Source organism: Vibrio sp. 397, assembly GCF_033339395.1.
In the GTDB taxonomy this organism is placed as follows: domain Bacteria; phylum Pseudomonadota; class Gammaproteobacteria; order Enterobacterales; family Vibrionaceae; genus Vibrio; species Vibrio alginolyticus.
Genome location: NZ_JAWOUN010000001.1, coordinates 1 through 57,528 on the forward strand (window position 1 = coordinate 1; position 57,528 = coordinate 57,528).

Here is a 57,528-nt window from a genome sequence, read left to right on the forward strand (position 1 = left end):
GGTCTTAATCTCGGCGATACCGAAGTTGGAGATTTGGGCACCCTAGAATACAACACGGGAAGCGGTTGGGTTGCAGTACCAAACGATGGCGTAGTAACGGTGCCAGCGGGGCAAACTGAGTTTGATGTGCGTATCGCTTCCATTGATGATGCGGTGTACGAAGGCCCAGAAGATTTCAGTGTGACAGTAACCGGCATTGGCGCAGTACAAGGCAGCGATACGGGGACGGCGACGATCGTGGACGATGGCACTGGGCCAGGCCCCGATCCGGATGATGACCGCCCGAATGTGACTATTTCAGATGCTGGCACCATCAATGAGGGTGAGACAGCTAACTTCAAAGTGACGTTGTCGAATGCCTCCGAGTCCACTGTTCAAGTCGAGCTAGGCCTGAACTTGGGCGATACCGAAGCCGGTGACTTAGGTACCTTGGAATACAACACAGGCTCCGGTTGGGTTGCAGTGCCAAACGATGGCGTAGTAACGGTGCCAGCGGGGCAAACCGAGTTTGATGTGCGTATCGCTTCCATTGATGACGCCGTTTATGAAGGTCCTGAAGATTTCAGTGTGACAGTGACTGGCATTGGTGCAGTGCAAGGCAGCGATACGGGGACGGCGACGATCGTGGACGACGGCAGTGGTCCGGGCCCTGATCCGGATGATGACCGTCCAAGCGTGACTATTTCAGACGCTGGTACGATTAATGAGGGTGAGACAGCGAACTTCAAAGTGACGCTGTCGAATGCCTCCGAGTCCACTGTTCAAGTCGAGCTAGGCCTGAACTTGGGCGATACCGAAGCCGGTGACTTAGGTACCTTTGAATACAACACAGGCTCCGGTTGGGTTGCAGTGCCAAACGATGGCGTAGTAACGGTGCCAGCAGGGCAAACTGAGTTTGATGTGCGTATTGCTTCCATTGATGACGCGGTGTACGAAGGCCCAGAAGATTTCAGCGTGACGGTGACTGGCATTGGGGCGGTGCAAGGTAGCGATACCGGTACGGCAACGATAGTGGATGACGGCACGGGTCCAGGACCTGATCCGGATGATGACCGTCCAAGCGTGACTATTTCAGATGCTGGCACCATTAATGAGGGTGATACAGCGAACTTCAAAGTGACGCTATCGAACGCCTCTGAAGCGGAAACGCAAGTAGAGTTGGGTCTTAATCTCGGCGATACCGAAGTCGGTGACTTAGGCACCTTAGAATACAACACAGGCTCCGGTTGGGTTGCAGTGCCAAACGATGGCGTGGTAACGGTGCCAGCGGGGCAAACCGAATTTGATGTGCGTATTGCTTCCATTGATGACGCGGTGTACGAAGGCCCAGAAGATTTCAGCGTGACGGTGACTGGCATTGGGGCGGTGCAAGGTAGCGATACCGGTACGGCAACGATAGTGGATGACGGCACGGGTCCAGGACCTGATCCGGATGATGACCGTCCAAGCGTGACTATTTCAGATGCTGGCACCATTAATGAGGGTGATACAGCGAACTTCAAAGTGACGCTATCGAACGCCTCTGAAGCGGAAACGCAAGTAGAGTTGGGTCTTAATCTCGGCGATACCGAAGTCGGTGACTTAGGCACCTTAGAATACAACACCGGAAGCGGTTGGGTGACCGTACCAAACGATGGCGTAGTAACGGTGCCAGCGGGGCAAACCGAGTTTGATGTGCGCATTGCTTCCATTGATGACGCGGTGTACGAAGGCCCTGAAGATTTCAGTGTGACGGTGACTGGCATTGGCGCAGTGCAAGGCAGCGATACGGGGACGGCAACGATAGTGGATGACGGTACGGGTCCAGGACCTGATCCGGATGATGACCGTCCAAGCGTGACTATTACCGATGCTGGCACCATCAATGAGGGGGATACAGCCAATTTCAAAGTGACGCTGTCGAACGCCTCCGAGTCCAATGTTCAGGTCGAGCTAGGCCTGAACTTAGGTGACACCGAAACCGGTGACTTAGGTACCTTAGAATACAACACAGGCTCCGGTTGGGTTGCAGTGCCAAACGATGGCGTAGTAACGGTGCCAGCTGGGCAAACTGAGTTTGATGTGCGCATCGCTTCTATTGATGATGCTGTTTATGAAGGTCCAGAAGATTTCAGTGTCACGGTGACTGGCATTGGCGCAGTGCAAGGCAGCGATACAGGTACGGCGACGATTGTGGATGACGGCAGTGGTCCAGGTCCTGATCCGGATGATGACCGCCCGAATGTGACTATTTCAGACGCTGGCACCATCAATGAGGGTGAGACAGCGAACTTCAAAGTGACGCTATCGAACGCCTCTGAAGCGGAAACGCAAGTAGAGTTGGGTCTTAATCTCGGCGATACCGAAGTCGGTGACTTAGGCACCTTAGAATACAACACAGGCTCCGGTTGGGTTGCAGTGCCAAACGATGGCGTGGTGACGGTGCCAGCAGGGCAAACTGAGTTTGATGTGCGCATCGCTTCCATTGATGACGCTGTTTATGAAGGCCCTGAAGATTTCAGCGTGACGGTGACTGGCATTGGGGCGGTGCAAGGCAGCGATACGGGTACGGCGACGATCGTGGACGACGGCACGGGTCCGGGCCCTGATCCGGATGATGACCGTCCAAGCGTGACTATTTCAGATGCTGGCACCATTAATGAGGGTGAGACTGCGAACTTCAAAGTGACGCTATCGAATGCCTCCGAGTCTACAGTACAAGTCGAGCTAGGCCTCAACTTGGGTGACACCGAAGTTGGAGACTTAGGTACCTTAGAATACAACACCGGAAGTGGTTGGGTGACAGTGACAAACGATGGCATTGTGACCGTTCCTGCTGGGCAAACTGAGTTTGATGTGCGTATCGCTTCCATTGATGACGCCGTTTATGAAGGCCCTGAAGATTTCAGTGTGACGGTGACCGGCATTGGGGCGGTGCAAGGCAGCGATACCGGTACGGCAACGATTATTGATAATGATGCTCCTCCTTCTATTTCAAATGTTGTGAATGCAGTTGTTTCGGAAGAAGGTTTAGCTAATGGTATCCCTGATAATACAGGATCACCTTCAGACACTACTAACTCCGCAAGTTTCTCAGGAACATTCACAGTTGCCGATCCAGACACGGCGAATGTTTCAGTGGTATTGGCAGGCCCTAACAACCTAACATCAGGAGGGGAGCCTATATCGTGGACGTGGGACAACAGTACTCAAACGCTGACTGCGAAAACTGCTCACCTGAGCGTTGTTGCTACTGTTGTGCTGAGCGAGCCTTCAGCTTCAGGTCAAGGCTCTTGGGACTATACTATTACTCTGTTTGAGCCACTTGATCATCCTGTTAATGATGTGGAAGACATCATCAACTTTGATTTACAGATTTCTGTAAGTGATGGACAAACAACAACATCTCAAAGCTTAAATGTGGCCGTTGAAGATGATTGCCCATACGTGCCTGTGGTTGTTCAACCCGTCGACGTGTCGCTTACTGGTGCACCTAACGTTCTGACAGGGCGCATAGATTTTGCAGGAAGTGAGGCAGATGCAACCAGTCGAACATTTGGGGACGTTGTTGTGACTGCAAACGGTTTTGTGTCTGACGAATCTGTGATGCTGGGAACAGCTGAAATCAATCAATCATCAGAAGGGATTGGCGTTAAAAGTTCTGGTAACAATGGCTTCCAATTAGAAAACGAAGTCGATTATCGATTCGCGGGTAATGAGGGTGTATCAGAGCAGTTAATCATAGACTTAGGCAATAAAGTTGCTTACGGAGCAGAAATAGAATTTGAGAAAATGTTTGGTGGTGAACTTGAGAAAGGAATCGCATCTTTTTATAGAGATGGTGTATTAATTGCTCAGCAATCGTTCAGCTCTGACGCAAGCAGTGGTGATTACGCGGCAAATTTCAATGTTCAACAGGGAGGCTTTGATAAAATCATCCTCGAGGCAACCAGTAATGGCAATGGCCCGGATACTGAAGACAACAGTGACTTTACCGTTAAATCAATAACCTTTACAGGTGCGTACTCTGGCGTGCCAATTGCTAGTGCGGATGGGAACCTCGGTGCTGTATATGGAGCTGATGGCCCTGGTTCTATAGTCTTAAATGGAGGTGAGGCTGGTTTAGAGACTCTAGATGGTAAAGACGTGTTGATATACGTCGATCCACAAAACTCTAATAGGCTGATTGCAGAGGCTGATGGAGAGCTTGCATTCGAAGTTCAACTTACACCTAGCACTGGAAAGTGGGAGTTCTTCCAATACTTGCCCCTGACCTCACCTTATGGCGATGGGGATATCGATTTTAACTACACGATTACTGATAATGATGGTGACAGTAAAACGGGGTACTTTTCTGTCAACCCTTACGCCCCACCAATTGTAGAAGGTGTAACACTAAACGTTTCTGAGGAAGGCTTAAGCAACGCCATTGCTGATGACTCTGCTCTAAACGGCTTTGATGACACAACTGACTCGAGTACTGATGTAGAACAATTGACGCTGGGTCAAACCGTTGATTCTGTTACGCTCAGTGAACCATCTACAGCTCTTACTAGTAACGGGATCTCTGTAACGTGGACGTTATCAAATAACGACCAAATGCTTATCGGTTCAGCGAACGGTGAAGAGGTTATCAAAATATCAGTCAATGATACTGGAGTGGTATCTACGGAGCTTCTTGGTCCGATTGATCACTCCAACCCATCTGGAGAAGACACCTTAAATATTGAGGTGCCTGTGCTTGTCTCGAATGCTCGTGGTCTCACTAACTCAACAACGGTCAACGTTATTGTGGAAGATGACTCACCAGATTCTGCATCTATTATTCACGATGTAGTTGCAGAAACTAAAGAAAGTGCCAACGTTCAGCTCATAATGGATGTCTCGGGTTCTATGCGAACGGATAATCGCTTGCAGATAATGAAAGATTCGGCAACTCAGTTATTGAATCAATATGAGTCTATCGGTCAAACGCGAGTTCAAATTATTACTTATAGCAGTACAGCATCCACTTACGCTATAGGTGCTGCGACGTGGCTGACGGTCGAGGAGGCCAAAGCGTATATTGAGACGCTAACTGCGGGTGGCGCGACTAACTATAACAACGCGCTAAATGAAGCAAAACAGTCATGGGATGATGTAGGTAAGTTAACCAGTGCGTCGAATGTTAGTTACTTCTTGTCAGATGGTCAGCCAAACCCTGCGTCATCATTTATAAACGACGCTCGCGAGCAGAGTTGGATTGATCACCTAACCGATCCTGATAATCAGATAACAGCCCTAGCGTATGGTATGGGCGTTAATCTTATGCCGGAGCAATTAGATCGCGTAGCATATGATGGCTTTTTGAATCAAGACCTTGATGGTGTTGTGGTTCCTGACGTAACTCAATTACCTCCGGTTATGTTGCAGTCAGTGATTCAACCTGTTGGGGGGAACTTGATGTATACCACTTCTCCAGATACAGGTATTGGGGCAGATGGTGGTTATATTAGCGAAATAGAACATGACGGTGTCACTTATTCGTTTGATGGTACAGACCTAATAGTAACTGACAATAACGATGGTATTTCGCATGCATTTGACGACACAACGATGCAGCTTACTATCTATATCGACAGCAAACATACTCTGGAAATCGACTTAAACGATGGTGCGTATGCATTTTATGGTGCGGTGGGTGATACAGTTGAAACGTTAGACTTCGATTATGTATTGACGGATAACGATGGTGATCAAAGTGAGAACACCCTGCAATTCGTTATTGATGAAAACGGAGGAGTAAATGCTTCAAGTAATGGCTCTGCAAATATTATTGAAGCTGAAGTGGACGTAAGTCATGACATCTTGATCGGTAATGATAACGAGGCAGATGTCTTTAAATGGGTCAACGACTCCTTGGATACAGGAACAGATCTAATTAGAGGTTTTGAGAGAGATTTGGACACCTTAGATCTGAGTGAAGTCGTTGAAGATGCAGGGCACAATACGATAGAAGAACTTCTCAATAGTATTGACTTGAACATTGATGGCGATGACTTATCTCTAGAAATAACCCATAACGATGGAAACTCAATTCAAACTATCGTAATAGAAAACGGGGCGACAGAGTTTAGTGATTTAATCGTGGGAAATGCGGACTTTGAGAGAGATGTGTTATCCGCACTAACTAAGGTTAACTTAGAGCCATAATGAAAAAGGGCCAGTAGGCCCTTTTCTTCTGCTTTGTCTTACTTATTCGTAGCCTAAAGCACTTTACATGCAAAACCTTTTAAGTAGAAACCTTCTGGATATGCTGTATCGGTTGGGTGGTCAGCGGCTTGTTCAAAGCGCTCCACAAACTTTACTTGGCGGTTAGCGTCTACGGCTGCATCAGCGATGATTTTCTGGAACAGAACTTGATCCATCAAGCCAGAGCACGAGTAGGTCAGTAGCGTGCCGCCCGGTTTTAGAATTTGCATTGCAAGCATGTTGATGTCTTTGTAACCACGACATGCGCCGTTTAGTTGTGCTTTGCTCTCTGCGAACTTCGGTGGGTCCATAATAACCACATCGAACTGAGTTCCTTGATCACGATACTCACGAAGTAGCTTAAACACGTCTGCATTTAGGAACACGGCACGCTTCTTCGAAATATCAAACTCGTTTAGTTCTGCGTTGAATTTTGCGGTATCTAAAGCAGGTTGCGACACGTCAGCGTTAATCACACGCTTTGCATCACCTTTTAGAGCGTAAAGTCCGAAGCCACCTGTGTAAGAGAAGCAGTTAAGAACTTCTTTGCCTTTCATATATTTCATCGCTTGCTGGCGACTATCACGTTGATCTAGGTAGAAACCTGTTTTGTGTCCGCCAACGATATCTACACTAATCTTTACGCCATTTTCTTCGATGACGACTGATTTAGGTGGCTCTTCGCCGTGCAAGACGCCCGTGATCTCTTTTAAACCTTCTTTTTTACGAACGGCCACGTCAGAGCGCTCGTACACATTACAATCAGGGAAGCACTCAACCAGAGCGTCAACAATAGCCTGCTTATTGTGTTCTGCGCCAGCACTGAGAAGTTGGCACACAAAGAAATTTTGGTAACGGTCGATCGTAACGCCAGGTAAGCCGTCAGACTCTGCTGCGATAAGGCGATAACCCGTAAGGCCATCACGTTTGATAATGTCTTCACGAAGAAGTTGTGCGTCTTTAAGTCGTTTAACGAAAAACGCGGTGTCGATTTCTTCTTTATCAAAACTCCAAATACGAGCACGAATTTGTGAAGCTGGCGAATATGCCGCCTTAGCTAGCCATTTACCGTCGTGAGTGAATACATCAACCGTTTCGCCAAGAGCAGGTTCGCCCTCAACTTTGTTGATGCCTCGAGAGAAGATCCAAGGGTGCTTGCGCTTGACCGATTTCTCACGACCTTTAACCAAATAGATAGCAGCTGTCATTTCATTAGCTCTTGTTGAATTTTGAAAGGGGCGTATTGTCCGGGATGTAAATGGTAAAAGCAATATCCCTCGGCAATCCAGTACATTGTAGTGACTTTTAAATACAAAAAAGGTCACTAAAGTGACCCTTTTATTGAATTTGCTGTAATAGATTCCGTTGCTATGCTTTAAGTCCAGTAAGTAGTGCTTCCATTGTGTCGCTTTGCTTACGCAGTTGATCTACGTTTTGTGAAGTCGTGCTTATCATATTGCACACGTTATCTGCTTGAACTCGAATTTCTTCAACGCTTGAGGCGATATTGTCCGCGACTACACCTTGCTCTTCAGCTGCTGTTGCAATTTGAATGCTACTGTCGGAGATAGTTTGATTTTTATCTGCCAAAGAGCCGATTTCGTGATTCACTTCCGTCATGAGGTTTTGTCCCTCATTTGCGTTATTAACTGTCACTTCCATCAGCTTAGTAAGTGACTGACTGTTACGCTGTAACGATTCAATCATCGTTTGGATTTCAACTGTCGCTTGCTGAGTGCGTCCCGCAAGAGCGCGAACCTCATCCGCAACGACCGCAAATCCACGACCTTGTTCTCCAGCACGTGCAGCTTCAATAGCCGCGTTCAGAGCAAGTAGGTTGGTTTGCTCGGAGATCCCATTGATGGTTGTCACGACTTCATCAATTTGTGCTGCATTGGCATCTAACTCGGCAACGGCTTGAGACGCAGATTGAATCTCATTAGAAAGGTTCGAAATCGAGTGAAGCGTATTCTCAACTTTCACTTGTCCAGACTGAGCCACGTTTCGCGCATCATCGGTTTGCGTGCTTGAATCGTGAGCTAGTGTCGCGACTTCTCGAATCGTTGATGCCATCTGTTCAGTTGCACTCGCAAGAGAGTTGAGGTGTTCCTGCTGAGTCGCTGAAATATCTGAACTGTGATGAATCGATTGATTCAGGTCTGAGCTAATTTGTTGCATTAACGCCACAGACTCTTGAATCGACAGCACCATTTGTTGCTCTCGTTCTGCAACTTTGTCTATCGTAATAGCAATTTCACTAAACTCGTCGCGAACAGGGAAGAAGTTCATTCTCGCAGTTAAGTCGCCACCCGCAAGAGTGTTTAATGCTTTGTTCATCGTGAACATCGCGCCGCCAATAAACGTCATGATGTAGTAAACGCCAAGAGCGAGAATAAACAAGCTCACACAGATAATGCTTACTTGAGTCGTTGATAGGGCAGCCCATAAAGAAAGTTCATGGTTCGCAACCAAACTGTACGTACCATTTAAAACAGACACGGATTGCGAACCAGAGCCAATAGAAACGGTTTCTGAACCAGCGATGAGGCTTGCTACTTGAGATTGAGAAAGGTTGCCTGCCTCTATCAGACCTTTCATAAGCATGAGCTCTTCTTGGTACATACTTGAGATCAGTGTATTAGCCGCGCTATTAAGGACGAGAGTGAGAATGACTAAAGCAAGAAGAGGGAGAACGAAGAGCAAATAGAACTTTTCTTGAATCTTTAAGTGAATGAGATACTTATCAATCCAGCGGAATGGAATTTCTTTCATAATTATAATAACCGTGCAAAAACCCACTATCCTTAGTGGGGTGAATAGACGCAAAGAATATATCACTCAGTAAAAAGAAGCGGTACAAAGATGAACGTAAAGTGTGAGAGATTTATAGTAAAAGGTCACGTTCAAGGCGTCGGCTTTCGTTACCATACTTCCCATCAAGGATTGAAGCTAGGGTTAACAGGTTATGCGAAGAACCTAAACAATGGTGATGTTGAAGTGATGGCGTGTGGAACAGACGCGCAAATAGTTGCGTTTTCGGAATGGTTACAAGAAGGACCGCGAACGGCAACAGTAGAGCATGTGATGCAGGAGCCTGCGTCGTATAAGCCGTTACGCGGTTTTAAAATTTTATGAATCTACAAGCATTTAGCTGGCTTTGGTAGGCCGGCTAATTTGGTTGCTTGTTTGGCTGGTCCCTTTTTAAACAGCTTGAATAGATACTTACTGTTACCTTTTTCCGGGCCGTGCGCTTTTTCCATCGCTTTCACAAGCATACGCACTGCAGGGGAGGTATTAAACTCTTCATAAAAGTCTCGCACAAAATGCACAACTTCCAAATGAGCATCCGTAAGCTCGATGTCTTCTTCTTTTGCTAAAAGCTCAATCATACCTTCTTCCCATTGAGTATGATCCAATAAGTAGCCTTGAGCATCCGTTTCAATTTCTTTGCCGTTGTAAACGAACATAACGTTTTATCCGTTAAGTAAACATGGATGTTTATAGATTAGCGACAGCCGAGAATGTTCTCAACAAAAGAATCTCGAAGTCGTATCGAGCGAATCAAAAGCGTACAAAATGGTGAGTGCTTTTTGACAGAGCTAGGCACTTTGATATAAATGCTCTTTTATTCAAATAAATAGGAAACTATTCAGTTTGTTAGAAATTTTACGGGGTGAGTACCAACGAAATTGCATGGATACCCAGGCTTATTCGTTTTTGTTTTGGTTTTTTCTTGGCTACTTGTCTGATTATGGGATTTTATGGGTGAATGAATAGCTTAAACGTTGTGTTTGTTTTCATAGACCGATATTCTCATTGGATTAATGAAAGCCTGTATTCAGGTTAGAAACAACAATGATGACAAGGAGTTAGTCATGTCGAAACAACGTTACATTGAGATTAATGACAATGTAAAATCCACTTGGTCCATCGAGCGTATTTGGCAACTTGCAGAATCCTTACCTGTAGAAGAAATTTCGATTGATGATATCAAAGGCCCAAATGAAGTGACTTGGTTTAGTCATGAAGGGCCACAGCCAACCTGCCGTGAAATTGCAAAACATTGCCAACGAATCAACAATGCTGATTTGTCGTATCCGGTAATCTTAACCAGTGACTATCGTGTTTTTGACGGTATGCACCGAATCGCCAAGCAAATCATGTTAGGAGAGGAAACGATCAAAGTGAGACGCTTTAGAGAAAATCCAGAAGCTGACGAAGTTATCGAGTTGTCAGTAGAGCAGGCGTAATACACTGAATTGCACACAAAGAAAAAGCCCGAAGGAATTACCTTCGGGCTTTTTGATTCTACTTAACGAGAAACGATTAATCGTCGTTCATGATGCCTAGAATGCTTAGTAGGCTGATGAAGATGTTGTAGATTGATACATACAAAGTTACTGTCGCAGAGATATAGTTTGTTTCACCGCCACGAATAATGCTTTGTGTTGTCATCAGGATCGCCATAGTAGAGAAAATGATAAACAAGCTGCTCAACGCCAAGTGTAAAAGTGTTGATTGAATAAAGAAGCTTGCAATCATGCCCACAACCAGCACAACAAATAGTGATAGCATTAAGCCACCCATCATCGATAGGTCACGTTTCGTTGTTAGTGCGTATGCCGATGCTGCCATGAAAGATAGTGCCGTACCACCGAGTGCGGTTAATACGATATCGCCCATGCCGGCACCGATGTACATGTTTAGAATAGGGCCAACGGTGTAACCTAAGAAGCCAGTAAATAGGAACGTAAACACAAGGCCAAGACTGTTGTTACGGTTTTTTTCTGTTAAGAATAATAGGCCGTAGAAACCAACCAGCATTAGGATGATACCTGGATGTGGAAGGTTAAATGCCATTGCAACGCCAGCAACGACTGCCGACCATAAAAGTGTCATTGAAAGTAGAGCGTAAGTATTGCGCAATACTTTGTTCGTTTGTAGAGCACTTTCTTGAGTTGAAGTGCGGGTAAACATTGGACTGTTCATAATCTTCCTCGATAAGAGACTTTCTTTTAAGTACATTTATGGGATTGAAAGTTCAAAAAATCAAGCCCTAACCATACGTAACTTAGATAAAATAATAATAGAAATAAGATGTTATGTATTTGGCAACTTGTAACACAATATTACTGCCTAGCATAGCTATGTTGATTCTTACACAGATTTTTGAATTTAGTAACAAAAAGCACTGACTTCATAGAAACCAGTGCTTTTTTATGTCGATTCGGCTAAATCTTAGTGGTGTAAGATTTGCGCTAGGAAGTTTTGGGTCCTATCCGATTGAGGATTCTCAAAGAAGTCGACCGGGTTGTTTTCTTCGATGATCTCTCCTGCGTCCATGAATATCACGCGATCGGCAACCTCTTTAGCAAAGCCCATTTCATGTGTCACACAAAGCATAGTCATGCCTTCCTCGGCGAGTTCGACCATTACATCCAGTACTTCGCGAACCATTTCCGGGTCGAGTGCAGATGTTGGCTCATCAAAAAGCATGACTTTAGGGTTCATACACAAAGAGCGAGCAATCGCCACACGTTGTTGCTGGCCACCAGACAGCTGACCGGGATACTTCTCCGCTTGGTCTGGAATTTTTACACGTTCCAGATATTTCATCGCAACTGCTTCTGCCTCATCTTTTGGCATCTTCTTCACCCAGATAGGCGCGAGCGTACAGTTTTCCAGTACGGTTAAATGAGGGAAGAGATTAAAGTGTTGAAAGCACATGCCCACTTCTCGGCGTACTGCTTCAATGTTCTTTAAGTCTTCAGTTAATTCCGTACCAGAGACGTAAATGCTGCCTGCTTGGTGTTCTTCAAGGCGGTTAATACAGCGAATCATCGTTGATTTTCCCGACCCAGATGGGCCACAGATAACGATTTTCTCGCCGCGCTTAACGTCGAGGTTAATATTTTTTAGTACGTGAAACTCACCATACCATTTATTCATGTCCTTCAATTGGATCATGTAGTCTTGTTGTTGCGTCATAATACGTCCTTGATCTTGATGAGTTATCGTTTGTGACCGGTATGAAGTTTGTTTTCAAGCCATATCGAATAGCGCGACATGCCAAAACAAAATACCCAAAACACTAACGCGACAAATACATAACTTTCTGTAGCAAAACCTAACCATTCAGGGTCGGTGTTTGCTGCTTGCCCTATACCGAGTACGTCAAACATGCCAATGATGAGTACCAAACTGGTGTCTTTAAACAAACCGATGAAGGTGTTCACGATAGAAGGAATAGTAATCTTTAGCGCCTGTGGCAAGATAATCAGCCCAGTCTTTTTCCAGTAACTTAACCCAAGCGCATCAGCGGCTTCATATTGACCTTTCGGAATGGCTTGTAGACCACCGCGTACCACTTCTGCCATGTAAGCGGAGGCAAACATAACCACACCTATAAGGGCGCGAATCAGTTTATCTGTCTCTGAGCCTTCAGACATAAACAATGGAAGCATAACCGAAGCCATGAACAAAACCGTAATCAGAGGAACGCCACGCCAAACTTCAATGTAGACGGTACAAATGCTGCGAATGATCGGCATCTCTGAACGTCTACCAAGCGCAAGCACCACACCAATTGGCAATGAAACTACGATACCAACTAACGCAATAATGAGCGTAACGAGTAGTCCACCCCACTTGTGTGTATCGACCACTTCTAGTCCAAAGACACCACCGTATAAAAGTCCAGCGATGATGAATGGGTAGATGTTTACGAAGAAAAGCCAAATCCACATCCGTTTCGGTGTCTTCTCATACGCGAGTAAAACAGTAAATATGGCTAATGTGATATAGAACAGGCGAGGGCGCCATAGTTCGGACTCTGGATAAAAACCATACATGAACTGCTCCCAGCGCACGCTGATAAATACCCAGCAAGCACCATCTCGGCTACAGTCGTCACGCGTTGAGCCAATCCAGTCTGCGTTAATAAACGCCCAATCCACGATATACCATATTGCAGTTACGACAATATACGCAAGAATGACAGTAACAATGGAATTGATAGGGCCATTAAATAGATTTTTCCGCATCCAACCAACGAAGCCTACAGTATTGGCGGGTGGTGGGAGATCCGGTTGAAATTGATGAGTACTCATATTATCTCTCCACCAGCGCGACTTTACGGTTATACAAGTTCATTAATGCAGACGTAATCAGACTTAATGTCAAGTACACGCCCATCGTCATCGCAATGATCTCAATCGCTTGTCCCGTTTGGTTCAGGGTAGTACCAGCAAACACAGAGACAAGATCTGGGTAACCAATCGCCATCGCTAACGATGAGTTTTTGGTGAGGTTGAGATATTGACTGGTTAAAGGTGGAATAATAATTCGTAACGCTTGAGGAATGACAACAAGCTTTAAAGTTTTCGAGCGTGGTAAGCCTAGCGACATCGCTGCTTCGGTTTGACCATGGCTAACCGCATTAATACCAGAGCGCACAATCTCAGCAATGAAAGAAGCTGTATAAACACTCAATGCCAAAAGTAGCGCAGCCAATTCAGGAATAATGCTAATACCACCTCGGAAGTTAAACCCTTTTAGTTCAGGATAATTCAGTGAAATTGGCATACCAGCAAGGAAGTACACAACCAATGGAAGGCCAACAACTAAACCCAAAACTATTCTTCCCATTGGGGTTTGTTGCCCGGTGAGACGTTGCTTATTATTCGCCCATACATTAATTAATAAGCTTGCGATTACCCCGAAGATTAACGCGGCAATAACGTAGCTACTGCCGGGTTCCATAGTCGGTGCAGGGAAATATAAGCCACGAACGTTCAGGAAAATAGCTTCACCAAGACTTAAGCTTTGGCGTGGTGAGGGTAATGCTTGAAGAACAGCGAAATACCAGAAGAATATTTGCAGAAGAAGGGGGATATTTCGGAAAGTTTCGATATAAACTGCCGCTAAACGACTAACTAACCAGTTAGAAGAAAGGCGGGCAACCCCCATGGTAAAGCCAATCACAGTAGCCAGAATAATACCTAATACGGAGACTAACGCCGTATTAAGAAGGCCGATGATAAATGTTCTACCGTAAGAGTACGTTTCATCGTATTCAATTAATGTTAACCCAATACCAAACCCGGCTTCTTGATTCAGAAAACCGAAGCCCGTTGCAATACCACGAGCATCTAAGTTATTGAGAGCGTTGTTTACAATCGTGTAAAAGAAAAATACCAGTGCAGCAATGGCAATGATCTGGAAAATAGCAGAACGAAAGGCAGGATTATAAATCAGGCTCTTGCTTCCGCTTGGTTTGGACATCGTACTTGGCGATGCATCTTGTGTCGGTTTCATACAGCGATAACCTCAAACCTTAGTTATAGATATCGGCCTGTATAACGAAGTTTCGTCCTTGCTGGCTAAAGAATAACGCTCTCATGTCTGGTGACATACGAACCTTTAAAGCCGTTCCACCAAGCGAGCGCTTTTAGCCATCCAATGAGCGATCCTTACTCATACAGTGAGATATAATCAAGAAAAAGGGCGGCATGAACCGCCCTGATTAACTCTTTCTATCGGATTGGTGGCGCGTACATAAAGCCGCCTGCATTCCATAGCGCATTAACGCCACGAGAGATTTCTAACGGCGAACCAGTACCGACTGTACGTTCGAAGCTTTCACCATAGTTACCAACTTGTTTGATAACCTGGTAGCCCCAATCGTCGCGGATACCCAACCCTTTGCCTTTAGGGCCATCAACACCGAGGATACGCTTGATGTTTGGATCTGTTGACTTCAGCATTTCATCCGCATTCTTCGAACTAATACCGTATTCTTCAGCGTTAATCATCGCAGACAATGTCCACTTAGCGATGTTAAACCATTGATCATCGCCTTGACGAACGACTGGACCTAGTGGCTCTTTAGAGATGATTTCTGGAAGAACGGCCGCAGAGGACGGATCTTTCAAATTCAAACGCAGTGCATAAAGGCCAGATTGGTCAGTTGTTAATACGTCACAGCGTCCCGCATCAAAACCTTTCGAAGTTTGCGCAGCTGTGTCGAATACCACTGGTTTGTACGCCATGCCTTGGTTGCGGAAATAATCTGCAAGGTTTAGCTCGGTTGTTGTACCTGATTGAACACATACCGACGCACCATCAAGCTCTTTAGCACTTGAGATACCAAGTTCCTTCTTCACCATAAAACCTTGACCGTCGTAGTAGTTCACACCTACGAAGTTTAGGCCCAGTGCAGTGTCACGGTGGAGAGTCCAGGTCGTGTTACGGGAAAGCACATCAATCTCACCAGATTGAAGCGCAGTGAAACGTTCTTTTGCGGTTAGGGGTACATATTTAACTTTCGTTTTATCCCCAAGAACGGCTGCAGCCAGTGCTTGGCAATATTCTACGTCGATACCTTCCCATTCGCCTTTTGAGTTAGGGTTAGAGAAACCAGGTAGACCGGTACTTACGCCACAAGTAAGAAAGCCTTGTTTTGTGACTTTGTCCAGAGTAGTGTCTGCTGCTTGAGCTGATGTTGCCATCATCGCAGTAGAAGCCGCTACGACGGAAGCAAGAACTGTGAGTTTATTTGCCATTTGTATCCTTCCTGTATGATCCATGTTTAATCAGGAGTGACCTGAAATAACGTGTCCAATTCGTTAGAGTTATCGTCCTACGTGATTGATTTTCGAAGAAACGGCATTCGATAGATCAACCAGTTATAAGCGTAGGAAAGGATCTGTTAATTCTCAAATATATAATTTAAATGAAGTTTTGAGAGAACTTACAAAGTGCCTTGAGATTTAGAATGACGAAATGTTAATTGTTTGTAAATAGTGCAATTCATGGACAATTTGGTGCATCAGAACAATCAATAGAAGAGTGAACAATACAAAAGAATAAAAAGTTGTTATTAAAACTGTCATTAGCTGAGCAAGGTGAAGTTCAGTAAAAATTCAAACAAAAATTATTTGTGATGCCGAAACAGGGTGATGAGCTTGCCCCATTTTTGGTAGCATGGTCTACAACAGCTAATTAGAGTAATCATGGATTGAAATGCGATATTTTCCTCTGTTCTTAGATTTAATTAATAAACCCGTTCTCGTCGTGGGTGGCGGTGAGGTGGCAAGCCGAAAGGTGGAAGCGTTGCTAAAGGCTGGGGCGGATGTGACTATCGTTTCTCCGACGTTGGTTGATTTTCTGTCTAAGCTTGCTTCTGAGCATCAACTACGCTGGGTACAACGTTTCTATTCGAGTGACATTGTCACTAAAAGCTTTGTTCAAGTGTGGGCGACGACAGACAATCCTGAGCTAAATCACCAAGTGTACAAAGATGCCAAAGAGCTAGGCATCTTGGTTAACGTTGTGGATGATAAGCCTTATTGTGATTTCATCACGCCGTCTATGATTAATCGTGGCCGCATCCAAATCGCTATCTCTAGTGGTGGAGCTTCGCCAGTTTTAATTCGAAACATCCGTGAAAAACTTGAATCGATACTGCCACAAAACATGGGGTTGATGGCGGATTTTGCTAACTCAAAGCGAAACTCAATTAAAGAGGCGCTGCCTAGTGTCGATTTACGCCGCAAGTTTTGGGAGCAATTCTTCTCGAATCCCGAGGTGGAAAACGCGCGAGATAATCGTGAGTTAGAAGCAATTTACCAAGCGACCATGGCAACACCCTTAGATGAAAAGGGAAGTTGTACTTGGGTTCATGTTGGGAAAGATGTTGAGATGTTGCCAATAAAAGCCGTACGCTATATGCAACAAGCGGAGCTGGCTCTGTACTCAACTCGATGTGAAGCGAATGTGTTAGAACTAATACGAAGAGATGCAGAAAGAGAAGCTTTCTCGAGCGCTGCTGAGCTTTCGGATATGCTGGCCAAGGCTAAAGCTGAAAAGCTTCGAATTTGCGTGTTCATACCACAAGGAACGAGCGAATTCGTATTGCTGCAAGGGCAGGACTTAGTTATCTAGCAATGCCAAATGCTAAAAGTAGATACGTAGTTCGTTACACTAAAGCCAATAAAAAACGCCAGCGGATTATGCGCTGGCGTTTTTATTTACTTCTCAGATTGATTAATCACGGAAGTTGTTAAACTGGAATGGGATATCCATCTCTGCTTCACGAATCGCTGCCATTGTCGCTTGCAGGTCGTCGCGTTTCTTACCGGTAACACGTACTTTGTCGCCTTGAATAGAAGCTTGTACTTTTAACTTTGCGTCTTTGATAAGTTTCACTACTTTTTTCGCCGTTGGAGTATCAATACCTTGGCGGAAAAGCAGAGTTTGGTGCCAGTTTTTACCAGTAACGTCTGGGTCTTGTGCATCCATTGCGTTCGCGTCAATGTTACGCTTCGCTAAGTGGCCGCGTAAAATGTCGCGCATTTGCTTAAGTTGGAAGTCACCTTCCGCAGACATTTTTACGTTTTCTTCTACTAGCTCAAAGCTCGCATTTACGTTGCGGAAATCGAAACGAGTAGACAATTCACGGTTAGCATTATCAACGGCGTTACGTAGTTCAACCGTATCGATTTCAGAAACAATATCAAACGATGGCATGAAGATTCCTTGATTATTTTGTTATAGGGACTTTCGGGACTTAACAGCGCTTGCCAGCATATCTAGCATTGTAGCAGTGTCTTCCCAACCTAGGCATGGATCTGTAATAGACTGACCATACGTTAGGTTATTGATGTCAGTCATTGGCTGATTGCCTTCAAGAATAAAGCTTTCTGCCATGATACCCGCAATACGAGTGCTGCCTGACTTAATTTGGTTACAAATGTCTTGAGCTACGTCGATTTGTTTTCTGTGTTGCTTCTGACAGTTTGCATGGCTGAAATCCACAACCAAACGTTGTGGCAATCCAAACTCAGCTAAAGCATCACATGCTTGTTTGACTGATGCTTCATCAAAGTTAGGGCCTTTTTCTCCACCGCGCAGAATAATATGACCGTAAGGGTTGCCACTTGTGCGGTAAACCGTCATTCGACCGTTCTTATCTGGCGAGTAGAAGTAATGCGATGCTTTCGATGCGCGAATTGCATCAATTGCAATTTTTACGTTGCCATTTGTGCCATTTTTGAAACCAACTGGGCAAGATAGTGCCGACGCCATTTCACGGTGAATTTGTGATTCCGTTGTGCGAGCACCAATCGCGCCCCAAGTGATCAAATCCGCGATGTATTGGCCAGTGATCATATCAAGAAACTCAGTAGCAGTCGCAAGACCAAGCTTGTTGATATCCAGTAGTAGTTTACGAGCTTTATGAAGACCAGCTTCAAGTGCGTAAGAACCATCTAGGTTAGGGTCCGTAATCAAACCTTTCCAACCAACTACTGTACGAGGCTTTTCAAAGTAAGTACGCATCACGATAAACAGTTCGTCTTTGTACTTGTCTTGGATTTCACTCAGGCGAGTGGCGTAATCAATGGCAGCTTCAGTGTCGTGAACAGAACACGGACCTACAATCGCAAGAAGGCGATCGTCTTCACCCGATAAAATGTTTTCAATCTGACGACGAGATTGAGCGATACGGTCTGCAACGTCATCCGTAATAGGATGTACACTACCTAGCTCTGCTGGGGTAGGCATTGGACCCAAAGGCTGGGTTCTCAATTCATCTGTTTTTATAGGCATGTTATAGCTTTATTCTCTATTGCGAAGGGGTAAAGATAACGGAATTACAGGCAGGAATAAACCGTTTCACGGGAATCTTCGCCAGGAAATACCGAATTGTATACAAAGGTGTAGGTATTCATTTAAATGACTTATGTATAAATGACAAAACTTGATCATTAAATCAATATATATACATTTGAATTTATAACCATTTTATCTATCTCGCTGTAAGGTAATCTAAGTAACTGCGATAAACTTCATACCTCACGGGTGACGCCGTCACTTCATGAGGGTTAAATAACTCGTGAGATCGAGCTTTTGTTAACATTTCTTTGACATCTATTTCTTTCGTTGATTAACTGGTCTGACTAGATTGGTAAGGAGACCAAAATGTTATCAGCTCTACGTCGTGCGAATTTGTATCTAAATCTGTTTGGCTTTTCGAAAGTGCCGCTGATTTGGCTTTGCCACCCTAAAATCATTGCGATAGATAGCAAGCATGTTGAGGTTCGTATCCCATTGCGCAGAAGAACGAAGAACCACCTGAATAGCATGTATTTCGGCGCTTTAGCCGTTGGCGCTGATGTTGCTGGTGGTTTTCTTGCTATGAGTAAAGCGCAAGAAAAGGGAGAAGCGATCTCGCTAGCATTTAAAGGTGTGAAAGCCGAGTTTTTAAAGCGCCCGGAAGCCGATGTGCACTTTGTTTGTAACGATGGTCATGTCATTGATGAGATGCTCGAGCACACCTTGGCAACGGGTGAACGAGTAAATCGTGACGTAAAAATTGTCGCGCTGTGTCCTAACTTACATGGTGACGAGCCAATGGCTGAATTTTCGCTTACTCTTTCGATAAAAAAAGCAGCCCAACAAAGAAAAGAGGCTGCCTAGTGGTTTGTGGCTCGTTTGTTTAAAGGCGTTGGCTTAATTGAGTTCAATCTTCTCGATAGAGACGATTTTGGAGCGATTTAAGACCACTTTCCAGCGGTAATAAACAGGCTCATCGGTGTGGTTGTCCTCTTTGACAATCACATTGAGCAAATGACGTTTCTCTACTGACTCTTTGGTTACTTGACCTTCATTTAAACGGTAAACTCGGTTTGAGCTTTTATCCATCAAGCGGATGATAGGGCGCAAACTGATGTTCAATGTTTCTCTCGTTTGTTCGTAACCACTCAAGAAAAGAGAGGTCGCCATTTCGGTTTTCTCGTGATAATGAAGAATCTGCTCTTCACGTTGAACGACGCGTTTTTTACGTATTCTTTGAATCTTATCCGGCAAGCTACTTAAGGTACGATAATCGAGCCACTCCAATTTTTTGCCAACCACTTTTTTCGTCGTTGGATCAACGTACTTCTTACGCCATTTTGGTTTGCCTTTACGGATCCATCGCCACATGGCATCGCGTAAATCATCTTTAAAGATTTCTCGTAAAGCGTAAATAAAAGACATCGCGATAATGAATGAGGCAGAAATTTCCCCCAGATAATCGCGAGCGAGAATCACGGTCGAGGTCACGACAACCATCACTAAACCGGTTGCAATACCTTTGATAGCGCGCTTAATGTTGTTACCCATCGATATGGTTTCTTCACGAAGCACGATAGGGTGTTCAATCAATCGCCTTAGCAAGCGCATTTTGTTAGATAGGCGAGTAACGTCTTCAACGACTCTTGATGAGTTGTATTTGTTGAGTTTACGATGGGCTTGCTCTTTCTCACATAGCGTGATCAGACGCTTTTTGATCGTGCCATAGTCGCCTTCACGTGGTAGATGGGCCACCAGTGACAGGAACTTTTGCTCGGTATACCAAGACAGATAGTTATCGATGTTAACGTAGTAGCGTTTTAAGTTCTCTTCATAAGGAATAGAACGCCGCAAGCGCTTTAAGATCTCAAGCGTGAGCTCGATAACTTCGTCCACTTCATCTTCCGTTACGGAGTTGTTCTCATGCTTGTTTAAACTTGCTACCGCTTTGTCTAGCGCGATAACGTATTGGTAAGCGAACAAACTCAAACTTACTCGGTATTGCTGATTCGACAGGCGTCCACGTTTGGCAAGTCGACTGTGTACTAGCGGAAGAAGGATTTCAGTACTGTAATAAGATCGTTGCTGTGTGATTGAGGTGTAATAAAATTCGGATTCACTGATGATATCGGCGTTTAAACCAAGCTCACCAGGTATAAAAAAGTAAATATCTAGGTCGACACTTTTGCTCTTTGCGAGTGCATGACTGATTTTTAATGTTATTGAGTCTTGTTTATCGACGGTGACCAAAGAAAGCTCCTGACTTTGCTAAAGCATTCTTAACTTATGCGTTCCGTTGAGCAGGTAAGTATAAGAGTGCTAAAAGAGTGACTGGGGCATATAGCTGAACGACAACAGCATAACAGAGCACTATGCTTTTCTCTCTGATTTTCTTGTTAGTTTAGGTATAATTCCACGTAAATTTAAAAAGAGACAAAATCAATGATTAAAATTGGTCAAATTAACAGCTTAGAAGTCATTAAAAAGGCTGATTTTGGCGTATTTCTGGATGGCGATGATTACGGTTCTGTTCTACTACCTAGTAAGTATGTACCAGAGGGTACTGAAATTGGTGAGCATGTAGACGTATTTCTGTACTTCGATTCAGAAAGCCAACTTGCTGCGACCATTGAAAGACCAATTGCCCAAGTGGGTGAATGGGGTTTAATGAAGATTGAGGGTGTGAATGCGACAGGTGCTTTTGTAAATTGGGGCATCAAAGAAAAGGACTTACTGATTCCTTTTAGTGAGCAACGCACTCGCTTCTCTGCCGGACAAACCATTTTAGTGTATGTTTATACCGACAAAGCGTCAGGTCGCATTGTTGGTACGACTAAGTTCAATAAATGGTTAGATAAAACTCCAGCGAATTATGAAGTTAACGAACAAGTTGATTTGATCATCGCAGAGCGTAGTCAACTTGGTTATAAAGCTATCGTTAACGGTAAGCATTGGGGCATGATTTTCCCATCGGATGTTTTTGGTAAGCTTTACATCGGTAAAAAGCTGAAAGGCTTTATTAAGCACATTCGTGAAGATGGTAAAATCGACCTTGCTCTACAAAAAGTAGGTGTGGCGAAAATGGACGATCTTTCTAGTAAGATCCTTGACCTGCTAGAGAAGAAAGGCGGATTTTTGCCTTTGAATGACAAGTCGTCTCCTGAAGCGATTTTTGATGCTTTCCGCACAAGTAAAGGGACTTATAAAAAGACCATCGGTGGCTTATACAAGCAGGGTAAAATTGTCATTGAGAAAGACGGTATTCGTCTAGCGTAGTCCAAACTCCCGTATAGCGGATCTACAGCCAAAAAAACGGCCCAAACTTTTCCTTTTTTTGGGCCTAGGGGAAACGGCTCCGCAGAGCCTGCGCTAAACTTGTCCAACAATAATTTTGTTGGTGAACATAGAGAGAAATGCCACATCAAAGCATTACTTTGATACAACTAGTTTAGTACAGCGTGTCCGGATCGCTAGCGAGCCCACTTGCTTTCATACTTACGAATTAAAAAGCCATCGCAAATACGATGGCTTTTCATTTATTTATGGTTCGTTACGTCTTTTAAAATAAGTTCTTATCTCGTACTAATTCGCGAGGGAGACCATTCTTTATTCGGTTGCTTACCCACTTGCCAAGGCCAATAACTGCGCCTTGATAGGTGACAAGTACTTCGCCTTTACCTGTTTTCATTCCCTCAGGAATGGTTTGTGGGCGAACATCACGCCCCATGTACCATTCGCGCGCTTCTTCAATACTGAGTTCAATGGCGTTGCTTTCAGAACCTGTCGCCAGGGCAGTCGCGACTTGGTGTTGCCAACGGTAGCCATTTTTATGGGCTTCCGCGATCTTTATACCCATACGGGAGAAGCGTAATTCGCCGATCATCGCTTCTAAAGCATTAGGGAATAACCAGACATCTTTATCGCGAAGCCATACAGAACTGTCATTTGGAAGTTTAATACCTAACGCGCTTTGGAGTTGTTGAGCAATTTCTGTCGATTCTTTTTTTGAAGTTTTAGCAAAGGGGAATTTCCCCATGCGCTTTTTGACTTCTGGCGCCTCAACAGCAGCCAGTTTGCGAATTCTTGCAACAAAGAACCCTTCACAGTCGTAGACCTGTGGGAAAATATGCAAAAAGCCTTCTTCAGTTAGAGCTGCCTCTGCGTTTTCAAACAAGTTCTCAAGGCTTTCAAACTCTACAGCATCCCCAAAGGTTTCTTTCAAGTGTTGACAAACTTGTTGGTTTTCTTCTGTACTGAGCGTACATGTTGAGTAAACCATCACACCACCGGGCTTTAATGCATGGAAGGCGCTTTCAATAAGATCTTTCTGTGTGTCAGCGATGTCGAGTACGGAAGCTTGCGTCCAGTTTTTCATCGCATCTTCGTCTTTGCGAACGGTGCCTTCTCCAGAGCAAGGCGCGTCGAGCAAAACCGCATCAAATTGTTCTGGTAGCCAACCGCCAAAAACGCGTCCATCGAAGTTACTTAGTGCGGCGTTACGTACCCCACAACGTTCCACATTAGCGTGCAGTACTTTTACACGACTTGCGGCGTATTCATTGGCCACAAGTACACCTTCGTTGTTCATTAAAGCTGCAATTTGAGTGGTTTTTGAGCCTGGAGCGGCTGCGGTATCTAACACGGCATCGTAAGATTCATCATTCATAAACAGAGCAGATACCGGCATCATCGAACTGGCTTCTTGAATGTAGAATAAGCCAGACATGTGTTCTGCTGTGTTGCCTAATGGTACAACTGACTCATCCGCTTCAATCCAAAACCCCGTGTCACACCAAGGCACAGGAGAAAGCTTCCAGCCTTTTGCTTCTGCTCGTTCTAGAAACGCTTCAACACTGATCTTCAACGTATTAACTCGAATACTTTTGCGCAGTGGCTTTTGGCACGACGCGATAAAGTCTTCCATGTTGAGGTGAGCAGGAAGGATAGTTTGGATTTTTTCCAGAAACGCGTCTGGGATGTAAACATTAGGATGCAATGTGGGATCTCGTTTGCAGAATTTGTGGCAAATAATATACGAAAGCGAAGCAGAAACGAATAGTGACAAGGGCCGAGCGATAAAAAAGAGCAGCGATTGCTGCTCTTTTAAAGTGATCAAACTTCAATTGTACGTGAATTGAGCTTTATTCTACGGCTTCGGAATTGCTGTACGCCATTGAGTCCAACCTTCTTCAGCTTGTGGATACAAAAAGAAAGATTGCCCACTCTTTGCCGCTGGTGGAATAGTCGATTGCTCTGGCGTTGAAAACGCAATTCCTCCGCGAACTAAACTATCAAAGGTTCCCGCTTTGATGTTAGCGCCGGTAAGCCCGATGGAAACATCTACTCCTGAAACATTCCAGAACACACTGTTTTGACGAACGAGGTAAGCATATTCAGGCTGTATTTTGATAGTCGTGAGGATGCGATCAGCAAATTCTCCTAGGCTTACGTCGGTCACTTGGCCAACTTCCATCTGGCGGTAAAGAATAGGGGTACCGACTTGTACTGAGCCTCTCTGTTCACTTTGTAACGTAAACATGATTCCATGCACGCGTTCTGAACTATTTTCTAATTGAAAATCAAATTTAGCTTTACCTTTACCTGGCTCAACACTGATGGATTTCGAAACCAACGCCCCGAGGTTTTTAACGCCACCTAAACCAATTTCTGGTTCAGTTAGCCAAAAATGTGAGCCTTCAACTGCAATGTTTTCTACGTATTCAGGTAGGATCCTTGCAGTGACTTCAACCATGTTACGACGAAAATTCGGTACAACCAGAGTGATTTCACCAACTTTAACACCTTGATATTCAATCGGCATTCCTTTAGCAATCTCTTGCGAACCGTCGGTTTCTAAAGCAATGACGCGCCCAAACTTGCGAGCGGTTTTTTGATCAGAATACAGCTTCCAGTTTTCTCCGATTTTGTTTTCAACGCCTGGTACGGAGTCAAAAGCGATGCCACCTTCGATTAACGATTTTAAAGGGTGCGCTTTCACACTGACTCCGGCTAATGATGCATCTATCTCAATCCCTGAACGATTCCAAAAAACGGTTTGTGGCGTTACAAGATAAGCGAAGCGGTTTTCGATAGTAGCCTTAATTAGTACTCCGCCATCAACTAGCTGGAAATCGGAGACGTTACCAACTGGAAGATTACGATAGAGTAGAGGGCTGCCTTTGGAAATCGGCGGCAATTCAGAAGCAAATAGTGTTAGAGCCCTAGAGCCACTTTGATTGTACTGCGCCAATTCAGCCAATGATTCATTTTGGAACAGTTGATACTCTTTTTGAATATCCTGCTTGCCTTCGCTCACAAAACTAATTGACCCGGTTAACAACTGCTTTGCTGGAGGAACGGTAACGCTGAGCCCGGATTCAGTTAACTCTGCTGATGCACTGCCGGTTACATAAAAACGATTGTTTGATTTGATCAGATGTTTGTATTCATGGTCAATCAATACATCCATAAATACTTCGTGTTGTGATTTTTTATCTTCCTTAACTAGGCCCACTTTGATGATTGAACCAACAACGATGCCTTTATAAAGTACATTGGCACCGCTATCTAGGCCAAACGAATTGTCGGACACCAACCGAATCGCGATGGACTTTTCTTGCTGTTGGTTAAACACGTTTTTACGAATGGCAGTAAAGCGGCGAGAGCGTTCACCCGCGCCCGGCACGATCGTTAAGAAGTTCCCTCGCACTAAATTAGCAATGTTTTCTACACCAGAGAGGGACACTTTTGCTTCTTCTAAGACAAATCGAGTACCTGTCGTCAGCATGTCACTAAAAGCGGGTTGAATTGCCGCTGACGCCAATATTACTTCTCGGCCTTCGGAAAGGCTCAAGTCCGTAACTTGGCCAATTTCGATTCCGCGATACATAATTGGAGCGCCTTCTCCGCTGATCTTGCTGTCATCAGGTAGGACGATTTTAACCGCGATGCCTCGACCAGCAGTTTTCAAATCTTTATACAAACGGAACTCGGTGTTCTCTTCTACAGGCTCACCATCATCCGGAGAGTCGACGGCGATGGCGCCACCTAGTAAGGCACTCATGCTTTCTAGTCTTACATCGACACCTTCAAAACCGATGCTGGCACCAATTCCACTGACGTTCCAGAATCGACTGCGGTTGTTAATGATATGTCGGTATTGATCCTGAATGTTGGCCTGAATAGTGATAGATTTTGCATCTTCATCTAGCTGGTAACTGTACACTTCACCGATTGGGATTTTCTTATAAACAATTTGAGAGCCAACCGATACACCACCTAAATCACGGCTTTTGAGCTTAATATTCAAACCTTGAGAAACGCGTAAATCTGTTGGAGCAGAGTCTAACGCATGGAATGTTGTCTCAAACTCTTGACCATCTCCGGGTTGAATCGAGATGTAGTTACCTGAGACGAGCGCATCCAGTCCGGAAACTCCCGTTAGGCTAGCTGTTGGTTTTACTAACCAAAAGCGTGTTTTATCGTTCAGTAACTTTGCAGCTTCAGGATAGATATCAGCATCGACATAAATACTGCCGAGATCTTCGGTGAGGTTAATGTCTCTTACCATGCCGACTTCTAATCCTTGGTAACGGATAGTGGTTCGGCCGGCGACAAGACCAGCGGCATCAGAAAAATAGATTTGCACTCGTTGTCCTGCATCGTGTATCGACTTCACAACAAGCCAGCCAGCTAAGACCATGGTCAAAATTGGCAACAGCCAAAGAGGAGATATGCCTTTACTCCGCTTTACATCTGGTACGTATGACGTTTGAGAACTGTTCTGATCACTCATTCATTGACTCTTTTTCTGATTGTTTTGGGTTTGTTTGGTCCCAGATTAGCCTTGGATCAATACTTTCTGCTGCAAGCATGGTCAACACTACGACAACACCAAATGCTACAGCGCCATATCCTGGTGTGAAATCCAGTATCTGACCACGATCGACTAACGTCATCATGATAGAAATAACAAACAAATCCATCACAGACCATTTACCGATCCATTTAACAACAAAGTAAACCATCATTCGTTGTCTCTTAAACACCGAACGTTTGAATTGGATGCAAAGCATGATGTAGGCGAGCCCAAGTATTTTAATCACCGGGACAACGATACTCGCAACAAAAATGATCGCAGCGATTCCATACATGCCGCTTTTTACCAAACCAGCCACGCCTGAAAAAATAGTGTCCTCCAAACGCTTACCATTGGTAAGCAAGATGGAAATAGGGATCAGGTTAGCAGGGAAGATGGCGACCGTTGCTGCGATGAGGTAAGCCCATGTTTTCTGAATGGAGTTTGGCTTGCGATGATATAACTCGTGATGACAACGCTGGCAATGGTCACCTTCAGGCTGGGACAAGTGGCATTCATGGCAATGCACATCTTTATGCTCAAAAGCATATAAACTTTCTGGTTTCCAAGCTTCCCAATAACGACGCACGCTGATTCTTGAAACTAACAAAACGGTAAATATCTGCAAAAGAACCAGACCAATTAACCCTGGACCGACGAAAATGTCGGAATAATCTTGGAGTTTAAAACAGGAAATGGCGATGCTAACTAAGAACACATCCAACATAACCCAATGCTTCAAATGTTGAATTAGCCACAGTGAGATACGAAGCCCACGGAACCATCGTTGATGTAAAGAAATATGCGCCGTTACCACTGAAACACAAACCGTCAGTGGCGCTAGAGAGCTACAAAATAGAATGAGCAATGAAAGAAGAACAAATCCTTCTTCCATCAATGTGATCATCCCTGAAGGCAGGGTTGCCGGAATCATCACACCAAAGAGTCGGATGCTAATAAAGTTAAAAAAGTGCGATGGAATAAATAGTAGGATACAGGTTATCGCGACGGCTAGATTACCAGAGAGGCTAGGGCTACCTCCGCGATATAATTGTGTACCACAACGAGGGCAGTGTGCATTTTTGCCATGGGGTAAGTCGACGATGTCGACAGGCAATTCACAACCTTGGCACAGACGTACGTTATTGGGTTGCATGGCGTGCTTAGACAGAGAGGTCATAACGACCTCTCTAGCTTGAACGATTTAAGCGTGGGACTGTATGCCCCCATATAAGGTTTGATATAAGCCTTCTTGCTCAACTAACTCACCATGAGTACCTGTTTGCGTCACTTTCCCATCTTCAAGCACGTAGATCAAATCGGCTTGTTTAACAGCGGATAGTCGGTGCGCAACGATTAATGTTGTTCTACCACGTAAGAACTCGGTCAGTGCTTTGTGTAAAGCCGCTTCAGTAGCGGTATCTAGCGCAGACGTGGCTTCGTCTAAAATAACAAATTGAGGATTACTCAGCACCATTCTAGCAATGGCAAGCCGTTGTCGTTGACCTCCTGACAAACGAATGCCATTACGACCAACTTGAGTATCCAAGCCGTGGTTCAGTTGAGAAATAACATCTTGCAGCTGAGCCACTTCAAGCGCACGCCAAAGTGACATTTCGTCAAAATCCCAACCAAGCGTTAGATTATGCCTCAAGGTGTCGTTAAATAGTATAGGTTGCTGTAATACCACGGCAATTTTGTCGCGAATTACTTCAAAACCAATATCTTCTGTTAATTCATCATTAAAGCGAATGCTACCGGAGTTTTGACGGTAAACCCCAATAAGTAATTGTATCAAGGTTGACTTACCACCGCCGCTTGCGCCAACTAACGCCACTTTCTTTCCTGCCGGCATATGTAAAGAAAGATTATCTAGGACTTTGTTTTCATTATTGTAAGAGAAATTAATGTTTTCTACTTTAACATCAACTTCTCTACCTTCTTTGAAAGGATTTACCTTAGGAACCGGTCTCTGCTCTTCTTCTAACTCTAATAAGTCGTTGATGCGTTTTAATGCGGCTTTAGCGCTGTACCAAGAAAACTGAATCCCAAGCAACTCTTGAACAGGAGACAGCATGAACCATAGGTAACCAAAAACGGCAAATATTTGGCCAATAGTAAGGTCACTGAACATGACCATTAACATTGCGACAGCTCTGAATAATTCAAAGCCGATCAAAAAGAGAAGAAAAGAAACGCGACCAGCCGCTTCAGATTGCCAAGCATACTTGTCTGCATCAACGCGAACTTGGTTCGCACTGTCTTTGAGTTGTTGGAGGAATTCTCGCTCTTTATTGGCTGCGCGTAGTTGGTAGATTCCATCTAATGTTTCAACCAAACGGTTTTGGAAAATTTCAAAAGAATGATTTTCCTTCCGTTTCAGATGTTTAACCATACTGCCTAGTTTACGTGAGAAGTAAATGACAATAGGGTTAACTAACAGGATAAACAGACCAAGTCGCCAATCGAGCCAAAGTAGAACGATAGCAGTACCAATAACAGTCAGAAAACTGATAACGAATTTTGCTAACGTAGAACCAATAAATTTATCAATGGTCTCAATGTCAGTGATAAGGTGTGCGTTGATTCCTCCGCTACCTTTGGTTTCGTATTGTCGGATGCTGATACGGCCGAGTTTGTCGATCATTTTACTGCGCATCTCAAACGTGATGGTTTTTGAAACAAGCGTAAATTGTCGGCTTTGAAGGATATTTAATCCTTGGCTCGCAGCTCGCATAAGAACAACCAAGAACAGGGTGAAGAAAATATAGCCTGTCGGAGTGTGCCACGCTTCAGGGAGAATGGCATTCATGGCATCTAAGCCTTTTGCAGGTTGGTCCAATAAGACCTCATCAACCATCAAAGGCATGAGGAGGGGAATTGGAACACTAATCAAGGTTGCAAGCACCGCTATCAAGTTCGCTATGATCAGCTTGGACTTGTGCTTTTTTACTTGTGTTATCAACCAAGAACGGCTAATAGTGTCATTTTTCAGAAGCATTGTAATTGAGAATAAGTCCTATTATAAAGTAGGGCTGCATTTTAGCGCCATACATTGAGAATGGAAGCTTTTATAGTAAGTAGGAAGTTAATATGAACTTAGAACAATACCAAAGACTAACCAAACAAGCTGTTGCTCTAATTGAGTCTGAACCAGACTTTATTGCGAACCTAGCAAACTTGAGCTCATTGCTTTTCATGGAACTTGACGATCTTAACTGGGCAGGCTTTTACCTAACAAAAGGTGAAGAGCTTGTTCTTGGTCCGTTCCAAGGAAAACCAGCTTGTGTTCGTATCCCAATGGGTCGAGGCGTCTGCGGTACTGCTGCACAAACTAATACTATACAAAGAGTATACGACGTTCACGAATTTGAGGGGCATATTGCGTGCGATGCAGCGAGCAATTCAGAAATTGTGATTCCATTTTCTATTAATGGAAAGGTGGTTGGTGTACTTGATATTGATAGTCCAAGTATTGGCCGATTTAATGAAACAGACGAAGAAGGTCTCACTCATTTCATGGTTGAAGTAGAAAAGCTGCTTAATTCACACGCGAACGACGCATAAATTAGCCTTCGAGTGTGGTTTTTCCTTGGCATGTCACTATAATACGAGAATATTTTTTCTTAATGCTCGCGGAAATCCGCTCAAATCAGGACCCCTCATGACTGAAAAGTTAAAAAACAGCAAAGAAGTTATTGCATATATTGCTGAATGTTTCCCTAAGTGCTTTACTTTAGAAGGTGAAGCAAAACCTCTGAAAATTGGTATTTTTCAAGATCTTGCGGAACGTCTAAATGAAGACGAAAAAGTAAGCAAAACACAGCTTCGTGCAGCGTTAAGACAGTACACTTCATCATGGCGTTACCTACACGGTGTAAAACCAGGTGCAGTACGTGTAGACCTAGATGGCAACCCTTGTGGTGAGCTAGAAGAAGAGCACGTTGAACACGCGAAAGCGACACTTGCAGAAAGCAAGGCGAAAGTTCAGGCTCGTCGTAAAGAACAAGCACAAAAAGCTCGTGAAGAGGGTAAGGCGAAAGCGAAACCTGCGGCTAAAAAGCCTCAACAGCCTCGTCGTACTAATAAACCAAAAGTACAAAAACCAACTAAGCCTGTAGAAACGCGCGCTCTAAATGCTGATGAAATCACAGTAGGTAACGCAGTTAACGTGAACATGGGCAAAGGAAACATGGCAGCGACCATTGTTGAAATCAATAAGGATGATGTACGTGTTCAACTTGCTAACGGCCTACAAATGGTTGTGAAAGCGGAGCACTTGCGCGCATAAAGGAGATACTCCTACGCATGAATTGCCGTTCAAAAGTGACCCTGATTGCTGCTAGCTTATGGCTAGCAGCATCAGCTCAGGCTCTTGAAGCCAAACTACATAAAGATGACCTGCCGGTTCTTTCTCCTGAAGTTCAGCATGAAACAGCTAGCAAACGAGTCACCTCGCGATTTACCCGCTCTCATTATAAGCACTTCAGCCTCAATGATGATTTCTCTAAAGCGATCTTTGAACGCTATGTAGAGTTGCTTGATTACAATAGAAATATTTTCACTCAAGCAGACATCGATTCATTTAAAAATTGGTCAGTAGAGCTTGATGATCAGCTTAAATCGGGCAACAACCAAATTGCTTTTGATGTTTACAACCTCTCAATGCAGAAGCGTTTCGATCGTTTTGCTTATGCGTTAACTTTACTCGATGAAGAGATCAAGTTTGATACCGATGACGAGATAGAGTTAGACCGCTCTGAGGCCGCATGGCCAAAAGACGAAGCAGAGCTTAACGAGTTGTGGCGCAAGCGTGTGAAATATGACGCGTTAAATCTGAAACTGACTGGCAAAGAGTGGCCAGAGATTAAAGAAGTTTTAGAGAAGCGTTATAACAACGCGATGAAGCGCATCACACAGACCAACAATGAAGATGCATTTCAGTTGTATATGAATGCCTTCGCGCGACAGGTTGACCCTCATACAAGCTACCTTTCTCCACGTAATGCCGAGCAATTCCAATCGGAAATGAACCTTTCTCTAGAAGGCATCGGCGCCGTTTTGCAAATGACAGACGATTACACAGTAATTCGTTCACTTGTTGTTGGCGGTCCGGCATCAAAGAGTAAGCAACTTGGTGAAGGGGACCGAATCACTGGTGTTGGACAAGACGATGAAGAAATTGTCGACGTGATCGGTTGGCGTCTGGATGATGTTGTTCAGTTAATCAAAGGCCCTAAAGGCACAAAGGTTAAGCTACAGATCTTGCCAGAAGGTAACGATGCGAAGAGTTACATTGTCACAATTGTTCGTGACAAAGTTCGCTTAGAAGATCGTGCGGTTAAGTCAGAAATCATCGAAAAAGACGGTAAGAAGATTGGTATTTTAGAAGTACCAAGTTTCTACGTCGGCTTATCGAAAGACACCGATAAATTACTAGCTGAGTTGAAAACCAAAAACGTTGACGGCGTAATCGTTGATCTACGCAACAATGGCGGTGGTGCGCTAACAGAAGCAACGGCATTGACAGGTCTATTCATTAAAGAAGGCCCTGTAGTTCAAGTCCGTGACAGCTATGGCCGCATCAAGGTGAATGCCGATACCGATGGAAAAGTGAGTTATGATGGCCCATTGACGGTGTTGATTAACCGCTACAGTGCTTCAGCATCTGAAATTTTTGCAGCGGCAATGCAAGATTATAATCGTGCAATCATCTTAGGTGAAAACTCTTTCGGTAAAGGTACAGTTCAGCAACATCGTTCACTGAATCATATTTACGATCTTTTCGATAAAGAGCTAGGTTATGTTCAGTACACGATTCAGAAGTTTTATCGTATTGACGGTGGAAGTACGCAAAATCGTGGTGTTGCACCAGATATTTCGTACCCAACGCCAATAGAGGCTTCTGAAACAGGTGAAAGTGTTGAAGACAATGCTTTACCTTGGGATCAGATTGATAAAGCACAATATCAAACGTTTCCAAGTAACGACGCCTTAGTTGAAAAACTTACTGCTCTTCATAACAAGCGTATTTCTGATGAAATGGAGTTCCGCTTTATCAATGAAGACACCGAGAAATATCGTAAAGAAAAAGACGATAATACTTTGTCTTTGAACGAAAAAGTTCGTAAAGCTGAATCGGATAAAGCGGAAGCCCTTCGATTACAACGCATAAATGAACGTCAAGTTGCTTTGGGTAAAAAAGCATTCAAAACATTGGATGACATACCAAAAGACTACGAGGCTCCTGATGTTTATTTAGATGAGTCTGTCGCGATTATGGTCGATCTACTTAAGCAGGAAAATCAGTCATAATGACTGGCAATTTAGAATAAAAAGAGTGAGTCTTTCAGATTCACTCTTTTTTTATGCCTTTTTGTCTTCCGCTGTCTCGATATCGAGCAAGATATTCGCTTATTTTCCCCCAATAATTTACGTGATCTACATCTAAAATTTCGCGAAAGTGAGGACTACTGGCTAAGCTAAAAGAAAACGATAAGGATGCCGATATGAAGTGGTTCTTTATTTTACTTAGCTTTTGCTGCTTTAGTGTGTTTGGTGGAGAAAACACCAGAGAAGATGAATTAAGTCACTTTGACACGCCGTTTCTCATCGGAGACTGGTATTTGATGAACCCAAACCCCGAAGAGTCGGCTGAAAACTTTCGTGCGATCAAACTCTCATTAGGTTCTGACTACAGCTTTTCTATTGATATTCAAAAGAAAGACTATTCCGTTGACCATTGGGAAGGGCTGTATAACGCAAATGAAGACACCATCGTTCTTGGTTTAAACACCGACGAGCCTCAAATTTATGCCTATCGCAACAACCATAATACGCTTGATCTTAATGGTGTAACGTTCACTAAAGGATTATCTAATTCACTTGCAGGTATTTGGTCTAGCTCTCACGTATCTGGCGACGGTCTTGTGGCCAACAACATTAATCAGATGGATTTGATACTTCAACCTGATTTCGTGTTCATGTTTAGGGTTTCGAACGAAGAAGGGGATGAGTCCATCAAACAAGGTGTGTTTTACACAGAAGATGAGTTTTTGGTTCTGCTGTATGAAAATGGCGAGCATGGAACCACGTATAAGCTCAACAAGAATGAGCTAACGATCGAAGATTCCAATGGTGATATGTACGCCGTACTCAATAGAGTTACGCCATGATGCCTTTAACATGCGCCAAATTACGCGTGCGTACGGTAAGTCATTAATGTTGTTTAAATGTTAATCAAAAAACGGAGCTAGAGCACTAAAAGCTCCGTTTTTTGATGGAAAGACTTGTATTCTGATACCACAACCCCTACAAATAGCTTATATAGTGATACCAGAAATGCATTTTTGATCATGCAGTCTGGTATTTTTGTTGTTCGACATACAAGGATTTATGCTCATGTCTCAAGCTCCCCTGGCCAAATATCGTAAAGATTATAAAGAGCCATCTCATGCGATTACTGATATCGATCTTACTTTTGATCTATATGACAATGACACAATCGTTACGGCGGTATCAAAAGTTGCTCAAAAAGGCGATACAACAACGCTAGAACTCGATGGCGAAGGGCTTGAGCTACGCGCTGTAAAAGTAAATGGTGAGGATTGGGCTCATCACGAGGTGAAGGAGTCATCGCTGGTACTGACCGATCTTCCATCCGAGTTTGAACTTGAAATCGTCACCAAAATTGATCCTGAAGCGAATACAGCACTCGAAGGTTTGTACAAATCAGGCGGCGCATTTTGTACTCAGTGTGAGGCTGAGGGCTTCCGCCGTATCACGTACTATCTAGACCGTCCGGATGTTCTAGCAAAATACACAACAAAAGTGATCGCAGATAAAGCGGCTTACCCATATTTGCTGAGCAATGGTAACCGAATTGCAGAAGGTGATGCAGAGAACGGTCGTCATTGGGTTCAATGGCAGGATCCGCATCCAAAACCAGCTTACTTGTTCGCCCTTGTTGCAGGCGACTTTGATGTATTGCGTGACAAATATACAACGATGTCAGGTCGCAGTGTTGATTTAGAAATCTTTGTTGATAAAGGTAACCTAGATCGTGCAGGCCATGCGATGACATCTTTGATCAACTCGATGAAGTGGGATGAGGAACGCTTTGGCCTGGAATACGATCTGGATATTTACATGATCGTTGCTGTTGATTTCTTCAAGAATAAATCCACATTTGGTAAAACTTCGTTGAATAGCTCGGAAGCCTTGATATACAATGGCTCACGAAGTTCAACTACGTGGAAAGATAACAGTGATAATAGCTTATTCTTACTTACGTCTCTCAACCAAGGAGCAGATCAAAGGGGATGGTGTTCGTCGTCAAATGGAAGCCACTGAAGCGGTTTGCAAGGAAAACGGCTGGCAACTTTCACCAACAACATTTCGTGATTTAGGACTCTCTGCTTTCAGTGCCGAAAACCTTAAAAAAGGTGACTTCGGTATTATCCTCCAACTCATAAAAGAAGGCTCAATCTCTTCAGGTAGTGTTCTCATTCTAGAGAACGTAGACCGCATGAGTCGTCAAAACCCTCAAGAATCTGTCTACACGATGCTCGATATAATTCGCGCAGGTGTACGAATCTATACGATCCACGATAAGCGTCTACACGAAAAAGACAGCCAAGATAGTTTCATGAACCTCATGTTGTGGGCGTTAGCTGCGGAACGTGCTCATGAAGAATCCCTTACTAAATCTAGACGAGTCCGTGAAGCTAAAGCAAAGGCGAGACAGAAAGCTCGTGAAGAAGGCAAGGCTATTATTGGTCGAGTACCTTCATGGATACGCAAGGTCACACCTAAAGGCGGTGAGCCATACTATGAACTTGATGAAGAACGTGCAGAAGTAGTCCGTCTAATCTTCCAGTTAAAACTTGATGGTCATGGTTTAGGCGCGATTACCAACGAACTTGTAAAGCGCGGTATTCCTCCAATGGGGAACCGTAACGTTCGTAAAGACCTCGCTCCGAAATGGCAAGTGAGTACGATTCGTAAATGGCTGTTATCCCCAACGGTTTACGGTCAGTATCAACCTCACATCCGAGTGGACGGTAAGAAAGTACCTGAAGGTGATCCGATTGATAACTTCTATCCTGCTGCGGTAGACCGCGAGACCTTCTTAAAGGTTCAGACCATGCTAGGAAAGCATTCTAGAGGTCGTACAGCAGAAGAAGGTGAGAACATGCTTAGAGGTCTTCTTCGTTGTGCGTGTGGGGGTAACTTGAGTCTCCACATTACGAAGAGAGGCGATAAGCGTTATAAGTACCTGCGGTGTAATCACGACTTTATGGAGTCCTGTCAAAGTAAGCGTTTTGATTATGACGGTATTGAATCTCTTATTGTAAGGGCAGTTCACTCAATTGATTGGGCAGACGTTCTTAACGTTCAGTCAGGTAAAAATAAAGATACCATCAAGACCCTGAAAGAACGTAGAGACGTTCTAATAGCAGACCTTGAAGAAACGAATAAACGTATGCTCAACCTTTCTAACCAGTTAGAGGTGATGGACGAGCCTTCCACTTTTCTTTTGAACCGTTTAAGTGAGTTAGAGAAAGGCGCTAAACAGAAACAGATTGATTTAGACATGGTAGAGAGCGAGTTACATTCTGTAGAACGTGTAGAGGAAGAGGCTGGTAGTAAGTTCAGAAGCAGTTTCGAGATTGTTGAGTTGATTGGTTTTAATACAACGCAAGTTGAAAAAGAGGATATGGTCAAGAAGCGCGTGAAGATGAACGCTGTCCTAAGAAGGGAAATAGATCATATCCTAGTCACTAAGGTTGATAACCAAGATTGGTGGCTTTGGTCTGCTGTTACTACAGGCGGTGTACCTCTTTTTGACCTAAAGATTAACGCTAAGGCTTCTAAGGGAATTATTGACAGTGAATACTCTACAATGCCTGAACTGAGTTACTACAAGATAGATAGAAGAAAGTACAACAGAGTGAACAGAAAACAAGTAGGTTTAGTTGACAGTGTGGAACTAAAATCTTAAATTAGAGCCAAACGAAACGTTAAGGTAAAGGCTATGAAACCAACCAATAAGAGACTATTTGAACTTGTTTGTAAGTCAGCTAAATCAACCTACATCCAAGCTATTAACGATCACCTTGGGACTCAGTTCTTGTCATACATCCAAGACGAATTGAAATCCAACGTTAGACGCTTGAAGGCTCTTTTAGACGGTCAAGAGGACTTACCCTCTACGGACAAACTTGAAGAGATCTTGAAGGTATCAGAGAAGGCTTGCTCTACAGAGAATAGGCAGTTATTGGTTGGTCACTTGGAATACATACATGAGACGCTTGAAGATATTCAAAACGATTGGATTAAAAAATAACCTCCCTTCGTATAAGAGTAACCTAGAGGTATCTATATGAGTTCTACTATTTCAATTGAAGTTTCTCCTGAAGAAGCGCAACTGCATTTAATCCAACGTCAACGAGAAGAAGAGGCTAAAGCTTATGCTCGTAAGAAGGCGAGGGAGAGACAGCAGCAGTTAGCGTCTATGGGAATGTATGGTGATCTAGATGGTTCACGTAAAGAGGTTCAATCACAGTTAGATAAGGCAATCGAAGGTTTTGAGAAGTTTTTGGAAGGTAAGTATCACTCGTTAAGTAAAACAGCGAAGCTACTACCAATTTTAAAAACAATACCTAAGAAAGACCGTGAGACCCTTATCTCTGATGCTTTAGACGTAATGTTAAACTCAGTGGACAATGTAAGTCTTACTGGTGTTGTTCACCGCTTAGGTGATCTTGTAGAGGTCTCAGTGAACTTCATTAGAGAACGAGAAGCAAACAGCAAGTTAACCGCTAAGTTGAAACGAGCGTTAGAGCAACAGTCTAGTGCAGCAGGGCGTATGAGAACCATCCACTACACACTCAGAGTTAATCACCAAACGTGGGAAGAATGGAACCCTGATGTAAAGGTGGTCTTAGGTCAGATAATCCTTCACGTTCTTATGGAATCAACTGACTTGTTCGAGACTGAGACACGCGAGGTACACACTTCTAGTTATTTCTAAAAGTTCACCATTGTTATTGGTTGCAACATATAAACTAAATATTTAAAATTAAGCATCGAGGGTTGATAGCCTTCGGTGCTTTTTTGTTATGAGGTGAGGAAATGAAAAGAATCGACACTTTCTTAAAGTTATCTCCTAAAGCTGCTGAGAGAATCAATAAACACGCAGAAGCAGCAATCGCAACGGCTAACTGTCGTCTTCCTATGGTTGTACCGCCTGTAGAGTGGAAAATGGGTATGACTGATGGAGGTGCTTACCTTACTTCTTACAGTCCACTTTCTCTCTTCAAGACTCGCAACAGAGAACTACTAAAACAACTACGTGAAGTTAAGAGTCCTGAGTTCGTTCACTTCCTTGATGGTCATAACGTGGCTTCACGTACTGGTCACTGCATTGACGTTGAGACGCTTAACCTCCTAAAGATGATCGTTAAGCAGCCTCGTAAGTTTGCCAAGCTTCCTAACTTCAACGATGAAGAAGCAGAAATGCCTCTGATGGAAGCAGACCTACGAACTGCTCAAATGATCTTGGAGAGTAAGCCTAAGAACATTTCAAATCACGAGTACCTAAAGCGTCTAGACGGTGAACACAAGGTAATCGTAAAGGCTCTTATTGATTGGCGTAAGAAGAAGCAGAAAGCGCGTCAAAAGGCGGTAGAGAAAGCAGGGGCTAGAAGTAACCTCCTACGTACTATCGAGATCGCTGAGAGTCTGAAGCACTACACATCAATCTATTTCCCTACACAGTCTGATGATCGTGGTCGTGTTTACTACGCAACGCCTCTACTAAACCCTCAAGGTGCAGACCATGAGAAGGCTCTTATCTTGTTCGATGAGGCTAAGGAAGTAGGTAAGACAGGTTGGGACTGGATGCGTATCAACGTAGCTAACCTAATGGGCTTCGACAAGGCTAACTTCAAGAAACGTATTGCTTACGTAGAGGCTCACAGAGAAATGATTGAGTCGTGCGTAGCGAACCCGATGAGTGATTTCCGTTGGGAAGACACAGATAAACCTTTCCAGTTCCTACAAGCTGCTCGTGAGCTAGTTAAAGCTTGGTCAATGGAAGACCCTACCAAGTTCAAGAGCCGTGTAGGTATCGCTTGTGATGCGTCTTGTTCTGGTCTTCAGATTCTAGGTACGCTGACTCGCTGCGAATCCTCTATGAAGTTCACTAACTGTCTACCTGCTGAAGTAGATGAGAACGGTGAAGAGTTCATGCAGGACATTTACGGTGAAGCTGCTCGTATTGCTGCTGACTTGATGCGTAAGGTTGCTAAGGGCGAGAAAGAGGCTCGTAAGTACCGTGAAGCAGACTATGAGATCAAGGGAAGACCTCTCAAAGACCCTCAGAAAGAAGCTGAACGTGTAGCTAAACAGTTAGCCAAAATCGAAGAGCAAATCGCTAAAGACGAAGAGCAACGTAAAGCTGACCGTGAACATGCTGAGAAGCTTCTAAACTGGTCTTACGCTATGAAGGATGAGTACAGCTTTACCCGTAACTGGCTGAAGCGTAACACCATGACGTTCTTCTATGGTTCTGCTCAATTCGGTATGCGTGATCAGCTTATCGTTGACCATCTAGAGCCTGAGTACAACAAGGTAATCGAGGTGGTAGGCAAAGAGGGCGATCCTACTTCTCTAGGCTTCCCTTGGGCTACTCTAAAGGATGCGAAAGACGCGGCAACTGTAGCAGGTAACATCAACTACGATGCTATTTGTGCAATGGCTGAACGCCCTTCACGAGTTATGCAGTCACTACAGCGTTACGCTGAGTTGATCGCTAAGTCCGGTAAGAAGATGCGCTGGACAACGCCTCTAGGCTTAATCGTAGAGCAACGCTACGAGAAAGTAGAGAAGTACAAAATCGACTCTATGATCACTGGTCAGAAGCGTATGCAGACGACAACGCAACGTTCAACAGGTGAGGTCGATGCGAACGGTCAGAAAAACGGTGCGGCTCCTAACTGGGTTCACTCTTTGGACGCTTCTTTACTCCTAAAGGTTCTCTCTGTGGGCTTCAAGAAGTACGGTCTTAAACACTGGCGAGTGGTTCATGATTCTTTCGCTGTCCACGCTGCGGATACCGAGACGATGGTAACACTGCTTAAAAACACTATGGCTGATATGCTTGATAGAGACCTACTAAAACGCACTGCTGAAGAGTTAGAAGCACAGATTGATGAAGAGTATCGTAAGGACATTATCCCGTTCCCTGAGCTTGGTGATGAGGCACTTATTGATAAGCTACGTTTAGCACAATATCCATTCTGTTGATTATAAAACTCGTTGTTATTCATAGGGATACCGAAAGGTGTCCCTTTTTTTGTCCCTAAATTTCAGATTAGAAAAACTCATATAACGCATTAATAAACATCAATTAGTACGCGTTCGTATTTAGTTCACACATAGGAACTAAGTTAATAAAATTGTCAGTAGTTGCCTCTGGTTGTGACCTCCTTCCCACTAAGCATGTAACTACACGTGCGCCTTACGTCATTTCGCAGAGGCAATCACCTAAATCGCCTGTTTCAAATTCCTCCCTTCCTACAGGAGTGATGGCGATTCCTCCTTAGAGATTTCTTAAAGATTAACGTTAAGGTGAACGAAATGACTAAAACTACTATGACTGTTGCTATTGCGGATATTACTTTCGAACGTGCTCTTCAATTCCGTACCTACACAGACGCAACACACGTAGCGGATCTAGCTTCAGTTTGGGAAACAGACGGTAAATTCCAAGAGCGTCCTGTTCTATCTCGTGTAGTAGACGAAGAAGGTAACGTTAAGTATTACGTTAAGGACGGTACTCATCGAATCCTTGGTGCTAAAGAAGCAGGTGCAGAAGAGATTGAGGTTGATGTAGTAGAAGTAGAGGACTTCGAAGGTGCGCTCTTTGAGGCAATCGACGTAAACACTCGTCATGGTAAGGCTGCTACTGTTGATGATCTGAAGCTTATCATTCGTGCAGTGAAAGAGTCGTCACGTGCAGATGACTACAAGAAGTCTCGCTTCGCATGGGACAAAAATAAACTTCGTGCTCTCCTAAAATGCTCCCCACGTAAACTCTCACGTGCAATCGTAGATACTAACGCTGAGTTCGACTTAGAGCGTGACTACGAGATCCAAAAGCTATACGAAGAAGGTCTCTCACAGGTAGAGATCTCCAAGAAGGTTGAATGCTCTCGTGACACAGTACAAAGAGTAATCGCTGCTTACGAAGAGACTAAGGCTGCCGATTTTGACCATGTGGCTCAGATCGGCACCCCTGAAGATGAACTAGGTGGTCAACCTGTCCATTCTAGCCAAATGGCTAATTTGGACACCCCTAACGAAGAACAAGAAGATCAACCTGCCGATTTTGACCATGTGGCTCAGATCGGCACCCCTTGGGATGATGATGTGATTGAACTTACAGACGACTACGACTTCGAAGACGATGTAGCAGATGACGTTGATAACCTGATCAGCTCTCTATGTCGTCAAGAAGAGTTAAATGTAGTGAAACACACAGCAACTCCTAAAGTGGATATTGAACAGTGGGCTGCTATGTTCTTCTCCATGTCTTCGGAGGAGCAAACAAAAGCCCTAGCTGCAATTAATGTTATCAAATAGTTCACCATCGTTATTGATTCTCATATGTGAACATTATGACCGTCCTTCGGGGCGGTCTTTTTTTGCATCCCTTCCTATCAGGTACAAACAAAGGAGGTTCTATGTTTCCAGATAAAGATCCATCCAAGCTCCCCAAGTATGACCGCGCATTGAAGGTCTTGAAACTAATGGGAGAGGGTATGGAAGCTCATCAAATTGCTAAAGTGCTAGGTCGTCCACTTAGTACCATCTACAAACACATCACAGCTTTCCGTCACTTAACGGGAAAAGAAGGTATCCATAAGCAAAACGTGGCGTTTAACGCTTTGTTCTTTGTCCGTATGGGTATGTCACAGCGAGAAGTAGCGCGATCACCTCTGTTTGCCATTGATCACAAGTTTATTTCTGACTTATGCGCTATGGATTGGGCTATTCGAACCCTCATGGGGAACATCAACGTTGAAGCTATCAGTGCAATGGTCGAGCTAGGTCTACAAGCACAGCAACGCGATCTTGAGTCTGTCCGTGAACCTATCGCTGCTCTTTCAGATGCCTTTGACACTTTCCTATGTCACCTACCAGACGATATTCCACCTCTCCTAGAGGACGCTATCACCGATCTAACGGAAGCAGTGATCGAGCTAGAAGACCGTGTGAGTTAGTCCCTTCCTATTAGATTGACTTACAAGGAATTTTTAAATGAGAACACGTTATTTCGTTGACGAACACGGTGTTGTTCACTTCTCGAACCCTCGCAAAGAAGGGGAAAACAATAACAACCAAAAGGAGTAGCTACTTAATGGCATTTAAGATTGTTTATGCAAAGAAAGAACTAGCAGGTATCACGCTTACAGGTTACGTAAATATCAGCAGACCTGACACTTACGATCCAGACAAACCAACGTTTAAATTCAACACTGAGTTGAGCGGTGAACTAGCTGAAAAGCTTGTTACTGCTATTGAATCAACACTTGAAGAGCAGTCACGTGAACTTGGTGCAAAACCTTCGAACAAACGTCCATACAAGCGTTTAGATGACGGTTCTGTTGAGTTCAGTTTTAAGGTTCGTCAGTTTGCGGAAGGTGAATATCCTTTCAAAGTTTGGGATATGAAAATGAACCCTATAACTGAAGTTCCAAACCTAACAGCAGGTACAGTCCTTAACTTGAACTTTGCGTTCTACGTGTCTGAGTACCGCAACAAATCATTCATTGCCTTACAGCCTACACACATTCAGATCAAAGAAGCCAAGATCTATGAAGGTGGTGGTAACGCACCAACATTCGGTGCAGGTGAAGGTTATGCAGTAGAAGATGGGGAAGGTGCAGCTCCAAGCTTCGGTGGTCGTCCTGAAGCTCAAGACGACGATGAAGATTACGGTGACTTTTAATTGGTAGACCGCTTTAGCGTTCGTATTAAGCCACTGTCCACTAACGAAATGCACTTAGGGCGTAAGGTGGACAGTGCTAAATACCGCAAATGGAGTGCTCAAGTCTGTAGGCTTCTCCCGCCTGTTGAAACACTCCAAGTTGACTTCACAAAACCTATCGCAATCCACGTTGATGCTACTTTCCGTAACCGCCTCTCTGATTTAGACAACATTTGGAAGCCTCTGCTAGACGCTATGCAGAAGGCATACCCTGAGTTTAATGACAACAAAGTCGTGGTTATGTCTGCAACCAAGTACATCACGAAGGATGAAGACGAACTAGGTTACGACATCAAGCTTTTCAATACGAAAGAACCTTAAAGGTATCCCTCAATGGCTCAAGAAAGCAATTTCTTACGTAAAGAGCCATGTCCTGAATGTGGCTCAAAAGATAACTTAGCTCGTTATGATGATGGTCACGCTCATTGCTTTACGAACGGCTGTAAGTATTACGAGCCTCCAACCGATGAGCAAAACAAGAAATCAAACAAGCAAAGTAAACCTAAAGAACCTGCAACGAACCAACGTAAGGAATTTAAACCTCTAGACGGTGAGGTACGCGCTCTAACTAAGCGAGGAATCCGCGAGGATACCTGCAAGAAGTACGGCTACAAGATTGGTCGTATGAGTGGTGGTGAGTGGGTTCAATACGTTGATGTTCGTGATCCTTTCACTCGTGAATTAGTAGCTCAGAAGATCCGTACCGAGGACAAGAAGTTTCTCGTTAAGGGCAAGCTGACAGGTGAGTTGATAGGTTCTCATTTGTTTTCAGGAGGTCGCAAGTTAATTATCACTGAAGGTGAGATTGATATGCTGACCGTCTCACAGGTGCAATCTAACAAGTATCCTGTGGTTTCCCTTCCTAATGGTATCAATTCCGTTAAGAAAACCATTATGAAGAACCTAGATTATCTAGGTAACTTTGAAGAGATCATTATCTGTTTCGATATGGACGAAGTGGGGCGTGAAGGAGCTATAGAGGCTGCTGAACTGCTCATTGACCATAACGTGAAGATAATGAGTCTACCCCTCAAAGACCCCAACGAAATGCTTTTAGCTGGACGCACAGAAGAGTTAGTTAACGCTATCTGGAACGCTCAAGAACATCGTCCTGATGGTCTATTGCCAGTTGAAGATCTCGTTGAGGCTGCTCTTAAACCCTTACCTAAAGGCTTACCTTGGATTTACAACGGAATGAACGTTTCTAGTAACGGTCGTCATTTCGGAGAGATCCACACTATAGGTGCAGGTACAGGGGTAGGTAAGACTGACTTCTTATGTGCTCAAGCTGACTTCGATATTCGACACTTACACCAAAAGGTAGGTTTGTTCTTTATGGAGAATGACCCTACAGAAATCCTTCAATATCTTGGAGGTAAGGCTGATAAGCGTCTCTATTACGAAGCAGGGCATCCAGATCAATTAGATTTAGAGGCACAAAGAAAAGCATATAAGAAATACTCTGGTCGATGCTTTATCTATGACAACTTCGGTCTTTGTGATTGGCAGAAGGTTAAAGTAAAGATTCTTTATCTAATCGGTAAAGGTTATCGAATCTTCTACATTGACCATCTAACTGCATTAGCTACAGGTGGAGAAAAAGACGAGAAGAAAGAACTAGAAGATATTATGGCTGATATTGCAACCTTTGCGAAACGTCATAATGTTCTATTCCATTTAGTCTCTCACTTATCGACCCCTGAAGGTAAATCACACGAAGAAGGTCAGCGAGTAAGTATTAAACACTTCAAAGGTTCACGAGCTATTGGTTTCTGGTCACACGCAATGTATGGCTTTGAGCGAGACCAACAAGCAGACGATATTAATATTCGAAGCATTACAACAATACGCCAATTAAAGCGAAGAAAGTTTGGTAAAGGGGTAGGTAAAGTTACCCGTATTAAATATGACCCAACAAACGGTATTGCTTCAGAAGTAGGTGAAACTTACCAAAACTCTCAATCAGAAGATTTCTAATGAATGAAAGACTTTGTTATGACATTGAGACGGACGGATTAATTGAAGAAGTAACTAAACTTCACTGTATTGCAATTATTAACGTAGATACTTTAGAAGAGGCTTTATATGCTGATTCTTTAGTGATGATGACTCAAGGCACAATTAAAGATGGTCTTGATCGTTTAAATAAAGCCAGCCTAACTTTAGGTCATAATATTATTAAATATGACCATCCAGTAATTAATAAATTAACTGGTTATGAACTTCCTAAAGATAAATCTTTCGATACTTTAGTTGCAAGCCGTCTCGTATTTTCAAATATAAAAGACATTGACCAACGTAATTCTGGCAAATACACGCTAGGTAAATTATTTGGTTCTCACTCTCTAGAGGCATGGGGTATCCGCTTAGGTGGACAACAGAAGATGGAATACGCTCCTGTTATAGACCCTGCTCAACCTGTCTATGACCCTACGGTCAAACCTAAAGACGCTAAGAAAGACCCTCGATGGAAAGGCAGTATCTTCACGCCAATGATGGGCGATTACTGTATGCAAGACGTTCGAGTTAACGTTGAGTTGTTCCGTCGATTAGAGCGCAAGATACACCAATTAGGTTATGCGCGTTCAATGCTTCTCGAACACGAAGCGGCTTGGGTTCTAGCTCAACAAGAGCGTAACGGATTCAAGTTTGATGAAGAGAAAGCAATCAAGCTCTTAGGTCGTCTAGCAGGGCGTAGAGAGTACCTATACAACAAGCTCATTGAGACCTTTGGAGGTTGGTGGGTATCTGATGGTGTAAGCGTTCCGGCTCGTACCATCAACTATAAAGACCCAACGAAGCCTTCACGTGTTCAAGGTGCTCCCTTCACAAAGGTAAAGTGGGTTGATTTCAATCCGTCCTCTCGTAGACACATCATTAAAGTTCTTACTGACCGTGGCTGGACTCCCCAAGAGTTCACACCAAGCGGTGAAGCTAAGGTTGATGAGTCGATTCTAAAAGAGTTGGACTTCCCCGAAGCTCGCCTAATGGCTGAATGGTTCCTCGTTCAGAAGCGTTTAGGTCAGCTTGCCGATGGTAATCAAGCCTGGTTAAACACGGTGCATCCTGATGGGTTCATTCGTGGCTCAGTTAACCCTAACGGTGCTGTGACAGGACGAGCAACACACAGCTTTCCTAACGTGGCTCAAGTTCCTTCATGTAGTGCTGAATATGGTGCTGAGTGCCGTGAATTGTTCACTGTTCCTGATGGTTGGTACTTATTGGGTTCGGATGCTTCAGGCTTGGAGCTACGTTGTTTGGCTAACTTTATGGCTCGTTATGACGACGGTAAGTATATCGACGTTGTTCTTAACGGTGACATTCACTGGTCGAACGCACAAGCAGCAGGTTTTATACCTAAAGGCACTATTAGAGATCCACACAATCCGATCCATGAAGAAGCGCGTCGAAAAGCAAAAACATTTATCTACGCCTTCCTATATGGCTGTGGTGCTGAATTAACAGGTCAGCAGGTTGGATGGACTGAAGAAGAATATCTCAACTGGAAAGCTAAAGGTGCTCACAAGCCGATTATTAACAGATTCAAGCGTCAAGGTAAGCCTTGGACTAGAGAAAAGATCTGCAACATTCTGAAAGGTGAAGAAGTACAGAAGAACTTCATGAAAGGTCTTCCTGCATTAAAGAACCTAATTGATGAATGTAAAGAACTTCATAAAGAGCAAGGTTATATCGAAGGCATTGATGGTCGTCGTATTTATACACGCTCTGCTCACGCAAGTTTAAATACCTTATTACAAGGTGCAGGTGCTTTAGTTTGTAAAGCTTGGATTGTTGAAATTGAGAAATTAGCAATTGCTGAAGGATTTAAACACGGTATTGACGGTGACTTTATGTATTGCGCATGGGTTCACGATGAAGTCCAAATAGCGTGTAGAACAAAAGAAATAGCTGAACGTATTGGTCAATTATGCCAAGTGGCAATGACCAACGTTGAGAGGGAATTTAATTTTGTTTGTCGTCTTGATGCTGATTTCGATATTGGTAAATCGTGGAAAGAAACACACTAAAGGTTAATTAAATATGTTTGGTCTTTTCGGACGAAATAAAAAAAGAAAAAAAGAACGAAAGCGTAGAGAGTCAAATAACAGAAGTTTCGAGACTCTTTATCGGCAACATGAAATGAGTCATTTAGATGGTGAAAGTTTTAGTGGAGGAAGTTCTATTCGTAGTTCTTCCTCTTCTTCTTTCTGCTCATCGTCTTCGGACTATTCATCTTCAGATTCTTCATCTTCAGGTGGCTTCTCAGATTAAGAAGTCACTTCAACCTAATTCAAATTAAAAACAAATAGAGAGGTATTAAATAATGTTCGGTCTATTCAAGAAGAAAGCAAAAGCAGCACAAGTAACACTTCACAAAGTAGAAAACCGTGATCTGATGGAAGCTATCGTAGCAGGTGCGGTCTTGGTTGCTCATGCTGATGGTGATTGCTCTACGGCAGAACTAGAGAAACTAGACAACATTATCGCTGCGAACGACAACCTAGCTCACTTTGGTTCAGAGATCGGTAAGACCATCGACAAGTACGCTGCTATGTATGAAGCAGGTGCGCGTCTAGCCAAGATGAAGCTAATGAAAGAGATCCGTGACGTTGACAGTGACGAAGCTCAGAAAGAAGAAGCATTCATTATCGCTATCGAGATTGCAGACGCAGACGGTGAGATTGATGAAGCTGAACTAAGCGTTCTACGTGAGATCGGTAAAGCACTAGGTCTAAACCCTGACAACTACATCTAATTCTCATGAAGTTTCTACGCTCATTCCTACTCCTAGCGTTCTTCACCTTCCTATTTGTTTTCCTAATAAACACAGTAACCGTCCTCTTTGGGGTTGCTCTATATGGTGTGATCGCTGTGATTCTATTCTTCATTTATAAACTATTGATTCGTAAAGGTATTCGTAATGGAAAAGACTAAACAAGAACGTATGGCACATAGTGTTGAACTGGTTGAGGCTCTACTAGAGGCAGGTATCGAGTTCGTACCTGTACCTGTTGTTAGCAGTGAAGATAAATCCATGCTTATGAAGTCTTCGGTTGCCCGTCTTGAAGCCATTCAAGAGGCGATCATCAAGGAGGCTCTTAATGCTGCGCTGCACTAACAAGGAGATGCGAAAGCTCCCTTTGTTTAAGAACCTAGCTAACACGTTTGGTGCTCGTAAGGCTAAACGCCTGTTTGGGCTTGCTGAGTGCTACGTGTCGTTTGTTCCTACCGTGGCTCTATTGTCCTTTGCTCTTTCGTGGAGTGACACGCACGAGGGCTTTGCGTACTGGCATCACCTAGATACCCAAGTGCGTAAACGCTGTGACTACGAGCTAACCCTTACACTTTAACCAGATAGCCTCCCTTCGGGGAGGTTTTGAGTATTTAACGCTATGAAATTCATCAAAGAAAACTGTCTTGATTACATCAAACGTATCGTTGAAACGAACAACTCAGATCCAGAAAACCGCAAAATCACTCGTGTTGAAGTGAACCCTAATGAATGGGACGAAATCGCTAAGACTTATCCAGTGAGCCGTAACCAATACTCGCTACGAATCGCTCTCTGTAATCCAACCAACGTGTTCATGCGCGCCCGTTCTTCTCATCCTCGCTTCAACGTTCCTTACGACGAAATAGAGGTCGTGATGAAACGAACAGAACACGATGAGGACTTTTAAGGGGAGTGGATGAGTAAGATTAAAAAGCTTGGTCTATTCGACCTAGATATTTTCGCGTTCCAAGCGAACGCTACGGCAATGGAAGAGGTATTCCTTCAGAACGGCAATGAGTACATCGGTCTTATGACCAACCTTACACAAGCTTTCGACTCAGTGGTTAACCGTATTGAAGAGTTACGTAAAGAGCTAAAGCTTGATGTGGTCATTATGTGCCTTACGGATGATCACAACTGGCGTAAGGATGTTCTACCTACCTACAAAGAGAACCGTAAAGGTGTTCGTAAGCCAGTAGGTCTCCAAGAACTAAAACAGCGTTTAAGTGATCATTACGAGACGTACATTCGACCTTCTCTAGAAGCAGATGATGTGATGGGAATCCTTGCCACGTGGGACAAGTTCTATCCAGACCATCGAAAGATCATTATAAGCGAAGATAAGGATATGAAGACCCTTCCTGCATGGATTTATAACCCTGCTAAGGACTTCGAGCCTTGGTTCAATCCTATCGAAGATGCTGATCACTTCCACCTATGCCAAACACTGGCAGGAGACACTACAGATGGTTATGCAGGTTGTCCTTCAATCGGTATGGACACAGCAAGCCAGTTACTTAAAGACCGCCTAATGTTCGAATCCTATGAGCATACCTTCAAATCTGGTGCTCGTAAGGGCATGACGGAGCAACGCTGGCGTAAGGTCGAAAGTCCCTCTCTATGGGACACGGTAGTTTCTTGTTTCCACAAAGCAGGTCTGAACGAACAAGCGGCACTTCAACAAGCGCGTGTAGCTCGTATCTGTAGAGCGAGTGACTACGACTTCAAAAACAAAGAGGTGAAGCTGTGGACACCTTAAAACGCTTTCTAACAGCGAACGGTAAGAGTTGCTTTGAGTGTAAACACTTCATCGAAGGGAAGCTCGACTGCTCTAACCCTAAGTTCGTTCGTCAAGTAACTAATAAGTTCGATTTTGATACACACACTTACTATCCGAGTGCTTCAGGTATCCGCACCTCTGGCGGTGTCTGTAAGCCTGATGCTATCGGTTTTGAGGCTAAACCATGAGTTTAAATATTGAATGTTTAGGTAGCTACGTTCTACGTGGTTGGTGGGGTAAACCTCAAGGCGTAACAGTGGGTAAGCGTTACGTCCTGTTCCGTCCTGAGTCCAGAACACACCATAAACATGTTCCTTACTTTCTCGATGATGAGGGTACGCCTCGCTCTATTTACAACGGTGAGTGGCGTAGTCATGAAGTGGTCGAGAAGGTGTCTCTCAAAGACGCTGAGAAGATTATTCAACATTACCAAAAAGGAGAAGTAGAAGTGAGCGAGAAGCTACCAGAACAACCAGAACCTAAAGCTCAAGTTAATTCACAAACTGTAGTTCCTGAAGTCATGAAAGACCTCACGGATCGACTAGCTAAAGGTGTCAAGACATACGGCACACCTCTAACAAGCCATAACGGGCGTGACGCTCTGCAAGACCTATACGAAGAACTACTAGATGCAGCGTGTTACGTGAAGCAGTTAATGATGGAGAGAGAAGGAAAATGAAAATGTCGTTCATCTTAAAAACATTACTTCAATTTGTCGTTCGCGCCTTGGTCAACGAGGCAGCTAGTGAACTAAACAAGGCTCTTAAAAGTGAAGAGAAGGTTTCGAAGCTAGAGAAGCAGATTGAAGAAACACGTAAGAAAGTGACCGAAAAGACAGACAAAGCGGCTGAAGTTCAAGAGATCGCTAACAAGCTGATCAGCGTTACTGAACAGGTCACAAAGAACAAAGAAAAGAAAACCAACAAGAAGAAAGAAGAGGGTAAGTAATGCGTCCTTCTCGCCTACGTAAGCGTGATCGTTTTGATGATTTTGAAAAAGAAGACCGCAAGGTCAACAAAAGAAAACGTCGTGATCGTCAAGCAGCACGTAAGGTGAAACGAATGTTTTAAAAGGAGATTAAATTGTATATCGCTATTGAAGGTAACATCGGGGCAGGTAAGTCTACTGTCCTAGAACCTCTAGCGGCTTTGCTAGGTTATGAAGTGATTCATGAAGGCATTGAGACAGACAAAGGTTTCCAAGACTGTTTAGCAGCTTTCTATGAATCAGGCTCAAAAGAGGATTTTAACGCCTTACAGGTTTATCTAGCCAATTACCGAGCCAATATCATTAAGAATCTTGATCCAACCAAGAACTACATTATGGAACGAAGCCTTCAAGGTGCAGTTCTATTTTGTCTCGCAGAAAACCACACAGACACAGCCACTTGGACTCTTCAAGACTTCAAGCACGTTGAGCAACCAACTCACTACCTTTTCCTAGATTGTCCTGCTGAGATTTGTCTAGAGCGCATTGCTAAACGTCAACGCGAGTGTGAACAGTCCTTACCTTTGGACTACCTAAAGCGTGTTGAGAAAGCACATCGAGATTGGGGCTACATGGGCGAGTGGGCAGGTCAGGTGACGGTCGTTGACTCAAGCGGCTACGTAGACCTTGAAGCACTAGCTGAACACGTTAAGACAGTCGTCAAGATCAAGGCAGGTGAACGTGTCTAAGAAATACTTGGTTTGGAACGGTGAGCAAGAAGCGTTACTGAATCACGCAATCACTCACTCTCAAACAGCAAATTCAAACCTAAAGCACTGCGTCCTATCTCATTTCAATCCAAAAGTTCAAGAAGCAATCAAGAAGCTATCTGATGCGCTTTTTCTGATGGAAGACGCAATGAAAGACCCTTACAACACACGAGGTGAAGAATAATGATTTTTAAAGTCCACACTTTGGTAAAACTAATCGTTAATCGCAAGCTAGACGGTTTCAAGATTATTTCTGATGAAGAGAACGTAAAGGACGGTAAAGCGTTCAATACGTTGGTCTTTAAGCATGAAGACAAGCTGTACAAGGTCGATTACAAAGATATGTATTGGCGTTCATACAGTGTAGGTCTACTAGGTGCAGAAGGTACTAAGATCGACTGTCCTGTCGTGTACCCAACTGAGCGTACTGAAATTGTTTACCTAACTGAAGAAGAAATGAAGAACCGTTAATGCCATATATTACCCTTGAAGGTAACGTTGGTGTAGGTAAGTCAACTTTACTCCATCGTCTCGCTGATGAATTAGGTTGGGAGGCGGTGGAGGAAGGTATCGAGTTCGATGAAGGCTTCCAATCGTTACTAAAGGAACGTTATGAAAATCCTACTCCTGAAAATGTAGCCAAGCTTCAATTATATGTAGCTAATTTCATGGCAGAACGTATCAACTCGTTAGACCCAAATAAATACTACGTGGTCGAGCGTTCGGTCTTTGCTACTGAGTTGTTTAGCCTAGCTGCTAACCGTCCAGATATTATTGATGCTCTAGCTGGACATGTTCTACGTGTACCTGCTCCTGAGTTCTACCTTTACCTATCTGCACCTCCGCGATTATGTCTTGAACGTATCCATGAACGAGATCGGACAGGTGAAGGAGAAGGTATCAGTTTAGAGTACCTTCAGACTTTGCACGATATTCACGAACGTTGGTTTAACATGATGCACTTTCTAGGTCGAGTACAGAGAGTTGATGCTGTGGAACATCCTGATGTGAAGCGTTTAGCAGAGAGTGTGAAGGCTAAGGTTTACACTAAATACTGAATAAATAATAACCTCCCTTCGTATTAGAGAGGACGTAAAGATTATTAGATGTTTCTTTACGTCCTTTCCTTTACGAACAAACAAGGAGGGTACTCATGAACATCACATTAAGAGACCTTCTTCCTATTGTTATCGTCCCTGTAGCCACTTGGATGATGTCTACGTACTCGTTCACTGAGATCATGAAAGACCGTATGGACTTAGCAACGAAGGAACGTCAAGAGATTAGCCAAAAGGTAGATAAGGTAGTCACACTTCAGGGTGATCAAGAGGTTCGTATCCGTCTCCTAGAGGATGGACAAGGCGAGCTAGAACTGAAGGTAGACAAGATCGAGAACAAGGTGTTTTCAAAGGAGTAATCAACTACAACTACTAACCACTAAGGAGGAAGAACTAAATGCAAGTCAAGAACAAACAAGGCAAGGTCTTTGAGGTATCGGAGGAACACTACGAGACCTACAAGCGAGACCTAGAGCCAGTAGGTGATAAGCCTAAGAAAGAGGTCAAGAAGAAAGTAGCGAACAGTCGTAAGACTAAAACCACTACTGAGACCCCAACTGAAGAGGAAGCTGTAGAATAACCTTTCAATTTTGATGGGGGGCTTTTCCTACAGACTTTCGAAAAGTAATGCGTAAGGTATGTGCATCGGCAGGATGCAAGAATGTTACCTCGTCACGTTACTGTCCTAGATGCCAACAGCAAGCTGAGACTAGACGCAAAGAGAACGCTAAGAAGCGTGCAAGGCGATCAGCACAGCGATACGAAGACAAATACACATCCTTCTATAAGTCTCGCAAGTGGAAAGAACTTCGAGAATATAAACTCAAGAAAGACCCGTTATGTGAAGAGTGTAAAGCTAATGGGTTTGTCCGAGCAGGTCACGACATTGACCATATCGTTGAAATCAAAGACGACTTTTCCCGTCGATTAGACATCACGAATCTCAGAACGCTTTGCCGTTCATGCCACGTTACGAAGACCATTCGGACTCGAAAACGTAGAACTAAAAATTATAGTTCGAATGAAAATCTGTGGCTCTGAGAGGGGCGGAAAAAGTTCAATTTATGTCTCTTTAGGTTTCACGCTACCGTGACCCCTTGAGAAAAAAGGATAATGTTTTACTTGTCTATAAATTCCCTTTGTGCATCAAGGCGGTAGCGTGGCGAGGTTCACCAACTGACTTGATAGTGAAAGGGCGGTCAATAGGATGGCTTGGACTTGTCTTAGAGTTACCCTAATGACCGCCTTTTGTCCCCTTGAGTTGATACTTTAATAACTCTAAGGCACTGTTTCTACAGATGAAATCGTCTCATAGTGGGCTATCTTGGAGGAAATGCGAGAAGAAACGATCTCATGTTTTTAACTTGTAGGTTTAGACCTGTCTCTTTGCTGAATGTGCTCTTTAGTTGTGTCCGGTACTAGGTCTTGAAAGAGGCGCTCTCTTTCTTTCGGTCTCGTTACTAACTCATCAGTGATGTAATTGAGAAGACTGAACAGCTTCTTTGCGTCTTCCTTGTTATCGTCAAACACAATTTGACCAGGATGCACGCAGTTATTCCCTACGACTCGTAGAGTGTCTAATGCTATTTGTACATCCGAATTTAGACCTTCTTTAACTAATGTAGCTATTGAGTTGTTTATTTTACCTTCGTGTCCCAAATGGTGTAGTAATTCTTGAAGAGCGAGCCTCAATAATGCGGCTGCTCCTTTAGGAGACTCGTGGAGTATTGAAGCAGCCTCTATGTAGATTTCCATGATGTGTTCGGGTAGATCTTTGTTAGGTTCCTCTACGCTATGTGTTCGGGGGTACACGCAGACACTGTTTACCCATAAACTAGGTTCTTTGCAGCTTAAACAATTGGATATGGAGACTTTTTTAGGAAAGAACCGATCTATTTCTTCTGCACAGTTCTCCATATAAAAGTTAACAAAAGTGTCTATTGCTTGATAGCTACCTCTTACGTTCGGTCTGAATGCTTCAGCCATTTGGTGGCTCATGATGTCAACAAAATCTACAAAGTTATCATTATTTACCCATACCTGTTGAGCGAGAACCCCACAATGAGGGCATAGGAAATCACGCTTCATTAAGCGCGGTTCTAGTTCGGTTCTTTTACTGCTTTCCATTATGCGATCTACCTTATAAACGAGATATGCGCACATTATCATAAAAGGTGTTTGGGGAGTATTAAGTATTTTCTCATTGTGATCGATCTAAAAAAGCGCCCTTTAAGGACGCCTTTAATTAACTGTTGTATGGCTCTAGGAGGTCGTGAGGTCTCTTCAGGTGAACTTTGTAATCACCTTGAAAGCCAAGGTTAACGAAAAGCTCATTGGTGTAGCAGTTATCGTAATTGACCGTTAAATATCTGCTGTTGTTTACCTTGTTTAATGTTCTTTCGTTGTCTACTGGTAATCCGTTACGGGTAATGCAATCAAGACCAAACTTATTAATCATATCCTCAATGAACTGGATAGCTTCTTCGTTGAACTTAGATTTAACTATGTGTTTCATCTTCCGTACTCCTTAGCTTGCCTTGATTAGTTCGATAAGCTTTTTAATTGCTTGTCCTTTTGGTGCTTTGACTTCAAGGTCACGGAAGATAGCTAATTCAGTTAATGAGTCTATTGATAGTAGAACCATTTTGATTTCCTTTGTGTGTATGTTTTTGATGGGTATGAGATTAATTTATCTCAATGAGATCGTCAATACTTTTATGAGACGATTTCGTCTAACTGATCATTTTATATCCATTACGATTTCTACTAGCTGGGAGTTCTTCTTAACCTTGTTAATTTTGGACTTCAGCGTGTTGTGTTTCTGGTTAAAAAGCTGCTCCGCTTTGTAGACTGGTACAGACTCCAAGAACACCGCAAAGAGGGCGTTTTGTACTGTTTCATCGTCATAAAGAGCCTTTACAAGTCGTTTTAGTTGTGCGCTGTTCAATTTCATATGTTTAACCTCAAAAGTGCTTATAAAAGGAGGCTTTGCGCCTCCCTAGATTTAATTAGTTGTGAAAAGCATAATAAACGCGCTCACAGTTCTCAATACGTCCTGAGTCGATGAATGTAAAGTCCATCGCTAGGTCACGCCCGTAACGCTCATAATCAAAGTATTGCTTTAGGTTTTCAGGCATCTCAGAAAGTAAGCCTGTTTCCTCCGCGTACAGCTCCGCGAACGCTGTAGATTCTGCATCGTTCATGAATTGGCAGATAGACACGGTAAACTCGCCGTAATACTTATCAGAGATCTCTGAGACCTCGATACCATAACCAAGGGCTGCAATCACTAGGTCTTCATCTAGATCAGCTTCTAGTGCCTCTTCGTAGCCGTTCCAATCCATGAAACCCCAACCGCTACCGTAAGAAGTGAAGCAACCAACTAGACCGCCTTCGTCGTCCACTACGCACCAATCACGGTTAAGGATGTGCGCTGCTTCTTCGTCTGCTTCTAGAACGTCTAGACCTGCTTCGTTTTGTAGTGCTTCAGAAATCCATTCTGCAAGGTCTTTGCTGTAGGTCTCAACGATTTCTTGAGCATCTAGCCATAGATCCCAACCGTCAGCAATGCCATAGAAACGAATACAGATAGTTTGCTCGTTCATTGCTTTAGATGCTTTTTCTAGTGCCTTGATGATTTCTGAAGTTTTCATGTGTATTTCCTTTGTGTGTGTGTTTTTGATGGTTATGAGATTAAATCGTCTCATAGTTATCTGTCAACAGTTTTATGAGATTTTTTCGTCTCAATCTTGCTGTTTCGTTTTGATGGGTATGAGATTAATTCGTCTCAATGATCCTGTCAACAGGTATGAGATAATTTTGTCTCAATAATTTTTTTAAAAAAGATATGGAGGGCTTTTATATGGTGCTCAATGTAGAGCTATTAGACGGTGCAACGGTGGAATATAAAGAAACCTTCTACCTTCTCCGCTACGAAAACGGGCGCGTCTCTATCACTGAGTTGTTCACGGGCGTTCGCTGTCCAGACAGTGAGACAGAAAGAGAAGTGATGAGAACGATTGTCCAGCAAGTAAGCAAAGCAAACCAAGAATAAACAAACCTCCCTCCCCATTAGACAGACCCCAACGCGCTCACACCTTGCTCATTTATATAAAAAATTATGAACCTCGCTGGCTCCGGTGGGTGGGTGTGGTGGTGCTCCCTCAGAATTAATCAACTTGTTGCAAGCCTTGTCCCGTAAGGGGTGGCAGGGGGGAGGGTGGAGGGTAGTGATCGTGCATGACGATTGCGGCTCGGAGTGATTTTTACACAAAACGTCGTTTACTTTTCGTCAAATTTTCAATCAACCAAATCAAGCATTTAGGAGATAGTTAATGTTTTTATTACATCGAAAACCTTACTACGTTTGGTTAGGTCGCCGTATTGGGTTGACCAAACTACAGACAGCAAGTGTTTTCAAACTACAGTGTAGTTTCGTTGAGCATTATTGGGGATCTACTCCACCTAAAAGTGCTCGTGATGTCTTGATTGAAGAGTTTGTGTTTGGGTGTATTGAGGCTGTTTTAGAAGGGGAAGTCATTGAGGATACATACCACAAGGTGCAGTCAGGTTTTTACCGTCAACGTACCGTAAAGGATATTGAGGGAGACCTAGATAGAAAGCTAATGATGATTTCTGATGAAGCAGAAACACGACTTCAAGGACTAAGCATGAAGTGTTTGCAGAAACTTACCAATGCCCGTCAAAGACTCTCTAAGCAAAAAAGGAGGTAATAAATGGGTAGACCCTCGAAACCTATACATGAATTGAAAGCTAACGGGACGTATAGACCTTCCGTACATGGAAGTGAAGAAGACCGTCCACAACTAGCTATTGAAGCTCCAGAAACCCCACGATTTCTAAATGAAGAAGCTTTGGTCTACTTCCAAGAGATCGTTGGTTATGGAATTGACATGGACATTATCACTAAAGCTGATGCTGTCATTGTTGGTCTTCTCTCGAACGAACTAGGAGAGTGGGCTGAACTGAACAAAGCGGTACGCGAAGAGGGCGTGATGGTTAAGCTCCCAACCGCTACAGGATTCATGCAGGACGTAGTGAACCCAAAACTCAAGATTCGAGACGACAAAACCAAGGTGATCTTAAAGATGCTTGGTGAGTTGGGTATGAGTCCTGCTGCACGTTCAAAAGTGCAAGTAAACGAAAAGAACAAACAAGAGAAAACGGCTCTAGGCGAGTTCCTAGCGGCAGTCAACAATCAAAAGGGAGGGCAGACCCATTAACTACTACACATTATTGGTGCTGTATATCGCAGCGTCCGTCTTATCACAAGCCTTAACGTCTCAACCTATTCACTTGCTAACGGTTGCAGGTGTTCCTATCTGGATGCCTCTATCAGCTTTGACGCTGGTTCCGTTGGTTGATGTGCTTCGATCATTCACTCAAGCGCAATCTGAACGTGAAAATCGAGATTTCAAGAAGGTAAGCCTTCAGATGCTAAGTGGTTCGTTCGGTGTAG

The 57,528-nt window shown here is 43.7% G+C and carries 59 protein-coding genes and 1 pseudogene (1 of these 60 only partly in view); 41 read left to right on the top strand and 19 right to left on the bottom strand.

The genetic code is table 11. The features are described 5' to 3' along the window. Positions 1-6,171: Calx-beta domain-containing protein (locus R7P36_RS00005; protein ID WP_318121942.1), on the top strand; the 6,171-nt coding region annotated here is incomplete at its 5' end. A gap of 53 nt (positions 6,172-6,224) precedes the next feature. On the opposite strand, the gene R7P36_RS00010 is transcribed toward R7P36_RS00005, so the two are convergent. Next, positions 6,225-7,418: a class I SAM-dependent methyltransferase gene (locus tag R7P36_RS00010; protein WP_042523010.1), complete on the bottom strand. Its 1,194-nt coding sequence runs from the start codon at positions 7,416-7,418 to the stop codon at positions 6,225-6,227. 160 nt (positions 7,419-7,578) lie between these two features. Then, a complete protein-coding gene (locus R7P36_RS00015; protein ID WP_025766604.1) occupies positions 7,579-8,982 on the bottom strand; it encodes a methyl-accepting chemotaxis protein in 1,404 nt (467 codons plus the stop codon). Between the two features lie 90 nt (positions 8,983-9,072). On the opposite strand from R7P36_RS00015, the gene yccX reads away from it, so the two are divergent. After that, a complete protein-coding gene (yccX, locus tag R7P36_RS00020; protein ID WP_017634611.1) occupies positions 9,073-9,345 on the top strand; it encodes an acylphosphatase in 273 nt (90 codons plus the stop codon). Positions 9,346-9,347: 2 nt separating this feature from the next. Here the strand turns inward: yccX and R7P36_RS00025 are convergent, their stop codons facing one another. Further along, positions 9,348-9,677 carry a TusE/DsrC/DsvC family sulfur relay protein gene (locus R7P36_RS00025; protein WP_005377396.1) on the bottom strand — a complete coding sequence of 110 codons (330 nt, stop codon included), beginning with the start codon at positions 9,675-9,677 and terminating at the stop codon, positions 9,348-9,350. A gap of 408 nt (positions 9,678-10,085) precedes the next feature. On the opposite strand from R7P36_RS00025, the gene R7P36_RS00030 reads away from it, so the two are divergent. Beyond that, positions 10,086-10,460 (top strand): chromosome partitioning protein ParB, encoded by a 375-nt coding sequence (locus R7P36_RS00030; protein ID WP_005377398.1) that lies wholly within the window; start codon positions 10,086-10,088, stop codon positions 10,458-10,460. A 76-nt stretch (positions 10,461-10,536) separates the two neighbouring features. On the opposite strand, the gene R7P36_RS00035 is transcribed toward R7P36_RS00030, so the two are convergent. The 5 genes from R7P36_RS00035 to R7P36_RS00055 all read right to left on the bottom strand — a co-directional run bounded on the left by R7P36_RS00035 (position 10,537) and on the right by R7P36_RS00055 (position 15,773). Beyond that, positions 10,537-11,199, bottom strand: a complete 663-nt coding sequence (locus tag R7P36_RS00035) for a Bax inhibitor-1/YccA family protein (RefSeq protein ID WP_025766607.1) — start codon at positions 11,197-11,199, stop codon at positions 10,537-10,539. 249 nt (positions 11,200-11,448) lie between these two features. Beyond that, positions 11,449-12,198 (bottom strand): amino acid ABC transporter ATP-binding protein, encoded by a 750-nt coding sequence (locus R7P36_RS00040; protein WP_005377400.1) that lies wholly within the window; start codon positions 12,196-12,198, stop codon positions 11,449-11,451. A 23-nt stretch (positions 12,199-12,221) separates the two neighbouring features. Then, positions 12,222-13,319, bottom strand: a complete 1,098-nt coding sequence (locus R7P36_RS00045) for an amino acid ABC transporter permease (RefSeq protein ID WP_005389988.1) — start codon at positions 13,317-13,319, stop codon at positions 12,222-12,224. Between the two features lies 1 nt (position 13,320). Further along, positions 13,321-14,526, bottom strand: a complete 1,206-nt coding sequence (locus tag R7P36_RS00050; protein WP_005377402.1) for an amino acid ABC transporter permease — start codon at positions 14,524-14,526, stop codon at positions 13,321-13,323. A gap of 218 nt (positions 14,527-14,744) precedes the next feature. Then, entirely contained in the window at positions 14,745-15,773 is a 1,029-nt protein-coding gene (locus R7P36_RS00055; protein WP_005377403.1) for an amino acid ABC transporter substrate-binding protein, read from the bottom strand. Between the two features lie 460 nt (positions 15,774-16,233). Between R7P36_RS00055 and R7P36_RS00060 the strand changes: the two genes are divergently transcribed. Continuing rightward, positions 16,234-17,154, top strand: coding sequence for a bifunctional precorrin-2 dehydrogenase/sirohydrochlorin ferrochelatase (locus R7P36_RS00060; RefSeq protein ID WP_005390199.1), 921 nt, complete (start codon positions 16,234-16,236; stop codon positions 17,152-17,154). 102 nt (positions 17,155-17,256) lie between these two features. Here R7P36_RS00060 and R7P36_RS00065 read toward each other — a convergent pair whose 3' ends face one another. Both R7P36_RS00065 and R7P36_RS00070 read right to left on the bottom strand, forming a co-directional pair. After that, complete coding sequence (locus tag R7P36_RS00065) at positions 17,257-17,739, bottom strand: YajQ family cyclic di-GMP-binding protein (protein WP_213899372.1); 483 nt, start codon at positions 17,737-17,739, stop codon at positions 17,257-17,259. A 21-nt stretch (positions 17,740-17,760) separates the two neighbouring features. After that, positions 17,761-18,819 carry a 3-deoxy-7-phosphoheptulonate synthase gene (locus R7P36_RS00070; RefSeq protein ID WP_005390197.1) on the bottom strand — a complete coding sequence of 353 codons (1,059 nt, stop codon included), beginning with the start codon at positions 18,817-18,819 and terminating at the stop codon, positions 17,761-17,763. Positions 18,820-19,191: 372 nt separating this feature from the next. Here R7P36_RS00070 and R7P36_RS00075 point away from each other — a divergent pair, with 372 nt between their 5' ends. Next, positions 19,192-19,689, top strand: a complete 498-nt coding sequence (locus R7P36_RS00075; protein ID WP_005377418.1) for a DUF4442 domain-containing protein — start codon at positions 19,192-19,194, stop codon at positions 19,687-19,689. A gap of 33 nt (positions 19,690-19,722) precedes the next feature. Here R7P36_RS00075 and R7P36_RS00080 read toward each other — a convergent pair whose 3' ends face one another. Beyond that, entirely contained in the window at positions 19,723-21,075 is a 1,353-nt protein-coding gene (locus tag R7P36_RS00080; RefSeq protein WP_005377421.1) for a hypothetical protein, read from the bottom strand. Positions 21,076-21,267: 192 nt separating this feature from the next. On the opposite strand from R7P36_RS00080, the gene R7P36_RS00085 reads away from it, so the two are divergent. After that, on the top strand, positions 21,268-22,101 hold the full coding sequence (locus tag R7P36_RS00085; protein ID WP_017633794.1) for a S1 RNA-binding domain-containing protein: 834 nt from the start codon (positions 21,268-21,270) through the stop codon (positions 22,099-22,101). 283 nt (positions 22,102-22,384) lie between these two features. Here R7P36_RS00085 and rsmF read toward each other — a convergent pair whose 3' ends face one another. The 4 genes from rsmF to R7P36_RS00105 all read right to left on the bottom strand — a co-directional run bounded on the left by rsmF (position 22,385) and on the right by R7P36_RS00105 (position 29,684). Continuing rightward, a complete protein-coding gene (gene rsmF / locus R7P36_RS00090; protein WP_017821869.1) occupies positions 22,385-23,821 on the bottom strand; it encodes a 16S rRNA (cytosine(1407)-C(5))-methyltransferase RsmF in 1,437 nt (478 codons plus the stop codon). A 150-nt stretch (positions 23,822-23,971) separates the two neighbouring features. After that, positions 23,972-26,620, bottom strand: coding sequence for an MlaD family protein (locus R7P36_RS00095; protein ID WP_017821870.1), 2,649 nt, complete (start codon positions 26,618-26,620; stop codon positions 23,972-23,974). Next, positions 26,613-27,863 carry a paraquat-inducible protein A gene (locus R7P36_RS00100; protein WP_017821871.1) on the bottom strand — a complete coding sequence of 417 codons (1,251 nt, stop codon included), beginning with the start codon at positions 27,861-27,863 and terminating at the stop codon, positions 26,613-26,615. Before R7P36_RS00100 ends, R7P36_RS00095 begins: the two co-directional genes overlap by 8 nt. Positions 27,864-27,887: 24 nt before the next feature. Beyond that, positions 27,888-29,684, bottom strand: a complete 1,797-nt coding sequence (locus tag R7P36_RS00105) for an ABC transporter ATP-binding protein (protein ID WP_213899370.1) — start codon at positions 29,682-29,684, stop codon at positions 27,888-27,890. A gap of 92 nt (positions 29,685-29,776) precedes the next feature. Here R7P36_RS00105 and R7P36_RS00110 point away from each other — a divergent pair, with 92 nt between their 5' ends. The 31 genes and pseudogenes from R7P36_RS00110 (at position 29,777) to R7P36_RS24780 (ending at position 53,090) form a co-directional block, all read left to right on the top strand. Further along, positions 29,777-30,250, top strand: coding sequence for a GAF domain-containing protein (locus tag R7P36_RS00110; RefSeq protein ID WP_005377433.1), 474 nt, complete (start codon positions 29,777-29,779; stop codon positions 30,248-30,250). Positions 30,251-30,347: 97 nt separating this feature from the next. Further along, complete coding sequence (gene proQ, locus R7P36_RS00115; RefSeq protein WP_005377435.1) at positions 30,348-30,974, top strand: RNA chaperone ProQ; 627 nt, start codon at positions 30,348-30,350, stop codon at positions 30,972-30,974. Between the two features lie 17 nt (positions 30,975-30,991). Beyond that, positions 30,992-32,998: a carboxy terminal-processing peptidase gene (gene prc, locus R7P36_RS00120; protein ID WP_318121944.1), complete on the top strand. Its 2,007-nt coding sequence runs from the start codon at positions 30,992-30,994 to the stop codon at positions 32,996-32,998. Between the two features lie 194 nt (positions 32,999-33,192). After that, on the top strand, positions 33,193-33,858 hold the full coding sequence (locus R7P36_RS00125; protein ID WP_005377438.1) for a hypothetical protein: 666 nt from the start codon (positions 33,193-33,195) through the stop codon (positions 33,856-33,858). Between the two features lie 226 nt (positions 33,859-34,084). Further along, a pseudogene (gene pepN / locus R7P36_RS00130) lies at positions 34,085-34,862 on the top strand (aminopeptidase N); the annotation flags it as partial. Between the two features lie 87 nt (positions 34,863-34,949). After that, on the top strand, positions 34,950-36,686 hold the full coding sequence (locus R7P36_RS00135; protein ID WP_318121945.1) for a recombinase family protein: 1,737 nt from the start codon (positions 34,950-34,952) through the stop codon (positions 36,684-36,686). Positions 36,687-36,719: 33 nt separating this feature from the next. After that, positions 36,720-37,031, top strand: a complete 312-nt coding sequence (locus R7P36_RS00140; protein WP_023667227.1) for a hypothetical protein — start codon at positions 36,720-36,722, stop codon at positions 37,029-37,031. A 36-nt stretch (positions 37,032-37,067) separates the two neighbouring features. Then, the gene (locus tag R7P36_RS00145) at positions 37,068-37,718 is read left to right on the top strand and encodes a hypothetical protein (RefSeq protein WP_029848893.1); all 651 of its coding nucleotides are present in this window, start codon (positions 37,068-37,070) and stop codon (positions 37,716-37,718) included. Between the two features lie 101 nt (positions 37,719-37,819). Beyond that, on the top strand, positions 37,820-39,994 hold the full coding sequence (locus R7P36_RS00150; RefSeq protein ID WP_318121949.1) for a DNA-directed RNA polymerase: 2,175 nt from the start codon (positions 37,820-37,822) through the stop codon (positions 39,992-39,994). Between the two features lie 333 nt (positions 39,995-40,327). Continuing rightward, a complete protein-coding gene (locus tag R7P36_RS00155) occupies positions 40,328-41,332 on the top strand; it encodes a helix-turn-helix domain-containing protein (RefSeq protein WP_318121950.1) in 1,005 nt (334 codons plus the stop codon). 101 nt (positions 41,333-41,433) lie between these two features. Beyond that, the gene (locus R7P36_RS00160; protein WP_029853615.1) at positions 41,434-41,973 is read left to right on the top strand and encodes a resolvase; all 540 of its coding nucleotides are present in this window, start codon (positions 41,434-41,436) and stop codon (positions 41,971-41,973) included. A gap of 137 nt (positions 41,974-42,110) precedes the next feature. After that, entirely contained in the window at positions 42,111-42,701 is a 591-nt protein-coding gene (locus R7P36_RS00165; RefSeq protein ID WP_097371860.1) for a single-stranded DNA-binding protein, read from the top strand. Continuing rightward, entirely contained in the window at positions 42,702-43,061 is a 360-nt protein-coding gene (locus R7P36_RS00170; protein ID WP_175422832.1) for a RusA family crossover junction endodeoxyribonuclease, read from the top strand. Between the two features lie 12 nt (positions 43,062-43,073). Then, complete coding sequence (locus R7P36_RS00175; RefSeq protein WP_023667234.1) at positions 43,074-44,717, top strand: toprim domain-containing protein; 1,644 nt, start codon at positions 43,074-43,076, stop codon at positions 44,715-44,717. Beyond that, complete coding sequence (locus tag R7P36_RS00180) at positions 44,717-46,768, top strand: DNA polymerase (RefSeq protein ID WP_318121953.1); 2,052 nt, start codon at positions 44,717-44,719, stop codon at positions 46,766-46,768. The genes R7P36_RS00175 and R7P36_RS00180 overlap by 1 nt, the downstream gene beginning before the upstream one ends. A 296-nt stretch (positions 46,769-47,064) precedes the next feature. Beyond that, on the top strand, positions 47,065-47,496 hold the full coding sequence (locus R7P36_RS00185) for a tellurite resistance TerB family protein (protein WP_005490066.1): 432 nt from the start codon (positions 47,065-47,067) through the stop codon (positions 47,494-47,496). A 165-nt stretch (positions 47,497-47,661) separates the two neighbouring features. After that, on the top strand, positions 47,662-47,859 hold the full coding sequence (locus R7P36_RS00190; protein ID WP_005490208.1) for a DUF1382 family protein: 198 nt from the start codon (positions 47,662-47,664) through the stop codon (positions 47,857-47,859). Next, entirely contained in the window at positions 47,843-48,091 is a 249-nt protein-coding gene (locus R7P36_RS00195; protein WP_005490177.1) for a hypothetical protein, read from the top strand. Before R7P36_RS00190 ends, R7P36_RS00195 begins: the two co-directional genes overlap by 17 nt. Before the next feature lie 42 nt (positions 48,092-48,133). Continuing rightward, positions 48,134-48,421 carry a hypothetical protein gene (locus R7P36_RS00200; protein ID WP_023667239.1) on the top strand — a complete coding sequence of 96 codons (288 nt, stop codon included), beginning with the start codon at positions 48,134-48,136 and terminating at the stop codon, positions 48,419-48,421. 9 nt (positions 48,422-48,430) lie between these two features. Continuing rightward, positions 48,431-49,273 (top strand): exonuclease, encoded by an 843-nt coding sequence (locus R7P36_RS00205; RefSeq protein ID WP_318121955.1) that lies wholly within the window; start codon positions 48,431-48,433, stop codon positions 49,271-49,273. Beyond that, positions 49,261-49,482 carry a hypothetical protein gene (locus tag R7P36_RS00210; RefSeq protein ID WP_258663632.1) on the top strand — a complete coding sequence of 74 codons (222 nt, stop codon included), beginning with the start codon at positions 49,261-49,263 and terminating at the stop codon, positions 49,480-49,482. Before R7P36_RS00205 ends, R7P36_RS00210 begins: the two co-directional genes overlap by 13 nt. Next, on the top strand, positions 49,479-49,973 hold the full coding sequence (locus tag R7P36_RS00215) for a hypothetical protein (RefSeq protein WP_005490030.1): 495 nt from the start codon (positions 49,479-49,481) through the stop codon (positions 49,971-49,973). Before R7P36_RS00210 ends, R7P36_RS00215 begins: the two co-directional genes overlap by 4 nt. Before the next feature lie 2 nt (positions 49,974-49,975). Beyond that, a complete protein-coding gene (locus R7P36_RS00220; protein WP_005490091.1) occupies positions 49,976-50,242 on the top strand; it encodes a hypothetical protein in 267 nt (88 codons plus the stop codon). After that, positions 50,242-50,364: a hypothetical protein gene (locus R7P36_RS00225; RefSeq protein ID WP_005490097.1), complete on the top strand. Its 123-nt coding sequence runs from the start codon at positions 50,242-50,244 to the stop codon at positions 50,362-50,364. Before R7P36_RS00220 ends, R7P36_RS00225 begins: the two co-directional genes overlap by 1 nt. A 12-nt stretch (positions 50,365-50,376) precedes the next feature. Beyond that, a complete protein-coding gene (locus R7P36_RS00230) occupies positions 50,377-50,970 on the top strand; it encodes a deoxynucleoside kinase (protein ID WP_005490089.1) in 594 nt (197 codons plus the stop codon). Further along, complete coding sequence (locus R7P36_RS00235; RefSeq protein ID WP_005490064.1) at positions 50,963-51,175, top strand: hypothetical protein; 213 nt, start codon at positions 50,963-50,965, stop codon at positions 51,173-51,175. The genes R7P36_RS00230 and R7P36_RS00235 overlap by 8 nt, the downstream gene beginning before the upstream one ends. Next, on the top strand, positions 51,175-51,462 hold the full coding sequence (locus R7P36_RS00240; protein WP_318121959.1) for a hypothetical protein: 288 nt from the start codon (positions 51,175-51,177) through the stop codon (positions 51,460-51,462). The genes R7P36_RS00235 and R7P36_RS00240 overlap by 1 nt, the downstream gene beginning before the upstream one ends. Next, positions 51,462-52,049: a deoxynucleoside kinase gene (locus R7P36_RS00245; protein WP_005490196.1), complete on the top strand. Its 588-nt coding sequence runs from the start codon at positions 51,462-51,464 to the stop codon at positions 52,047-52,049. The genes R7P36_RS00240 and R7P36_RS00245 overlap by 1 nt, the downstream gene beginning before the upstream one ends. A gap of 95 nt (positions 52,050-52,144) precedes the next feature. Next, positions 52,145-52,408, top strand: coding sequence for a hypothetical protein (locus tag R7P36_RS00250; RefSeq protein WP_005490248.1), 264 nt, complete (start codon positions 52,145-52,147; stop codon positions 52,406-52,408). Positions 52,409-52,446: 38 nt separating this feature from the next. Continuing rightward, entirely contained in the window at positions 52,447-52,629 is a 183-nt protein-coding gene (locus R7P36_RS00255; RefSeq protein ID WP_005490042.1) for a hypothetical protein, read from the top strand. A gap of 47 nt (positions 52,630-52,676) precedes the next feature. Next, positions 52,677-53,090: an HNH endonuclease signature motif containing protein gene (locus R7P36_RS24780; protein WP_031792180.1), complete on the top strand. Its 414-nt coding sequence runs from the start codon at positions 52,677-52,679 to the stop codon at positions 53,088-53,090. 318 nt (positions 53,091-53,408) lie between these two features. Here R7P36_RS24780 and R7P36_RS00260 read toward each other — a convergent pair whose 3' ends face one another. The 4 genes from R7P36_RS00260 to R7P36_RS00275 form a co-directional block, all read right to left on the bottom strand. Further along, positions 53,409-54,176, bottom strand: coding sequence for a DUF4145 domain-containing protein (locus tag R7P36_RS00260; RefSeq protein WP_318121961.1), 768 nt, complete (start codon positions 54,174-54,176; stop codon positions 53,409-53,411). A 118-nt stretch (positions 54,177-54,294) separates the two neighbouring features. Further along, positions 54,295-54,564, bottom strand: coding sequence for a hypothetical protein (locus R7P36_RS00265; protein ID WP_005490178.1), 270 nt, complete (start codon positions 54,562-54,564; stop codon positions 54,295-54,297). A gap of 225 nt (positions 54,565-54,789) precedes the next feature. Next, positions 54,790-55,002, bottom strand: a complete 213-nt coding sequence (locus tag R7P36_RS00270) for a hypothetical protein (protein ID WP_318121963.1) — start codon at positions 55,000-55,002, stop codon at positions 54,790-54,792. A gap of 55 nt (positions 55,003-55,057) precedes the next feature. Beyond that, positions 55,058-55,702 carry an antirestriction protein ArdA gene (locus R7P36_RS00275; RefSeq protein WP_005490147.1) on the bottom strand — a complete coding sequence of 215 codons (645 nt, stop codon included), beginning with the start codon at positions 55,700-55,702 and terminating at the stop codon, positions 55,058-55,060. A 209-nt stretch (positions 55,703-55,911) separates the two neighbouring features. On the opposite strand from R7P36_RS00275, the gene R7P36_RS00280 reads away from it, so the two are divergent. From R7P36_RS00280 to R7P36_RS00295, 4 genes are all read left to right on the top strand, one after another. Then, positions 55,912-56,103: a hypothetical protein gene (locus R7P36_RS00280; RefSeq protein ID WP_005490181.1), complete on the top strand. Its 192-nt coding sequence runs from the start codon at positions 55,912-55,914 to the stop codon at positions 56,101-56,103. 280 nt (positions 56,104-56,383) lie between these two features. After that, positions 56,384-56,782: a hypothetical protein gene (locus R7P36_RS00285; RefSeq protein ID WP_318121965.1), complete on the top strand. Its 399-nt coding sequence runs from the start codon at positions 56,384-56,386 to the stop codon at positions 56,780-56,782. A 3-nt stretch (positions 56,783-56,785) separates the two neighbouring features. Further along, the gene (locus R7P36_RS00290; RefSeq protein ID WP_244190827.1) at positions 56,786-57,292 is read left to right on the top strand and encodes a phage terminase small subunit P27 family; all 507 of its coding nucleotides are present in this window, start codon (positions 56,786-56,788) and stop codon (positions 57,290-57,292) included. A 16-nt stretch (positions 57,293-57,308) separates the two neighbouring features. Then, positions 57,309-57,528 carry the 5' end (the start) of a hypothetical protein gene (locus R7P36_RS00295; RefSeq protein WP_257968131.1) on the top strand. 341 nt of this gene lie beyond the right edge of the window, so only the first 220 of its 561 coding nucleotides appear in the window; its start codon is at positions 57,309-57,311; its stop codon lies off the right edge, out of view.

What these genes read in the sequence shown, in the direction of transcription:
- R7P36_RS00275 (WP_005490147.1), bottom strand. Translation starts at nt 55,702, where the DNA reads ATGAAAACTTCAGAAATCATCAAGGCACTAGAAAAAGCATCTAAAGCA.
- R7P36_RS00245 (WP_005490196.1), top strand. Translation starts at nt 51,462, where the DNA reads ATGCCATATATTACCCTTGAAGGTAACGTTGGTGTAGGTAAGTCAACT.
- R7P36_RS00055 (WP_005377403.1), bottom strand. Translation starts at nt 15,773, where the DNA reads ATGGCAAATAAACTCACAGTTCTTGCTTCCGTCGTAGCGGCTTCTACT.
- R7P36_RS00070 (WP_005390197.1), bottom strand. Translation starts at nt 18,819, where the DNA reads ATGCCTATAAAAACAGATGAATTGAGAACCCAGCCTTTGGGTCCAATG.
- R7P36_RS00035 (WP_025766607.1), bottom strand. Translation starts at nt 11,199, where the DNA reads ATGAACAGTCCAATGTTTACCCGCACTTCAACTCAAGAAAGTGCTCTA.
- R7P36_RS00065 (WP_213899372.1), bottom strand. Translation starts at nt 17,739, where the DNA reads ATGCCATCGTTTGATATTGTTTCTGAAATCGATACGGTTGAACTACGT.
- R7P36_RS00100 (WP_017821871.1), bottom strand. Translation starts at nt 27,863, where the DNA reads ATGACCTCTCTGTCTAAGCACGCCATGCAACCCAATAACGTACGTCTG.
- R7P36_RS00045 (WP_005389988.1), bottom strand. Translation starts at nt 13,319, where the DNA reads ATGAGTACTCATCAATTTCAACCGGATCTCCCACCACCCGCCAATACT.
- R7P36_RS00165 (WP_097371860.1), top strand. Translation starts at nt 42,111, where the DNA reads ATGGCATTTAAGATTGTTTATGCAAAGAAAGAACTAGCAGGTATCACG.
- R7P36_RS00255 (WP_005490042.1), top strand. Translation starts at nt 52,447, where the DNA reads ATGCAAGTCAAGAACAAACAAGGCAAGGTCTTTGAGGTATCGGAGGAA.
- R7P36_RS00140 (WP_023667227.1), top strand. Translation starts at nt 36,720, where the DNA reads ATGAAACCAACCAATAAGAGACTATTTGAACTTGTTTGTAAGTCAGCT.
- R7P36_RS00205 (WP_318121955.1), top strand. Translation starts at nt 48,431, where the DNA reads ATGAGTAAGATTAAAAAGCTTGGTCTATTCGACCTAGATATTTTCGCG.
- R7P36_RS00105 (WP_213899370.1), bottom strand. Translation starts at nt 29,684, where the DNA reads ATGCTTCTGAAAAATGACACTATTAGCCGTTCTTGGTTGATAACACAA.
- R7P36_RS00155 (WP_318121950.1), top strand. Translation starts at nt 40,328, where the DNA reads ATGACTAAAACTACTATGACTGTTGCTATTGCGGATATTACTTTCGAA.
- yccX (WP_017634611.1), top strand. Translation starts at nt 9,073, where the DNA reads ATGAACGTAAAGTGTGAGAGATTTATAGTAAAAGGTCACGTTCAAGGC.
- R7P36_RS00145 (WP_029848893.1), top strand. Translation starts at nt 37,068, where the DNA reads ATGAGTTCTACTATTTCAATTGAAGTTTCTCCTGAAGAAGCGCAACTG.
- R7P36_RS00200 (WP_023667239.1), top strand. Translation starts at nt 48,134, where the DNA reads ATGAAATTCATCAAAGAAAACTGTCTTGATTACATCAAACGTATCGTT.
- R7P36_RS00040 (WP_005377400.1), bottom strand. Translation starts at nt 12,198, where the DNA reads ATGACGCAACAACAAGACTACATGATCCAATTGAAGGACATGAATAAA.
- prc (WP_318121944.1), top strand. Translation starts at nt 30,992, where the DNA reads ATGAATTGCCGTTCAAAAGTGACCCTGATTGCTGCTAGCTTATGGCTA.
- R7P36_RS00290 (WP_244190827.1), top strand. Translation starts at nt 56,786, where the DNA reads ATGGGTAGACCCTCGAAACCTATACATGAATTGAAAGCTAACGGGACG.
- R7P36_RS00250 (WP_005490248.1), top strand. Translation starts at nt 52,145, where the DNA reads ATGAACATCACATTAAGAGACCTTCTTCCTATTGTTATCGTCCCTGTA.
- R7P36_RS00075 (WP_005377418.1), top strand. Translation starts at nt 19,192, where the DNA reads ATGTTATCAGCTCTACGTCGTGCGAATTTGTATCTAAATCTGTTTGGC.
- R7P36_RS00025 (WP_005377396.1), bottom strand. Translation starts at nt 9,677, where the DNA reads ATGTTCGTTTACAACGGCAAAGAAATTGAAACGGATGCTCAAGGCTAC.
- R7P36_RS00260 (WP_318121961.1), bottom strand. Translation starts at nt 54,176, where the DNA reads ATGGAAAGCAGTAAAAGAACCGAACTAGAACCGCGCTTAATGAAGCGT.
- R7P36_RS00225 (WP_005490097.1), top strand. Translation starts at nt 50,242, where the DNA reads ATGCGTCCTTCTCGCCTACGTAAGCGTGATCGTTTTGATGATTTTGAA.
- R7P36_RS00285 (WP_318121965.1), top strand. Translation starts at nt 56,384, where the DNA reads ATGTTTTTATTACATCGAAAACCTTACTACGTTTGGTTAGGTCGCCGT.
- R7P36_RS00125 (WP_005377438.1), top strand. Translation starts at nt 33,193, where the DNA reads ATGAAGTGGTTCTTTATTTTACTTAGCTTTTGCTGCTTTAGTGTGTTT.
- R7P36_RS00280 (WP_005490181.1), top strand. Translation starts at nt 55,912, where the DNA reads ATGGTGCTCAATGTAGAGCTATTAGACGGTGCAACGGTGGAATATAAA.
- R7P36_RS00215 (WP_005490030.1), top strand. Translation starts at nt 49,479, where the DNA reads ATGAGTTTAAATATTGAATGTTTAGGTAGCTACGTTCTACGTGGTTGG.
- R7P36_RS00195 (WP_005490177.1), top strand. Translation starts at nt 47,843, where the DNA reads ATGCTGCGCTGCACTAACAAGGAGATGCGAAAGCTCCCTTTGTTTAAG.
- R7P36_RS00015 (WP_025766604.1), bottom strand. Translation starts at nt 8,982, where the DNA reads ATGAAAGAAATTCCATTCCGCTGGATTGATAAGTATCTCATTCACTTA.
- R7P36_RS00220 (WP_005490091.1), top strand. Translation starts at nt 49,976, where the DNA reads ATGTCGTTCATCTTAAAAACATTACTTCAATTTGTCGTTCGCGCCTTG.
- R7P36_RS00160 (WP_029853615.1), top strand. Translation starts at nt 41,434, where the DNA reads ATGTTTCCAGATAAAGATCCATCCAAGCTCCCCAAGTATGACCGCGCA.
- R7P36_RS00010 (WP_042523010.1), bottom strand. Translation starts at nt 7,418, where the DNA reads ATGACAGCTGCTATCTATTTGGTTAAAGGTCGTGAGAAATCGGTCAAG.
- R7P36_RS00185 (WP_005490066.1), top strand. Translation starts at nt 47,065, where the DNA reads ATGTTCGGTCTATTCAAGAAGAAAGCAAAAGCAGCACAAGTAACACTT.
- R7P36_RS00270 (WP_318121963.1), bottom strand. Translation starts at nt 55,002, where the DNA reads ATGAAATTGAACAGCGCACAACTAAAACGACTTGTAAAGGCTCTTTAT.
- R7P36_RS00190 (WP_005490208.1), top strand. Translation starts at nt 47,662, where the DNA reads ATGGAAAAGACTAAACAAGAACGTATGGCACATAGTGTTGAACTGGTT.
- R7P36_RS00240 (WP_318121959.1), top strand. Translation starts at nt 51,175, where the DNA reads ATGATTTTTAAAGTCCACACTTTGGTAAAACTAATCGTTAATCGCAAG.
- R7P36_RS00150 (WP_318121949.1), top strand. Translation starts at nt 37,820, where the DNA reads ATGAAAAGAATCGACACTTTCTTAAAGTTATCTCCTAAAGCTGCTGAG.
- R7P36_RS00110 (WP_005377433.1), top strand. Translation starts at nt 29,777, where the DNA reads ATGAACTTAGAACAATACCAAAGACTAACCAAACAAGCTGTTGCTCTA.
- proQ (WP_005377435.1), top strand. Translation starts at nt 30,348, where the DNA reads ATGACTGAAAAGTTAAAAAACAGCAAAGAAGTTATTGCATATATTGCT.
- R7P36_RS00050 (WP_005377402.1), bottom strand. Translation starts at nt 14,526, where the DNA reads ATGAAACCGACACAAGATGCATCGCCAAGTACGATGTCCAAACCAAGC.
- R7P36_RS00085 (WP_017633794.1), top strand. Translation starts at nt 21,268, where the DNA reads ATGATTAAAATTGGTCAAATTAACAGCTTAGAAGTCATTAAAAAGGCT.
- R7P36_RS00180 (WP_318121953.1), top strand. Translation starts at nt 44,717, where the DNA reads ATGAATGAAAGACTTTGTTATGACATTGAGACGGACGGATTAATTGAA.
- R7P36_RS00265 (WP_005490178.1), bottom strand. Translation starts at nt 54,564, where the DNA reads ATGAAACACATAGTTAAATCTAAGTTCAACGAAGAAGCTATCCAGTTC.
- R7P36_RS24780 (WP_031792180.1), top strand. Translation starts at nt 52,677, where the DNA reads ATGCGTAAGGTATGTGCATCGGCAGGATGCAAGAATGTTACCTCGTCA.
- R7P36_RS00095 (WP_017821870.1), bottom strand. Translation starts at nt 26,620, where the DNA reads ATGAGTGATCAGAACAGTTCTCAAACGTCATACGTACCAGATGTAAAG.
- R7P36_RS00060 (WP_005390199.1), top strand. Translation starts at nt 16,234, where the DNA reads ATGCGATATTTTCCTCTGTTCTTAGATTTAATTAATAAACCCGTTCTC.
- R7P36_RS00175 (WP_023667234.1), top strand. Translation starts at nt 43,074, where the DNA reads ATGGCTCAAGAAAGCAATTTCTTACGTAAAGAGCCATGTCCTGAATGT.
- R7P36_RS00030 (WP_005377398.1), top strand. Translation starts at nt 10,086, where the DNA reads ATGTCGAAACAACGTTACATTGAGATTAATGACAATGTAAAATCCACT.